This is a genomic window from Pseudomonas sp. FW305-28, from assembly GCF_017351395.1.
Lineage (GTDB): Bacteria > Pseudomonadota > Gammaproteobacteria > Pseudomonadales > Pseudomonadaceae > Aquipseudomonas > Aquipseudomonas fluorescens_AA.
On the sequence record NZ_JACNDD010000021.1, the window covers coordinates 1 to 56,331 of the forward strand.

General features: G+C 62.6%; 53 protein-coding genes (1 of these 53 only partly in view). 29 read left to right on the top strand and 24 right to left on the bottom strand.

The window, feature by feature from the left end:
* Window positions 1-162 precede the first annotated feature (162 nt).
* From J4E53_RS07315 to J4E53_RS07325, 3 genes are all read right to left on the bottom strand, one after another.
* Window positions 163-1,113 (bottom strand): PDR/VanB family oxidoreductase, encoded by a 951-nt coding sequence (locus tag J4E53_RS07315; RefSeq protein WP_103309992.1) that lies wholly within the window; start codon window positions 1,111-1,113, stop codon window positions 163-165.
* Window positions 1,110-2,195 (bottom strand): aromatic ring-hydroxylating dioxygenase subunit alpha, encoded by a 1,086-nt coding sequence (locus tag J4E53_RS07320; protein ID WP_060742250.1) that lies wholly within the window; start codon window positions 2,193-2,195, stop codon window positions 1,110-1,112. Before J4E53_RS07320 ends, J4E53_RS07315 begins: the two co-directional genes overlap by 4 nt.
* 138 nt (window positions 2,196-2,333) lie before the next feature.
* Window positions 2,334-3,239 carry a LysR substrate-binding domain-containing protein gene (locus tag J4E53_RS07325; protein WP_103309991.1) on the bottom strand — a complete coding sequence of 302 codons (906 nt, stop codon included), beginning with the start codon at window positions 3,237-3,239 and terminating at the stop codon, window positions 2,334-2,336.
* Window positions 3,240-3,396: 157 nt separating this feature from the next.
* Here J4E53_RS07325 and J4E53_RS07330 point away from each other — a divergent pair, with 157 nt between their 5' ends.
* The 8 genes from J4E53_RS07330 (at window position 3,397) to J4E53_RS07365 (ending at window position 9,704) form a co-directional block, all read left to right on the top strand.
* Window positions 3,397-4,521, top strand: a complete 1,125-nt coding sequence (locus tag J4E53_RS07330; protein WP_103309989.1) for an FAD-binding oxidoreductase — start codon at window positions 3,397-3,399, stop codon at window positions 4,519-4,521.
* Window positions 4,511-4,840, top strand: a complete 330-nt coding sequence (locus J4E53_RS07335; RefSeq protein ID WP_103309988.1) for a (2Fe-2S)-binding protein — start codon at window positions 4,511-4,513, stop codon at window positions 4,838-4,840. The genes J4E53_RS07330 and J4E53_RS07335 overlap by 11 nt, the downstream gene beginning before the upstream one ends.
* A complete protein-coding gene (locus J4E53_RS07340; RefSeq protein WP_103309985.1) occupies window positions 4,833-6,206 on the top strand; it encodes an NAD(P)/FAD-dependent oxidoreductase in 1,374 nt (457 codons plus the stop codon). The genes J4E53_RS07335 and J4E53_RS07340 overlap by 8 nt, the downstream gene beginning before the upstream one ends.
* Window positions 6,203-6,553, top strand: a complete 351-nt coding sequence (locus tag J4E53_RS07345; RefSeq protein ID WP_060742253.1) for a RidA family protein — start codon at window positions 6,203-6,205, stop codon at window positions 6,551-6,553. The genes J4E53_RS07340 and J4E53_RS07345 overlap by 4 nt, the downstream gene beginning before the upstream one ends.
* A 144-nt stretch (window positions 6,554-6,697) precedes the next feature.
* Window positions 6,698-7,480 (top strand): ABC transporter substrate-binding protein, encoded by a 783-nt coding sequence (locus J4E53_RS07350; RefSeq protein WP_103309984.1) that lies wholly within the window; start codon window positions 6,698-6,700, stop codon window positions 7,478-7,480.
* A gap of 69 nt (window positions 7,481-7,549) precedes the next feature.
* The gene (locus tag J4E53_RS07355) at window positions 7,550-7,975 is read left to right on the top strand and encodes a heme-binding protein (protein WP_060742255.1); all 426 of its coding nucleotides are present in this window, start codon (window positions 7,550-7,552) and stop codon (window positions 7,973-7,975) included.
* 236 nt (window positions 7,976-8,211) lie between these two features.
* Complete coding sequence (locus J4E53_RS07360; RefSeq protein WP_060742256.1) at window positions 8,212-9,048, top strand: AraC family transcriptional regulator; 837 nt, start codon at window positions 8,212-8,214, stop codon at window positions 9,046-9,048.
* Window positions 9,049-9,101: 53 nt separating this feature from the next.
* On the top strand, window positions 9,102-9,704 hold the full coding sequence (locus J4E53_RS07365) for a LysE family translocator (RefSeq protein WP_103309981.1): 603 nt from the start codon (window positions 9,102-9,104) through the stop codon (window positions 9,702-9,704).
* A gap of 107 nt (window positions 9,705-9,811) precedes the next feature.
* Here the strand turns inward: J4E53_RS07365 and aldA are convergent, their stop codons facing one another.
* The 4 genes from aldA to J4E53_RS07385 are packed head-to-tail and all read right to left on the bottom strand — an operon-like array spanning window position 9,812 to window position 14,565.
* The gene (aldA, locus tag J4E53_RS07370) at window positions 9,812-11,245 is read right to left on the bottom strand and encodes an aldehyde dehydrogenase (RefSeq protein WP_060742258.1); all 1,434 of its coding nucleotides are present in this window, start codon (window positions 11,243-11,245) and stop codon (window positions 9,812-9,814) included.
* Between the two features lie 11 nt (window positions 11,246-11,256).
* A complete protein-coding gene (locus tag J4E53_RS07375) occupies window positions 11,257-12,057 on the bottom strand; it encodes an aldolase/citrate lyase family protein (RefSeq protein ID WP_103309979.1) in 801 nt (266 codons plus the stop codon).
* Between the two features lie 11 nt (window positions 12,058-12,068).
* Window positions 12,069-13,253, bottom strand: coding sequence for an L-rhamnonate dehydratase (rhmD, locus tag J4E53_RS07380; RefSeq protein WP_060742260.1), 1,185 nt, complete (start codon window positions 13,251-13,253; stop codon window positions 12,069-12,071).
* Between the two features lie 16 nt (window positions 13,254-13,269).
* The gene (locus tag J4E53_RS07385) at window positions 13,270-14,565 is read right to left on the bottom strand and encodes an MFS transporter (protein ID WP_060742261.1); all 1,296 of its coding nucleotides are present in this window, start codon (window positions 14,563-14,565) and stop codon (window positions 13,270-13,272) included.
* 126 nt (window positions 14,566-14,691) lie between these two features.
* Here J4E53_RS07385 and J4E53_RS07390 point away from each other — a divergent pair, with 126 nt between their 5' ends.
* Both J4E53_RS07390 and J4E53_RS07395 read left to right on the top strand, forming a co-directional pair.
* Window positions 14,692-15,636, top strand: coding sequence for a LysR family transcriptional regulator (locus tag J4E53_RS07390; protein WP_060742262.1), 945 nt, complete (start codon window positions 14,692-14,694; stop codon window positions 15,634-15,636).
* Window positions 15,637-15,764: 128 nt separating this feature from the next.
* Window positions 15,765-20,888: a dermonecrotic toxin domain-containing protein gene (locus J4E53_RS07395; protein WP_103309978.1), complete on the top strand. Its 5,124-nt coding sequence runs from the start codon at window positions 15,765-15,767 to the stop codon at window positions 20,886-20,888.
* Here the strand turns inward: J4E53_RS07395 and J4E53_RS07400 are convergent.
* Entirely contained in the window at window positions 20,857-21,813 is a 957-nt protein-coding gene (locus tag J4E53_RS07400; RefSeq protein WP_103309976.1) for a class I SAM-dependent methyltransferase, read from the bottom strand. The two genes, J4E53_RS07395 and J4E53_RS07400, sit on opposite strands and share 32 nt — an antisense overlap.
* 86 nt (window positions 21,814-21,899) lie before the next feature.
* A complete protein-coding gene (locus J4E53_RS07405) occupies window positions 21,900-22,583 on the bottom strand; it encodes a murein L,D-transpeptidase catalytic domain family protein (RefSeq protein ID WP_060743207.1) in 684 nt (227 codons plus the stop codon).
* A 162-nt stretch (window positions 22,584-22,745) separates the two neighbouring features.
* On the opposite strand from J4E53_RS07405, the gene J4E53_RS07410 reads away from it, so the two are divergent.
* Window positions 22,746-24,308, top strand: coding sequence for a murein L,D-transpeptidase (locus tag J4E53_RS07410; protein ID WP_103309975.1), 1,563 nt, complete (start codon window positions 22,746-22,748; stop codon window positions 24,306-24,308).
* A 2-nt stretch (window positions 24,309-24,310) separates the two neighbouring features.
* On the opposite strand, the gene J4E53_RS07415 is transcribed toward J4E53_RS07410, so the two are convergent.
* A complete protein-coding gene (locus tag J4E53_RS07415; RefSeq protein ID WP_103309974.1) occupies window positions 24,311-24,940 on the bottom strand; it encodes an NAD(P)H-dependent oxidoreductase in 630 nt (209 codons plus the stop codon).
* A gap of 82 nt (window positions 24,941-25,022) precedes the next feature.
* On the opposite strand from J4E53_RS07415, the gene J4E53_RS07420 reads away from it, so the two are divergent.
* From J4E53_RS07420 to J4E53_RS07460, 9 genes are all read left to right on the top strand, one after another.
* Window positions 25,023-25,646 carry a TetR/AcrR family transcriptional regulator gene (locus J4E53_RS07420; protein ID WP_103309972.1) on the top strand — a complete coding sequence of 208 codons (624 nt, stop codon included), beginning with the start codon at window positions 25,023-25,025 and terminating at the stop codon, window positions 25,644-25,646.
* Window positions 25,647-25,880: 234 nt separating this feature from the next.
* Entirely contained in the window at window positions 25,881-26,444 is a 564-nt protein-coding gene (gene pnuC, locus J4E53_RS07425) for a nicotinamide riboside transporter PnuC (protein ID WP_060742550.1), read from the top strand.
* On the top strand, window positions 26,441-26,965 hold the full coding sequence (locus J4E53_RS07430; protein WP_060743230.1) for an AAA family ATPase: 525 nt from the start codon (window positions 26,441-26,443) through the stop codon (window positions 26,963-26,965). Before pnuC ends, J4E53_RS07430 begins: the two co-directional genes overlap by 4 nt.
* Before the next feature lie 321 nt (window positions 26,966-27,286).
* Window positions 27,287-27,733: a hypothetical protein gene (locus J4E53_RS07435; RefSeq protein WP_060742551.1), complete on the top strand. Its 447-nt coding sequence runs from the start codon at window positions 27,287-27,289 to the stop codon at window positions 27,731-27,733.
* Between the two features lies 1 nt (window position 27,734).
* Window positions 27,735-28,328, top strand: coding sequence for an adhesin (locus tag J4E53_RS07440; RefSeq protein WP_103308290.1), 594 nt, complete (start codon window positions 27,735-27,737; stop codon window positions 28,326-28,328).
* Between the two features lie 59 nt (window positions 28,329-28,387).
* A complete protein-coding gene (locus tag J4E53_RS07445) occupies window positions 28,388-29,371 on the top strand; it encodes a hypothetical protein (RefSeq protein ID WP_060742553.1) in 984 nt (327 codons plus the stop codon).
* Between the two features lie 173 nt (window positions 29,372-29,544).
* Entirely contained in the window at window positions 29,545-30,225 is a 681-nt protein-coding gene (locus J4E53_RS07450) for a C39 family peptidase (RefSeq protein WP_060742554.1), read from the top strand.
* 58 nt (window positions 30,226-30,283) lie between these two features.
* Window positions 30,284-31,030: a hypothetical protein gene (locus J4E53_RS07455; RefSeq protein ID WP_060742555.1), complete on the top strand. Its 747-nt coding sequence runs from the start codon at window positions 30,284-30,286 to the stop codon at window positions 31,028-31,030.
* Window positions 31,031-31,076: 46 nt separating this feature from the next.
* Complete coding sequence (locus J4E53_RS07460) at window positions 31,077-32,360, top strand: transporter (protein ID WP_060742556.1); 1,284 nt, start codon at window positions 31,077-31,079, stop codon at window positions 32,358-32,360.
* A 148-nt stretch (window positions 32,361-32,508) separates the two neighbouring features.
* Here J4E53_RS07460 and J4E53_RS07465 read toward each other — a convergent pair whose 3' ends face one another.
* The gene (locus tag J4E53_RS07465; RefSeq protein ID WP_060742557.1) at window positions 32,509-33,834 is read right to left on the bottom strand and encodes a sigma-54 dependent transcriptional regulator; all 1,326 of its coding nucleotides are present in this window, start codon (window positions 33,832-33,834) and stop codon (window positions 32,509-32,511) included.
* 341 nt (window positions 33,835-34,175) lie between these two features.
* Here J4E53_RS07465 and J4E53_RS07470 point away from each other — a divergent pair, with 341 nt between their 5' ends.
* The 3 genes from J4E53_RS07470 to nhaB all read left to right on the top strand — a co-directional run bounded on the left by J4E53_RS07470 (window position 34,176) and on the right by nhaB (window position 37,514).
* Window positions 34,176-34,442, top strand: a complete 267-nt coding sequence (locus J4E53_RS07470) for a hypothetical protein (protein WP_013693488.1) — start codon at window positions 34,176-34,178, stop codon at window positions 34,440-34,442.
* Window positions 34,443-34,626: 184 nt separating this feature from the next.
* Window positions 34,627-35,916: a hypothetical protein gene (locus J4E53_RS07475; protein ID WP_103308291.1), complete on the top strand. Its 1,290-nt coding sequence runs from the start codon at window positions 34,627-34,629 to the stop codon at window positions 35,914-35,916.
* A gap of 95 nt (window positions 35,917-36,011) precedes the next feature.
* Window positions 36,012-37,514: a sodium/proton antiporter NhaB gene (nhaB, locus tag J4E53_RS07480; RefSeq protein WP_103308292.1), complete on the top strand. Its 1,503-nt coding sequence runs from the start codon at window positions 36,012-36,014 to the stop codon at window positions 37,512-37,514.
* Between the two features lie 105 nt (window positions 37,515-37,619).
* On the opposite strand, the gene J4E53_RS07485 is transcribed toward nhaB, so the two are convergent.
* The 3 genes from J4E53_RS07485 to gnd are packed head-to-tail and all read right to left on the bottom strand — an operon-like array spanning window position 37,620 to window position 40,959.
* A complete protein-coding gene (locus J4E53_RS07485; protein ID WP_103308294.1) occupies window positions 37,620-38,441 on the bottom strand; it encodes an HAD family hydrolase in 822 nt (273 codons plus the stop codon).
* On the bottom strand, window positions 38,438-39,958 hold the full coding sequence (zwf, locus tag J4E53_RS07490) for a glucose-6-phosphate dehydrogenase (protein ID WP_060742561.1): 1,521 nt from the start codon (window positions 39,956-39,958) through the stop codon (window positions 38,438-38,440). The genes J4E53_RS07485 and zwf overlap by 4 nt, the downstream gene beginning before the upstream one ends.
* Window positions 39,955-40,959: a phosphogluconate dehydrogenase (NAD(+)-dependent, decarboxylating) gene (gene gnd / locus J4E53_RS07495; protein WP_256587142.1), complete on the bottom strand. Its 1,005-nt coding sequence runs from the start codon at window positions 40,957-40,959 to the stop codon at window positions 39,955-39,957. The genes zwf and gnd overlap by 4 nt, the downstream gene beginning before the upstream one ends.
* 250 nt (window positions 40,960-41,209) lie before the next feature.
* On the opposite strand from gnd, the gene J4E53_RS07500 reads away from it, so the two are divergent.
* Both J4E53_RS07500 and J4E53_RS07505 read left to right on the top strand, forming a co-directional pair.
* Window positions 41,210-41,383, top strand: coding sequence for a DUF6026 family protein (locus J4E53_RS07500; RefSeq protein WP_013693491.1), 174 nt, complete (start codon window positions 41,210-41,212; stop codon window positions 41,381-41,383).
* Window positions 41,384-41,756: 373 nt separating this feature from the next.
* Entirely contained in the window at window positions 41,757-43,496 is a 1,740-nt protein-coding gene (locus J4E53_RS07505; RefSeq protein ID WP_103308296.1) for a phosphoethanolamine transferase CptA, read from the top strand.
* Between the two features lie 24 nt (window positions 43,497-43,520).
* Here J4E53_RS07505 and J4E53_RS07510 read toward each other — a convergent pair whose 3' ends face one another.
* The 4 genes from J4E53_RS07510 to J4E53_RS07525 form a co-directional block, all read right to left on the bottom strand.
* Window positions 43,521-44,015 (bottom strand): GNAT family N-acetyltransferase, encoded by a 495-nt coding sequence (locus tag J4E53_RS07510; protein WP_103308297.1) that lies wholly within the window; start codon window positions 44,013-44,015, stop codon window positions 43,521-43,523.
* A 57-nt stretch (window positions 44,016-44,072) separates the two neighbouring features.
* Window positions 44,073-45,194 carry a cell division protein ZapE gene (gene zapE / locus J4E53_RS07515; RefSeq protein ID WP_060742565.1) on the bottom strand — a complete coding sequence of 374 codons (1,122 nt, stop codon included), beginning with the start codon at window positions 45,192-45,194 and terminating at the stop codon, window positions 44,073-44,075.
* Between the two features lie 228 nt (window positions 45,195-45,422).
* Complete coding sequence (locus J4E53_RS07520) at window positions 45,423-45,764, bottom strand: nuclear transport factor 2 family protein (protein ID WP_003202401.1); 342 nt, start codon at window positions 45,762-45,764, stop codon at window positions 45,423-45,425.
* Between the two features lie 51 nt (window positions 45,765-45,815).
* Window positions 45,816-46,532, bottom strand: coding sequence for a YafY family protein (locus J4E53_RS07525; protein WP_060742566.1), 717 nt, complete (start codon window positions 46,530-46,532; stop codon window positions 45,816-45,818).
* A gap of 293 nt (window positions 46,533-46,825) precedes the next feature.
* On the opposite strand from J4E53_RS07525, the gene J4E53_RS07530 reads away from it, so the two are divergent.
* Complete coding sequence (locus J4E53_RS07530) at window positions 46,826-47,296, top strand: LEA type 2 family protein (RefSeq protein ID WP_060742567.1); 471 nt, start codon at window positions 46,826-46,828, stop codon at window positions 47,294-47,296.
* A gap of 1 nt (window position 47,297) precedes the next feature.
* Here J4E53_RS07530 and J4E53_RS07535 read toward each other — a convergent pair whose 3' ends face one another.
* A complete protein-coding gene (locus J4E53_RS07535) occupies window positions 47,298-48,221 on the bottom strand; it encodes a carbon-nitrogen hydrolase family protein (protein WP_103308298.1) in 924 nt (307 codons plus the stop codon).
* An 85-nt stretch (window positions 48,222-48,306) separates the two neighbouring features.
* Between J4E53_RS07535 and J4E53_RS07540 the strand changes: the two genes are divergently transcribed.
* A complete protein-coding gene (locus J4E53_RS07540; RefSeq protein WP_060742568.1) occupies window positions 48,307-49,215 on the top strand; it encodes a LysR family transcriptional regulator in 909 nt (302 codons plus the stop codon).
* Between the two features lie 3 nt (window positions 49,216-49,218).
* Here J4E53_RS07540 and J4E53_RS07545 read toward each other — a convergent pair whose 3' ends face one another.
* Window positions 49,219-49,473 (bottom strand): hypothetical protein, encoded by a 255-nt coding sequence (locus J4E53_RS07545; protein ID WP_003181187.1) that lies wholly within the window; start codon window positions 49,471-49,473, stop codon window positions 49,219-49,221.
* Window positions 49,474-49,636: 163 nt separating this feature from the next.
* Here J4E53_RS07545 and J4E53_RS07550 point away from each other — a divergent pair, with 163 nt between their 5' ends.
* Window positions 49,637-49,954, top strand: coding sequence for a YqjD family protein (locus tag J4E53_RS07550; RefSeq protein ID WP_060742569.1), 318 nt, complete (start codon window positions 49,637-49,639; stop codon window positions 49,952-49,954).
* Between the two features lie 132 nt (window positions 49,955-50,086).
* On the opposite strand, the gene J4E53_RS07555 is transcribed toward J4E53_RS07550, so the two are convergent.
* The 3 genes from J4E53_RS07555 to J4E53_RS07565 form a co-directional block, all read right to left on the bottom strand.
* Window positions 50,087-51,964: a feruloyl-CoA synthase gene (locus J4E53_RS07555; protein WP_103311130.1), complete on the bottom strand. Its 1,878-nt coding sequence runs from the start codon at window positions 51,962-51,964 to the stop codon at window positions 50,087-50,089.
* Window positions 51,965-52,105: 141 nt separating this feature from the next.
* On the bottom strand, window positions 52,106-53,554 hold the full coding sequence (locus J4E53_RS07560) for an aldehyde dehydrogenase (protein WP_060742570.1): 1,449 nt from the start codon (window positions 53,552-53,554) through the stop codon (window positions 52,106-52,108).
* Window positions 53,555-53,659: 105 nt separating this feature from the next.
* On the bottom strand, window positions 53,660-54,490 hold the full coding sequence (locus J4E53_RS07565; RefSeq protein ID WP_003202420.1) for a p-hydroxycinnamoyl CoA hydratase/lyase: 831 nt from the start codon (window positions 54,488-54,490) through the stop codon (window positions 53,660-53,662).
* Between the two features lie 213 nt (window positions 54,491-54,703).
* On the opposite strand from J4E53_RS07565, the gene J4E53_RS07570 reads away from it, so the two are divergent.
* Window positions 54,704-55,189 (top strand): MarR family winged helix-turn-helix transcriptional regulator, encoded by a 486-nt coding sequence (locus J4E53_RS07570; protein ID WP_060742571.1) that lies wholly within the window; start codon window positions 54,704-54,706, stop codon window positions 55,187-55,189.
* A gap of 171 nt (window positions 55,190-55,360) precedes the next feature.
* Here J4E53_RS07570 and J4E53_RS07575 read toward each other — a convergent pair whose 3' ends face one another.
* Window positions 55,361-56,331 carry the 3' portion of an OprD family porin gene (locus J4E53_RS07575; protein ID WP_103311128.1) on the bottom strand. 337 nt of this gene lie beyond the right edge of the window, so the window shows 971 of its 1,308 coding nt (coding positions 338-1,308); its start codon lies off the right edge, out of view; its stop codon occupies window positions 55,361-55,363.

Below are 56,331 nucleotides of genomic sequence, written 5' to 3' on the forward strand. Positions count from 1 at the left end.
GCAGGCTCGCTCCCACAATGGTTTTGGGGTAGCCCCAGGATTCGCATACGCCACAGATCTCCTGTGGGAGCGAGCTTGCTCGCGATAGTGGTGGGTCAGTTTGCATCAATGCTGGCTGACAGTCTGCCATCGCGAGCAAGCTCGCTCCCACAGTATTCGGCGTCAGAGATCCAGCACCAGCAGCGGGGTCTTCGATCTGGAGCAACACGGTGTGAACTGGTCGTTGAGGGCCTGTTCAGCCTCGGTCAGGAACATGTCCCGATGCTCCGGCACGCCTTCCAGCACGCGGGTCAGGCAGGTTCCGCACACGCCTTGTTCGCAGGAGATCGGGATCTCGATGCCATGGCTCTCCAGCACCTGCACCACACTGCGGTCCGCCGGCACTTCGAAGACCTGGCCAGTGCGGGCGAGCTTGACTGAAAAGCTGCCGTCGGCACGGGTGTCGGCAGGGGCGGCGGCGAAGTATTCGCGGTGCAGGCGGTCTTCCTGCCACCCCTGGCCCTTGGCGGTGTCGAGGATATGCTGCATGAAACCACCGGGCCCGCACACGTAGAGGTGCAGGTCGTTATCGGGTGTGGCCAGCACGCTGGCGGCGTCCAGCAGGGTTTCTGGCTCTTCATCGAAATGCAGGAACACCCGGTCAGCGTAAGGGGCCTGGCGCAGGCGTTCGACAAAGGCAGCACGGTCTCGGGAGCGGGCGCAGTAATGCAGCTCGAACGCTGCACCGCTCTGGGCCAGGTGCTCGGCCATGCACAGGATCGGCGTAATGCCGATGCCTCCGGCAAACAGCAGGCTGCGCCGGGCGTGGGGCGCAAGGGCGAACAGGTTGCGTGGTTCGCTGATGCGCAAGCGCATGCCTGGCTGGATCAGCTCATGGAGGCTGCGCGAACCACCGCGGGACGCCGGGTCCTTGAGCACGCCAATAAGGTAGCGATGCCGTTCTTCGGGATGATTGCACAGCGAGTATTGGCGAATCAGCCCGTCGGGCAAGTGCACATCGATATGGGCGCCAGCGGTGAAGGCCGGTAATGGTTCACCGTCGACACGGGTCAGCTCGTAGCTGCAGATATCGAGGGCTTCGCGGTGTCGCGCCGTGACCTGGACTTCGATCATGGCCGTTGCTCCGCCAGTTGCGGCTGTTGGCTGCTGGCGATCAAGCCGGCTTGAGGTTCGCGCTCACGTGCGATCCAGCGTTCCAGCACCCGCCGGGACTGCACGCCGCCCGCATCGATGTTGAGCTTGAGCAAGTTGCGCTGCGGATGGTCCAGCAGGTTGCGCTGCTGGCGCTCGAGCATTTCCAGGTCTTCGCTGAAAATCTTGCCTTGGCCTTCGCGAATGGACGCGGTGAGGGCTTCATCCTGCGGCTGGAAGTGCCGGGCCATACCCCAGAAATACCAGATCGAGGTCTCGGTTTCCGGTGTGATGAAATCCACCACGATGCTCGACGCCTTGAACTGCGGCGCGGCGTGATAACCGCCGTTGCCGGCATGGGCCACGCCCACTTCGATCAGCACATGGCTGGGCGGGGTGAAGCGGCAGATCTGCCAGCGGTCCACCGGCACGTCATCGGCCAGGTTGTTGCCGCGCAGGGCCATGCGCCAGAACGGCGGGGCCATGATGTTTTCCATATGGCGGGCGGTGACCACTTCATCGCCTTCGACGGTGGTCACGGGCGGCGCCTCGTCGATTTCCTTCTGGCCGATGCTCGAGGCGTGGACGTAGGTTTCGTGGGTCAGGTCCATCAGGTTGTCGATCATCAGGCGATAGTCGCACTGGATGTGAAACAGGCCGCCACCGTAGGCCCATTCATCGCTTTCAGCCCATTCCAGATGATGGATCAGTGCCGGGTCGGCCAGCGCCTGGTCACCGGGCCAGACCCAGATGAAGCCATGTCGTTCCTGCACCGCGAAGGTCTTGTTGCAGGGAAATCCCCGTACCCGTTGCCCCGGCATTTCGACGGTCTTGCCATCAGCGCCCATCACCAAGCCGTGATAGCCGCACACCAGGTTGCCGTTTTCGACGTAGCCCAGGGAGAGCGGGGCGCCGCGATGGGGGCAGAAGTCTTCCACGGCTGCGACCTTGCCTTCATGGCCCCGGTAAAAAACCAACTTTTCACCGCAAATCTGCCGGCCCAAGGGTTTGTCGGCGATTTCATCGGGGGTGCAGGCAACGTACCAGGCGTTTTTGGGGTACATGACGGATCTCCAGGCGGATGTTGTTCTTATCTGTGGATCCATTAACTCTCTTAACTAATTTCCTTGTCAACGGTTTTGCTGGATAAATGGATTATTGGCTTGTTCAGTGGATCCATTGATTGCCGGTTTACGAGCGCGTCAGAACCGGTAGGCCGCCGGCACCTGCGCCTCAATGAATCGCTGCATGTGCTCCAGGAAGCTGGCTTGCAGCCTGGAAACCGGCCCCTGGATGGGCAGGAGCATGCTGAAGTCCATTTCTATCGCCGGTTCGAAGGCCCGGAAGACGATGCCCTGGCCGCGGTACTCGACGGCACTGATGGCGTCCACCAACGCCACGCCCAAGCCTTGTTCGACGAATGCGCACATGGGCAGCGAGAGTTGGGTTTCCAGCCGCAGCTCTCGGTCCACGCCATGGGCGGCGAAGATCGCATCGATGTGTTGGCGCGAGGCAATCGACTGCGGGTAGGAAATGAACGGTTCGCCTTGCAAGTCTTCCGGGCGGATCGTCGCCTGGTCCTGCAAGCGATGGCCAGCGGGCAGGGCGCAGAGCATGCGCGTTGCCAGCAGTTTTTCGGCGCGGGGGCTTGGGTACGTATTAGGCAATACGATCAGGCCCAGGTCGCAGCGCTGACCCACCACCAGGTCCACGACTTCCCGGGACGAATGCACCACCAGCGAGATCTGTACCTGATCGTGTTCGGCCATGAACGCGGCAATCGCCCGAGGTACGAATGACAGGCCCATGGCGGGTGCACAGGCAATGTGCAGCGAACCGCGCTTGAGCGTGCGAATGTCCTGGGCGGTGCGCGCGATGCGTTCCACGCCCAGTAACGAACGTTGCACTTCCTGATACAGCGTCATGGCCTCGGCGGTGGGTTGCAACCGTCCCTTGACCCGGTCGAACAGGCTGAAACCGATGTCCTCCTCCAGGCTGGCGATCAGCCGGGTCGCCGCCGGTTGTGAGATGTGCAGCATTTCGGCGGCGCGGGTCACGGTCTGGCCCAGGATGACGGCGCGAAAGGCTTCCAACTGACGGAGATTCATGGTGCGGACCAATCCATAACAAAAAGACATGAGGCTGCCAAAATAAAGCATTTTTCAAGGCGCTGTCATCGCCCTAGGATCGACCGAAAGCACTTGAACCAGCCATGGGCCGGCACCTGATTGAATCATCGGCGCCGAAAACAGCGATCCTAAAGCCATGCTAAAAACTGATGTCATTGTCGTAGGGGGTGGCCTGGTGGGCATGTCCATCGCCTATGGACTGGCTTTGCTCGGGCGCCAGGTGAGCGTGCTCGACGAGGGCGATGACGCTATTCGCGCCGCCCGGGGCAACTTTGGTTTGCTCTGGGTCCAGGGCAAGGGCTACCGCATGAGTCCGTATGCCCGGTGGACGCGGGAGTCGGTGGCGCTCTGGCCTCGGTTTGCCGCGGCGTTGCAAGCCGATACCGGCATCGACATTCATCTGCGCCAACGGGGTGGCTTCCAGTTGTGCCTGAGCGACGCGGAAATGGCCGAAGAAAGCCGTCGGCTGGGTTGGTTGCGCGATGCCTTTGCCGGCGACTACCCCTTTGAACAGCTGGACGCCGCGCAACTGCGCGCGCGCTTACCCGGCATTGGGCCGGATGTGGTGGGCGGCTGTTTTTCACCCATGGACGGTCACGTCAACCCGCTCAAGCTGCTGCGCTCGCTTTTTGCCGCCTGCCAGTCTCGCGGGGTCAGGCTCATCAACGGCCATCGTGTCGATGCGATCGACGCGATTGCCAAGGGGTTCGAGCTGCGGGCTGGAGCGCAGCGCTGGTCTGCCCGCCAGGTCGTGCTGGCCGCCGGCCTCGGCAATCGGGCGCTGGGGGCCATGGTGGGGTTGGATGTACCGGTGCAGCCGAATCGTGGCCAGATCCTGGTCACCGAACGGCTCGAGCCATTTCTGCATTACCCCACCACCTATGTCCGCCAGACCGACGAGGGCACGCTGCAGCTGGGTGATTCTCACGAGTCGACGGGCTTGGATGACGGCACCGGCAGCCAGGTCATGGCCGCCATTGCCCGGCGCGCGGTGCAGTGCTTCCCGCGCTTGGGCCAGGTACGACTGGTGCGGGCCTGGGGGGCGCTGCGAGTGATGAGTGCCGATGGCTTTCCAATCTACGAAACACCGTCAAGCTGCCCGGGGCTGTCGGTTGTTAGCTGCCACAGCGGCGTGACGCTGGCCGCTGTTCATGCCTTGCGCCTGGCGCCGTGGATTGCCGGCGAATTCGATGATTCGGCGGTGAAGCCATTCGGGCTGCACCGTTTCAACTTGCCAACAGAGGCGCGCCATGTCGGCTGACAGTCTGTTCCGGCCATTGGCCTCGGAAGATCACACCGTGCAAATCGAATTCGAAGGCACGCCCTTCACGGTACCCGCCGAGGTATCCCTGGCGGCGGCGCTGCTGGGTTGCGGCATCCGACACACCCGCGAGAGCGCCATCAACGGCCGCCCCGGCGCGCCTTATTGCATGATGGGGGTGTGCTTCGAATGCCTGGTGGAGGTGAACGGACAAGCCAATACCCAGGCCTGCCTGGTGCCGGTGCGTGCCGGCATGCGCGTGCGTCGTCAACGCGGGGCCGTTTGCCTGGCACCGTGGGAGGAGGGCGGCGATGAGTAACGCGGTCATCGACCTGATCATCATCGGCGCTGGCCCGGCGGGAATGAGTGCTGCGCTCGAAGCCAGGCGCCACGGCCTGTCGGTGGTCGTGCTGGATGAGCAGGCCAGTCCAGGCGGGCAGATTTATCGCCAGGTGCTCCAGGCTGACGCACGTCGCCGCGCCGTATTGGGTGGCGACTACGGGGCCGGGGCGACATTGGCCACCGACTTTCTCCAATGCGGTGCTCGCTATTTGCCCAATGCGGCGATCTGGCAGGTGACGCCGCAGTGCCAGGTGCATTACCTGGTCGAGGGGCGCGCCGAAGTCTTGCAAGGGCGCCACCTGTTGATTGCCACGGGGGCTTTCGAACGGCCGATGCCGATTCCCGGCTGGACCTTGCCGGGCGTCATGACCGCTGGCGCCGGGCAGATCCTGCTCAAAGGCGCGGCCATGGTGCCGGCCACGCCCGTGGTACTGGCCGGGTGTGGTCCATTGCTTTACCTGCTGGCGGTGCAATACCTGCGTGCCGGCATCGTCCTTGAAGCCCTGGTGGATACCAGCCACCGAAGCGATCTGCTGCGGGCCTGGCGACACATCCCCGCTGCGCTGCGCGGTTGGCGCGACCTGCTCAAAGGGCTGGGGCTGCTGACGGAACTCAAGCGGGCCGGCGTCCGGCATTTTCGCGGCGCGAGCAACCTGCAGATTGAAGGCGCGGATCGGGCCTGCGCCTTGAGCTTCGACAGCCAAGGCCGTTCGCAGCGCATTCGCGCCGATTTGATCCTGCTGCATCAAGGCGTGGTGCCGAACACCCAGGTCAGTTGGTCGTTGCGCCTGGAGCATGATTGGAGCGAGCAGCAGCTGTGCTGGGTGACCCGCCGCGACCAATGGGGTGAAAGCAGCATGCCGGGCATTTTCATCGCCGGTGACGGTGGCGCCATCGGCGGAGCCCAGGTGGCGCGACTGGAAGGACGCCTGGCCGCGTTGGCCATTGCCGGCCAGCAGGCGCAAGCGCGGCCCCTGCAATACGCACTACGCCGCGCCTGCGCCGCACGGCCACTGCTCGACGCCCTGTATCGCCCCCAGGTCGGCAATCGTATCCCTGCCGACGACGTCACCGTGTGCCGCTGCGAAGAAGTCAGCGCCGGGGACATCCGCCGCTACGTCGACCTGGGTTGCCTGGGGCCCAACCAGGCCAAGGCCTTCGGCCGTTGCGGCATGGGCCCGTGCCAGGGACGCCAGTGTGGTCTGAGCGTCACCGAAATCATCGCCGAACGCCGTCACGTCTCACCCACCGAGGTGGGCTATTACCGCATCCGTTCGCCCCTCAAACCCATCACGCTCGCCCAATTGGCGGGCGAGCGTCTCTCTGTCGAGGAACCCTCATGAGTATTCAACGCATCGAAAGCAACCCACGCCTGAGCCGCAGCGTCGTGCACAACGGCGTGGCCTGGCTCAGCGGTGTCGTCGCCGCCGATTGCAGCCAGGACATCCAGGGCCAGACCCGCCAGGTGTTGCAGCGGGTCGATGAACTGCTGGCTGCGTCCGGCAGTGACAAGCACAGGCTGCTCAGTGTGCAGATCTGGATGAAAGACATGGTCCGGGATTTCGCGGCGATGAACGCGTTGTGGAGTGACTGGGTCGATGCCGCGCACACCCCGGCGCGGGCCACCGCCCAAGTGGCCTTCGACGATCCCGAGATTTTGCTGGAGTTGATTGTCACGGCGGCGGTCTGAGGCCGCCGGCCGGATCACCGTGGTGCTGTCACCGGGCAGGCAACCGCCAGAGTCGCCGCCCGGGCTTGTTCACATTGCTGCTGCCATAACGGGCGACTTCTGTGGAGCGCCCGAACTCAATAACATCGCACCTGGAGCAAATGAATGAACGTTAAACGCATTGCCCTGAAACTGGGTTTCATCTCGCTGCTGGCGTTCGGCGCGAGCCTGCAAGCCGCCGAATCATCACTGCGTATCGGCATCGAGGCGGCTTACCCGCCATTCGCCTCGAAAACCCCGGACAACGCCATCGTCGGCTTCGACTATGACATCGGCCAGGCATTGTGCGCCGAGATGAAGGTCCGCTGTGTCTGGCAGGAGCAAGAGTTCGATGGCTTGATCCCGGCGCTGAAGGTGAAGAAGGTCGATGCGGTGATTTCCTCCATGTCCATCACCCCGGAGCGCTTGAAGTCGGTGGACTTCACCGACCGCTACTACCGGATCCCGGCGCGCCTGGTGTTTCGCAAGGGCAGTGCTATCAGCGACATCCCGGCACAACTCAAGGGCAAGCGGATCGGCGTACAGCGGGCGACCAACTTCGATCGCTATGTCACCGATCACTTTGCCCCGGCGGGTGCCGAAGTAGTGCGCTATGGTTCGCAGAATGAAATTTTCCTCGACCTGCTGGGCGGACGCCTGGATGCGACCATGGCCAGTTCGGTGGTGATCGATGAAAGTCTGCTCAAGCGTCCCGAGGGCAAGGATTTTGAATTTGTCGGGCCCAATTTCACCGAAGAACAATACTTCGGCACGGGTATCGGCATTGCGGTACGCAAGAACGATGCGCTGGCGGGTCGCTTCAATCAGGCACTGGCGACCATTCGCGCCAACGGCACCTACGACAGGATTCGCCAGAAGTACTTCGATTTCGATATCTACGGTGAATGACGTTCGAGGCTGTTTTTTGGCCCGCAGGTCTAGCCTGCGGGCTTCCTGTGACACAGCACGGAGTGATCCATGAAAAGCAAAGCGGTACTCACTGAACAGGATGTCGCGCAGTTGCTGGTGGCGGCCAAGGAACTGGCGCACCAGCGCCAATGGGCCGTTTCGGTCTGCGTGGTGGACGACGGTGGTCATCCCCTCGGGTTGTTGCGCCTGGACGATGCCTCGCCGTTATCGGCCTACATCGCGACGGAAAAAGCCCGCACCGCCGCCATGGGCCGGCGCGACAGCAAGGTTTTCGAAGACATGATCAATGGTGGTCGCTACGCGTTTCTCAGCGCTCCGCACCTGCAGGGTATGCTTGAAGGTGGGGTGACCATTCGTCATGACGGGCAGTGCATCGGCGCTATCGGGGTGTCCGGGGTCAAGGCCGAGCAAGATGCCGAATTGGCCCGACTGGCGGTGGAAGCGGTATTGCCGATGATCACTCCGGATGCCTGAGACGGCCATAAACCGTGGGAAGGAAGATGTGCAGGGGAATGGGATCTTGTGAGCACCACAAGAAACGGTGGGAGCGAGCTTGCTCGCGATGGCGGTAGGTCAGTCGCCCGGTGTATCTACAGACTGCGCGCCTTCGCGAGCAAGCCTGCTCCCCACAGGGTTTGCACAAATCTTCCAGACACACCCCTCATCAGCGGTTAATCTGCCAAGAGCACATTCGTTAAACGGGGCAGGGCATGACAGCGCGCAACTGGATCGATCTCAAGCAGGACGCCACGTCCGGTATCGAGACCGTGCGCGCGCATTTCGAGGGGCATGCCTATGACCCTCATTGGCATGACAGCTACCTGGTGGGCGTGACCGAGCAGGGTGTGCAGCAGTTTCATTGCCGCCGCCAGCAGCACAACAGCACGCCGGGCAAGGTGTTCCTGCTCGAGCCCGGTGAGTTGCATGACGGCAACGCGCCCCACGACCACGGGTTTACCTACCGCACGTTGTACCTGGAGCCCCAATGGCTGGAGCGCGAGTTGCGCTCCTTGTTCGACGGGGCGCCGGACAACGCCCAATTGGGATTCGCCGCCACCCTCACCGACGATGCGCGGCTGGCGAGTGCCACGGCCCTGGCCTTCCAGAGCCTGCATGAGCAGGAAATCCGCATCGTGCGCCAGACGGCCCTCGATACCTTGTTGGCCAACCTGACCCAACACCTGCACTGGCGCGCGCGGATCAACCCCGACCCACGCTTGCCATTGGTGGCGCAACAGGCCCGGGATTATCTGCACAGTCACCTGAGCGACGACATCGGTCTGGACGATCTGGCGCAGGTTACCGGTGTGGATCGTTTTCGCCTGAGCCGTGCATTCAAGGCGGCTTTCGGCCTGGCCCCCCATGCCTATCTGATCCAATTGCGCCTGGCCCGGGCCCGGCGCTTGCTGGCCGCTGGCGAGAGCGCCGGGGCGGTGGCGGCCATGCTTGGTTTTGCCGACCAGAGCCACTTGGGCCGCTGGTTCCAGCGTGCCTATCGCCTGAGCCCGGCGGACTACCGCAAGCGCTGCTCAATTGTTCCAGACTGAGCGGGCCTTCGTGGGGATGATCGAGTGACGATCATTCACCGAGACGTTGCTCCATGGACCAGTTACTGCCGTTTGCCTTGTTCGCCTTTGTCGCCTCCATTACCCCGGGCCCGACCAATATCCTGGTGCTGAGCCATAGCTCGCGCTTTGGCCTGGCCACCACCTTGCCGATCATCCTGGGGGCCTGCGCCGCGGCGGCTTTGCTGGTGTTGCTGGTGGGCACTGGATTGGGCGACGTGCTGGCGCGCCAAGCCAGGGTGCAGACCCTGCTGTCATGGGCCGGCATTGCCTGGTTGAGCTGGATGGCCTGGCAGATTTTCCGCGCCCCGGCCCAGGCCATCGATCCGGAGCGTCCGGTTGAGGGCCCGCGACTGGGCCTGGCGGGGGCCGCCGGGTTGCAATTGGTGAACCCCAAGACCTGGATGATGGCGCTGGCGGTGGTCAGTGTGTTTGCCGGCGCCGAGGCCGACCGGACGGTCCGGGTCCTTTGGTTGTCCCTGGCCTTTTTCGCGATTTCCATTCCGTGCATGACCCTGTGGGCCTATCTGGGCCTCGGCGCTGCCCGGTTCTGCCGTTCCGCTGTGGCGATGGGCCGGTTCAATCGGACCATGGCGGTGTTGTTATTGGCATCGGCGTGGTTGACCTTGGTGGTCTGAGAGATAGGAGGACTGGGAAGAGTCGTTGTGGCGAGGGGGCTTGCTCCCGCTGGGTGCGAAGCGCCCCCAGACAGGCAGCGCTTCGCCAAGCCTCGGTCTATCGCAAGTCAGCTTTGCAAGTACACCGCATGGGTATGGGTGTACTCATACAAACCATGCTTGCCATCGGCCCCACCAATCCCGGATTTACGCACGCCGGCATGGAACCCCTGCATGGCTTCGAAGTTTTCGCGGTTGACGTAGGTCTCGCCAAAGTCGAGGCCACGAATGGCGTGCATGGCCCGGCTCAGGTCCCGGGTGTAGATCGAAGAAGTCAGGCCGTAGTCGCAGTCGTTGGCCAGGGCGATGGCCTCGTCCAGGTCGTCAATGATCTGGATCGGCAGCACCGGACCGAAGATTTCCTCACGCATGATGTCCATTGATGCGTTGCAACCGGCCAGTACCGTGGGTTGGAAGTGAAAGCCGCTGGAGCGATCCGCCACGCTGCCGCCGCTCACCAGGCTGGCGCCTTGGCTGAGGGCGGTTCGAACCTTGTGTTCAACGCTATCCAGGCCCTGGCGGTTGATCAGCGGGCCCATCTCCACATCGGCTTCGGCGATCGGGTCGCCGTAGCGGGTGGCAGACATCGCCGCGCTGATCCGCTCGATGAATTGATCGGCGACCTTGCGTTCCACGTAGACGCGTTCGGCACAGTTGCAGACTTGCCCGGTGTTGATGATCCGTGAATCGCGAATGGCTTTCACCGCCAGCGCCAGATCGGCATCCGCCAGCACAATGGCCGGGGCCTTGCCGCCCAGTTCCAGGTTGAGCTTGGTAATGTTCGGCGCCGCCGCCGTCATGATCCGTGAGCCGGTGGCGACGCTGCCGGTGAAGCTGATCATGTCCACGCCTTTGTGACCGCTCAGGGCAGCGCCCACCTGGCCGTCGCCGCATACGACATTGAACACGCCGGGTGGCAGGTCGGTCGCGGCGACCAACCGGGCGAATTCGAAGCAGTTGTTCGGGGTTTCTTCGCTGGGCTTGATGACGATGGTGTTGCCGGTCAGCAGCGCCGGGGCCATCTTGCGAGCGATCAGGAAAAACGGAAAATTCCACGGCAGGATCCCGGCCACCACGCCCAGGGGCTTGCGGAACAGGAAGATGTTTTCACCGGGGCGGTCACTGGTGATGATCTCGCCTTCGATGCGCCGGGCCCATTCGGCCATATAGTCGAGATAGTCGGCGGTGAAATGGACCTCCACCTCGGCCAGGGCACTGATCTTGCCTTGCTCCAGGGTAATGGTGTGCGCCAGGTGGGCGACGTTTTCCCGCAGTTTGGCAGCGATGCGGCGCAGGTATCCGGCGCGTTCGATGGCCGGTTTGGCCGACCAGTCTTTCTGCGCGGCACGGGCGGTAGCCAGGGCCTGATCGACGTCGGCGGCGTTGGAAGCCGGGACCCGGGACAGCAGCGCCCCGGTAGCCGGGTTGAACACGTCCAGGTGTGCCTCGCTGTGGGTGAACTGGCCGTTGATGAAGTTCTGGAACACAGGAACGGATGACATGGCGGTGTCCTTCAGTAAGTGCGCGACGGCGCTTGAGCGGTGGCGGGTTCGCGGTAGAGGGCAAGGGTGGCAAGGGCACTCTGGCGCAGCAGGCTGATGTCGATGGCCACGGCGATGAACTGGCAACCCCAGCCCTGATAACGGCGGGCGTCTTCTTCGTTGGGTGCGAGGATGCCGCAAGCCTTGCCGGCCGCGAGGGTGGCATTGACCGCGAACTGGATACGTTCCTGGACTTCGGGGTGACCAGGATTGCCCGCATGGCCAAGTCCGATGGACAGGTCGGCGGGGCCGATGAACACCGCGTCCACCCCTTCGACGGCGGCGATGGCCTCGACGTTCTCCACACCGGTGCGCGACTCCACCTGGACGATCAGGCACAGCTCTTCATGGGCCGTGGTGAGGTAGTTGGCGACGCCATCCCAGCGGGTGGCGCGGGTCAGGCCTCCGCCGACACCACGCATGCCGTGGGGCGGATAACGCATGGCGCGCACCAGGGCCTGGGCTTGTTCAGCGGTCTCGACCATGGGAATCATCAGGGTCTGGGCGCCGACGTCCAACAGCTGCTTGATGAGGTTGGCATCGCCGGTCACCGCTCGCACCACTGGCGCGGTGGCATAGGGCGCTACGGCCTGGAGCTGGCTGAGCACGCTGGGCACGGTGTTGGGGGCGTGTTCGCCGTCGATCAGCATCCAGTCGTAACCGGTGCCAGCGACGATTTCGGCGGCGTAACCGCTGGCGAAACCGGCCCAGATGCCGTACTGCGTATGCTTGGAGGTCAGCGCGGCCTTGAAGGCGTTGTGGGGCATGGTCATGGTGGACTCCTCTAGCGGTTATAAGGCCTATGCAGTTGGCACTCAGGGTTCAGCGTCACGCCGAAGCCGGGCTGATCGAGGACCGACAGCCGCATGCGGCCTTGCACCGGTACCGGCTCGCCCAGCAATTGCGGGTGGAACATCGGCACCACTTCGTCCGCCTTGGGCGCCATCATCAGGAACTCGGCGAACGGGCTGTTATGCCGGGTGGCGACGAAGTGGTAGCTATAGACCGAAGAGCCGTGGGGGATCACCAGCGCGTTGTGGGCGTCGGCCAAAGCCGAGATTTTCACCAGTTCGGTGAGCCCGCCACACCAGCCGACGTCGGGCTGGATAATGTCGCAGCAGCCCATTTCCAGGAGCATGCGGAAGCCCCAGCGGGTGGCCTCGTGCTCGCCGGTGGTCACCAGCATGCCCTTGGGGACGTTTTTGCGCAGCGCCGCGTAGCCCCAGTAGTCGTCGGGCGGCAGGGCCTCTTCGATCCATTTCAAGCCGTGCTCATGGGCGCCGACCGCGAGTTTGGTGGCGTAGTTGAGGTCCAGGCTCATCCAGCAATCGAGCATCAGCCAAAAGTCCGGACCGACCCGTTCGCGCATCGTCGCCAGTGCCTCGAGATTCTTGCGCAGGCCTTCTTCGCCTTCGGCCGGGCCGTGATGCAAAGGCATCTTGCCGCCGATGAAGCCCATTTTCTGCGCCAGGTCAGGCCGTGCACCGGTGGCGTAGAACTGCAACTCATCGCGCACCGCGCCGCCGAGCAGTTGATGCACCGGTTCCTGGCGGATCTTGCCGAGCAAGTCCCAGAGCGCCAGGTCCACGCCGGAAATCGTGTTGATCACCAGGCCCTTTCGGCCGTAATAGAGTGTCGATTGGTACATCTGGTCCCAGATCTTTTCGATGTCGGTGACCCGGGCTCCCTCGACGAATCGCGCTAGGTGCTTCTCAACGATGTAAGCCGCCGGCTCGCCGCCGGTGGTCACGGCAAACCCGACCGTGCCATCGTTGGCCTCGATCTCTACCACCAGGGTGCCGAGTACGTTGATGCCGAAGCTGCGGCGACTCTGGCGGTAGTCCGGGTATTTGCTCATCGGTGTGGCGATGTGATCGTCGATCCAGTGGCCGTCCGCCTGGTCGTGATAATCCGCGCCGCCGCCTCGCAGGACGAAGGCGCGGACGTGTTTGATCGTGGGGATACCCATTGTGCAGCTCCTTGAGTTAAACCGTGGCCGGTGTGTTCGAAGCGCGTTGGCCGGGGGAGTGGATGCCCAGTACCAGCAACGCGGCGATGACGGTGGTGGCGGCGAGCAGGTAAAGGCCGGCCGCAGGAGAGTGGAAGGCGCCTTCGGCCCAATTCTTCAGCACCGGGGCAATGAAGCCGCCGAGGGCACCGAAGGAGTTGATCAGCGCAATGCCTGCCGCAGCGGCACTGCCAGCCAGGTAACTGGAGGGGAAGGTCCAGAATACCGGCTGTACGGCGATGAAGCCGGAAGCGGCGAAGCACAGGGCGATGATGCCCAGAAGTGGGCTGGACACACTGACCGAGCAGGCGATCCCGGCGGCGGCCATCAATAGGGTCAACGTAGCCGTGCGGCGACGCTGGCCAGTGCGGTCGCTGTAACCGGGAATCAGGTAGGCCGCGCACAGCGCACAAACCCACGGAATAGCCGTGACCAGACCCACCAACAAGCCAACCTTGCTGCCCAGCAACCCGGCCACTTGGCTCGGCAGGTAAAACACTACGCCGTAGACGCTGGCCTGGATCAGCAGGTAGATCAGGCACAGGTAGAGCACCGAAGGCTGGCACAACACGCTGAGCAGGCTGCGGCCATGGGATTGTTTGTGTTGGTCCTCGGCATCAAGCAGTTCCTGGACCTGGCGGCGCTCTTCGAGCGTCAGCCATTTCGCATCGGCGGGGCGGTTGTCCAGGTACCAGTAGGCCCACACGCCCACCGCCGACGCCATCAGGCCTTCCACGGCGAACAGCCATTGCCAGCCGTGAACACCGACGAAACCGTCCAGCTCCAACAACAGTCCCGACAGCGGGCTGCCGAAAATGAACGCCAGCGGCGCACCGAAATAGAAGAAGCCCATGGCCTTGCCCCGGGCCGCCGAGGGGAACCAATAGGTGAGGTAGAGGATCACGCCGGGGAAGAATCCGGCTTCGGCCACGCCCAGCAGGAAGCGCAGCACGTAGAAACTGGTTTCGTTGTGGGCGAAGACCATGGCCGCCGACACCAGGCCCCAGGTGACCATGATCCGGCACATCCACAACCGCGCGCCGACGCGGTGCAGGATCAGGTTGCTGGGCACTTCCAGCAGTGCGTAACCGGCGAAGAACACGCCCGCACCAAACGCGAATGCGGCGTCGCCGATACCGGTGTCGGCCTGGAAGGCCTGTTTGGCGAAGCCAACGTTGGCCCGGTCGAGAAAAGCCATGATGTACATCAGCAACAGGAAGGGCAGCAGGCGCCAGGAAATCTTGGCCAGCACAGACACAGGAAGAGTCTTCATCGCGGGAGTCCTTTAGCAGGTATTTGTTCTTATGGGCTGGACTGTACGGCGGGCGATTGATGCGTTACAAATCGAATCTCGCTAACAATCGATACCCTCAAGGTATCGGTAATCAGAGGCCAATCCATGACCCATCCCGTGCTGTCACGCAGCCTGTTCAACCGTCTGCGCTACAAACATTTGCACATGCTGGTGGCCTTGAGCGCCAGTCAGAACCTGCACCGGGCTTCCCAGAGCCTGAACATGTCGCAACCGGCAGCGACCCGGATGCTGCACGAGATCGAGGACATGTTCGGTTGCGACCTGTTCGAGCGCATGCCCCGGGGCATGCGCCCGACCGCCCTGGGCCAGGAGCTGATTCGCTTCGCCGAATTGGCCCTCAGCGGTCTGGACCGCTGCGCCGAAGACCTGCTGGCCCGTCAGCAGGGCGGTTATGGCTACCTGTCCATCGGCACCATCATGGGGGCAGCGCCGGACCTGGTCATGGACTCCATCGCCCGGATCAAGGCGCTCAATCCGCAGCTGCGGATCCGCATCATGGGGGACACCAGCGACCAGGTGATCCAGTTGCTGGAGCAGGGCCGCATCGACCTGGCCATCGCCCGGCGCAACGCCTCCACCGACAGCGAGCACTATGACTTCGAGCAACTGGGCAATGAACGACTGCTGGTGGTGGTCCACGCCGGCCATCCCCTGGCCCGGCGCAAAAAACTGGACCTGGCCGAACTGGTCAGCGACTGGCCGTGGATCCTGCAGCCGGAAACCAGCCCGGCGCGCATCGGCCTCGATCAAGCGTTGCAACGTCTTGCGCTGCCGACGCCCGCAGACATCATCGAATGTAGCTCGGTGTATTCCATGCAACAGCTGATTCAACTGACCGACGCGATCATGGTGCTCTCGGAAACCGCCTTGCGCGATTACCTGAAGATGGGCCTTGTGGTGGCGCTCCCGGTGGCGCTGGACGTGCAATTGGCGCCGTTTGGCTTGTTGCGGCGCAAGGGGGAGCCGGTGAGCCGGGAGCTGGGGTTGTTCATTGATCTGCTGCGCACGCAGGCCGCGGCGGGAAGGTAGCGCCTGAGCGCTTGCTGCGCTGACGCCCGCAACCCCTTGCAACGGTTGCGCGGTTTCAAAAACCGATCGGTTTGGAGAGCATCGGCCACGTCAACGCACTCAATCGCCCCCAAGGATGGAGGTCCACCATGTCTACCCTCGATACCCATGTCGAGTTTATCCAGGCCAGGCTGCCCGCCTGGCTGAAACGAGCCCCACGGCCCCAGCAGGAGCGCTTCAGGGTGCTCACCCGGCAACTGCAACACGACAGCGATGCACTCAACGCATTGCTCAAGGACCTGCCCACGCCCTATGCCTTTACCCTCGACCTGCTCAAGGAGCAGCCGCAGGTGCAAGGCTGGAGCCAGGTCAATGGCCGCGGCGATGTCGCGGATGCGCTACGTCGGGCAAGGGTCCGGCGCAGTTCGTTCGTCACGGACCCCGCGCTATCGGTCGTCGAGGCGGCCATGCGCAACTATCCTCCCGACGATGCAGTCACCGGCAGCGCGTTCGATCGAAAAGGCGAACTTTTCATCAAGGGCAAGCCCGGGGAGTTCTATCGTTGGGGCGCCCCAGCGGATACCGCGCCGCTGCCCATGACCCCGGCCAGCTTCGCTCGCCTGTGCCGCAGCGTGGATGTGGGCGGGGCCTACCGGCGCTCGCTCGAGTGGCGGCTGCCGCGTATCGGCCATCAGGTGCCCATCGTCGCCACGGCCTACATGGCCTATGCACGCAGCCAGCTCGCCTATGACGCCTACGAGGCGAAGCTGGATGGACGTCTGGACAACACCGGTGAGCGCTTGCTGGCCCACGTCGGCGTGCAGTTGGAAGATCGGCCCGTGGCGCCGCTGGCCTGCGAGGTCAAGGCGCTGGCGTTGCTGTCGGCGCCGTTGTTCGGCGTTCGGGTGTACTGGGGACTGGAAGGAGATGCCAATGGTGTTCGCCCGATCGTGCTGCACATGCCCCATGATGCAGTGGCACCGCTCAAGCAGTTTCCCAGCTTGCAGGCACTGTCGGCCGAGCTGACCGAGCGGGTCCGCAAACGCAGTTACCGCCAGACCCTGTTGCGTTATCTGCCGCTGCGTCTACAGGCCAGCCTGGGATCGGCCCTGCACGATCAGGTGGAGTGGAAGGTCACGGACAACCTCAACCTCTTCCAGGAAATCCATGCCCGCATCACCGGTTGGCGCGAGGGTGAGCGAGGCGAGGACGACAACCCTCGACGCATTCGGATCCCCACGCCCAAGGTGGCCTGGGGCCTGGATGACCTGCGCGAGGATCCCTGGCACTCCACCTACCATGAATGGCGCGGTCATACCTTGGCCAACGCCTCGGCGTTGATGGTCCCGACCCGGGACCAGGACTGGCGGGCGCTGCTGGCCCGCCTCGAATACTGGGAAGGCCTGGTCGAGCGTTCGCTGATGGTCGCCGCGACCTTTTTCCCGTTCTGCGCGCCGGTGGGCATGGTTGCCGCCGCGGTGGGCGGGGTGCGCCTGGTGTATGAAATATTCGAAGGGATCCAGGCGTTCAATGAAGGTCACGCGCAAGAAGGTATCGAGCATATCTTCAACGCCTTGTTCGGGGTTGCCCAGGGCGCTTACCTGGGTTTCATTGGCGCAGCCATCGAGCCCATGCCCGTCGCTGACGGCACCACCCGCCTGTGGAATGGCGACGTGCGCGCCTTCGAAGCACAGCGCTTGCCTCCGGTGGAGGCCGAGCAGGACGCCTGGGGTGTCTGGCGCACCGCTGACGAGGCCTGGGTGCGGATCGAGGATCGTTACTTCGAGGTCCAAGGCACGCGGGACAAGGTGAATCTGCGCCTGCCTCCCGGGCATAGGGGCGTTGCACCGCCGCTGGAATGGAACCGCACGCGAGGCTGGCAGTGGGCGCATCGCAACCCCTTGCAGCGAAGTGGCCTGGAGCTGTTGCGAACCTTCGCCGAGACGCCCGCCGAACTTGACGACTCTACGATCCTGGCCTTGCAACGCCAGGTCGGTATCAGCGAAGCGCATCTGCGCTACCTGCAAGTGGAGGCGCGGCCAATGCCGGCCATACTGGCCGATGCCCTGGACGAGGTGCGGAACTGGCAATGGGTGCGGCGCACCATCGAACGCCTGCGCCGTGGCGAAGCACCGCAAGGGATGCATTTTCGCATCGTCCAGACCCTCGTGGAGTTGCCGGGCTGGCCGGAAGACATGACCTTGCGCTACCACGATGGCGTCAATCTCTACCCGGTAGGCGATACGGCCGACACCCGTTCCATCCTCCTGACCAAAACCGACCTGGCCCACGACGCCTGGGCCGCTCGCATCCTGGAAGGCCTGAGCAGCGATGAGCAAACCGTACTGTTGGGGCAAAGCAGTATCGGTTTGCAACCCTTGGAGCAAAGTCGCCTGTTGGCCAGCCGTTGGGCCACCCGCCTGGAGCGTGACGCCAGGCGGGTGACGATGGCCATGGGCAGGTCCACCCGACTCGATCCACTGGCAGTTCCCTTGGTCCAGGCATTCCCCAGCCTGCCTGAATCCATCGCCAACGAGCTCGTTCGCGACGTGACAGGCAAAGACCGGCTGCGCTTGCTCGAGGGGCGGGTGGCTGGGGACCTCGGCAGGCGGGCGGCCGAAGCGTTGCGCGAGCTGCGCTTGAGCCGTGCGCTGCGCGCCCTGGAACGTGGCGAAAGCAGCGTCGATCGGGATCGCATCGTCATGGGCCTGCTGGCGGATATGCCCAGGCTCCGCGGTCGCCTGCACCTGCGCCTGTGGTTGCGCGAGCTGGCGGATCCGGTCGAGTTGGGGGACGCCGGGCCGCTGAAAGTCATCCGCCAGGAAGGTGAACTGTACCGCCCCTTCGACGAAACCGGCGAAGAACTGGCGAACGCCGTCGCCCTGGAGGCTGCGCTGCTAAGTGCCATGCCGGATGAGGCTCGCAGCGCCCTGGGCCTGAACATCTGGGAGGCGGACCGGCTGCGCAGCCAACTGCTGGCACAGGCCCTGGAAGACCGGCAAGCCCTGCGTCCGTACTTGGCGATGCGTCGCCTGGGCAGCCTCGGGTCTCGTCCGCAATGGCTGAACGGACACTTGGTTTACCCGCTCAGCGGCCGTGGCCGGCTGCCGTTGCAGGAGTGGCAAGGCAGCACGCGTCAGCGTCTGGAGCGGCTCTATCCCGCCCACGCGGGCAATGCACTGGAACGGCTGCAGCTTGGCCTGACTGAACAGGCCGGACTCGAGGGCATCAGCCTCAACGATGTGATCACCCGCCTGGAGCACGAATGGACCACCCTGGACCAGGGGCTGCGCCAATGGGTCGACCAGGAAGGCTTTCATCACCCCGCCGAACAGATACTGGACCGTGAGGCACTGGTCGCGCAGCGCCAGGTCATCGCGAGGGAAATTCGCCGGGCCTGGCAGCGCGCGCCTGACCCGGGCCGGGAGGGCGCAGAGTTGGTATTGCGGATAGAAAACATCAACGTCGGCCGGCTGCCCCCCGTCAATGTTCGTTTCGAGCACATCGAATCAGTGGTGCTGGCCAACCTGGAGCTGGTCGAGGATCCTTCAGATTTCCTGCGCATGTTCCCCGGCATCGAATCGCTTAGCCTGCGGGGCAATCACCTCACCGCCGTCCCCGTTGCGGTAACTGAGTTGCGGGCGCTGGTGGATCTGTCATTGGCCCGCAACCCGTTGCACTTGAACGCGGAAGTGTTTACGCCGCTGCTGGGCGACGATCCCACGATCCCGTTATGGACCCTGGACTTGTCCGGGATCAGCAGCGGCGCGGCTTCGGGAACCAACGCCGAGGTGCTTGCCGCCATTGGCAGCCTGGCTTCGCTACCGTCCCTGCGTGAAGTCATATGGGCCGACAACCTGGATTTCACGCCCGAGCAGTTGCAGGCCCTGACGGCCACATTGCCCGACCTGCGAGCGCTGAACCTGGCGCGCTGTGGCTTGCGGCTGGACGAGGAGGGCAGCACCTTCCTGCGCAGTGCCACCGCTTTGCAGGAACTGCGCCTGAGTGGAAACAACTGCCGGGACCTGCCGGAGCTCCCCGAGCTTGCAAACCTGATGACGCTGGAACTGGGCAGGACCGGGCTGGATCTGGTGCCCGCGTTGGCCTTGGCGGTGCTGGCCAGGCATTCCGATGTGTTCATCTCCGATACGTTCGTCGTCGATCTCAGCGGCAACCGTATCACCTCTATCCAGGATGACCTGCTCCCGGCGCTCAACCGTTTGCCGAGCCTTGACACACTTGGAGTCTGGCTTGACGACAATCCCTTGCCCAGCGCCCAGATCAATGCCCTGCGCAATGTGTTTCCCGAGGCGTTTCACTACACCGTCGACGAGTGGCTCTATATTTCTGCCTCGCTCCAAAGGGCACTGGAGGTCGCCCGTGACGATCCCGGGATGCGGGGTTTCATCGATTGGTTTTCTGGTCGCGTCCGCGAAGCCGACGAGGATTCCCCCGCCGGACTGGCGTTTGGCGTTCGCCAGAGGGCCGGGGCGGTTCTGCAGCACTTTATCGGCTATGGAAACGTCTATGGCCGCCTGCCTACCTTGATTGGCGATTTCGATGTGCAACTTCGCCAACTGCGCACGCGCTTGCAAATCCGCAGCCAGGACAGGCAGCAGCCAGACATCGGCGAGCTGGAGCTGCACTTCACGATGTTCGAGTCGGTGATGCGTGCACGACTGGCTCGGGACGGGGCGCCGTTTTCGAGTTTCCTGGCGGAACATCTCTCCCATTGGGACTTCGCGCTGATGGACCGCTTTATCGATCCGGTGCAACGCCAGGCGCAAATGAGCCGGGAGGCGTTCATCGATTGGCTCAGCGACGCCCAGGATACGTTCAATAGCAACGATCAAACCCCACGTACCGGCGAGATGACCTGGCGACCTTACCTGGGGTTGATGTCCCGCGACTGGCCCGAAGGACTGGCGATCTGGGAAACGGTCGATGACGACTTGGTGAATGCCTTCAGCGAGCCCATCGATCCGTCCCGCTGGCCCCAGGTCATGCTGGATAATCTGGTTTCGCCGGACCCCGGATTACCCAGCCCCTTGGAGCCGGTCACCGAAGGCGAGCGGATCGTCTGGCGTCGCGCGGGGCTCGAAGCCGTCGCCGATGTGGATTGGAGGGGTGGCCAGCCGGTGACGCTCAACGAGGATCAGTTGCGCCGCACCATGGCCATCTACCGTTCGGTCAAGAGCCGGGAGGTCGAGGCCTTGGTGCGCCGGGTGACCAGGAGCCTGGTTACCGCCTGGTGGCCGGTGCTGCCGCTGTGAAGACCAGCGCCTTCAGGCCACATTGCACGTCGGCATCGGGAAACTCCGGTGGGTTGGCCAGGCGCTGCACGAACGTCAGGCCGGGGGCTTCGCGGGTGACGCCGTCGATGAGGAAGTCCGGGCCGGTGGCCGGGTCATTGCTGCAGGCCAGGACCGTGCCGTCGGCCGTCAGCAGTTCCGGCAGGCGGCGCAGGACCCGCTGGTAGTCCTTGGTCAGCAGGAAGCTGCCTTTCTGGAAGGTCGGCGGATCGATGATCACCAGGTCATAGGGTCCGCCGTTGATCACTTTGCCCCAGGATTTGAACAGGTCATGGCCGAGGAAACTCACCTGGCCAAGGTCATGGCCGTTCAGGCGATGGTTGTCACGGCCTCGACTCAGGGCCGCCCGCGACATGTCCAGGTTGACCACATGCCGCGCACCGCCGGCGATGGCCGCCACCGAGAAGCCGCAAGTGTAGGCGAACAGGTTCAGCACGCGCTTGCCGGCGGCATTGGCTCGGACCCAGTCACGGCCGTAGCGCATGTCGAGGAACAGGCCGTTGTTCTGTTTCTTGCCCAAGTCGATCCGATAGCGCAGGCCACCTTCGGTCAGGGTCCATTCGTCGATGGGGTCGCCCACCAGCCATTGGGTGAGGCTCTGGGGCAGGTAGCGGTGTTGCACGGCGAGGGTACGGGCGCCGCTGTTTTTCCAGGCGGGCGCGGCGGCAAGGGCGAGCAGCATGGACATCAAGTCATCCAACTGCGTCGGTTCCGGTTCCTTGAACAACGATACCAGCACAATCCCTTGCAGCCAGTCGACGGTGATCTGCTCCAACCCCGGCCAGCAACGGCCGCGACCATGGAACAAACGGCGGGTTTCTTCCGGCGGGGACGCCAGGGCTGTCAGCAAATGGGTCTGCAGGTCATGTAGAACTTGAGGGGTCATCAGGCAAGGCCGGCGATTCGAAAGGCCGGCATTTTAACCTGTGGCGAGACAGCTTGCTCCCGCTCAGTTACGCAGCGACGGCCTGTTCAGCCACCGCTGGTAGCCAGAATGCTCGCCACCTGTTGCGGCTGGCAGTTGAGATAGGCCGAACGCTTGAGCCAGCCCGGGTCCGGGTACCAGGAAAACATGAATTGGCCGCCCTTGAGCTTGTCGATCACCTGCCGCGCCACTTGCGGGCGCACGGCCGGACAGCCCTGGCTGCGGCCGATACGCCCCTGGCGCACGCTCCACAGCGGATTCACGTAGTCGGCGGCATGGATCACGATGGCCCGGTCACGGGCCTGGTCATTGAAGCCCGGCTCCAGGCCGTCCATGCGCAGTGAATAGCCGTGGGTGCCCTGGTAGCTTTCCTGGGTGCGGAACAGGCCCAGGCTCGACTGATAGCTGCCCAGGCGATTGGAGAATTGCGTGGCGAAATTTTCCCCGGATTTCTGCCCATGGGCCACCAGGTCGCGCAGCACCAGCTTCTTCTGGCGCAAGTCGAAGATCCACAAGCGCCGGGCCGTGGACGGTTGCGAGTAGTCGATCACCGCCAGGTGACGGGCCTGGCCAGCGCCATTGGCGACCGCGCATTGCATGGCGCTCAAGGCACTTTTGAGCGCCAGGGGATTGAGTTCCGGCGCTGCCTGGGCGAGGCTGTGGTAAAGCGTTTGCGACTTTGCCTTTTTTTCGGCCAGCGCCGGGCTGCAAATGATGCCCAGGCCCAGCATGAGCAGGCAGAATCGGCGCAAAAAGCCCGATACAGGCGAAGGGGTTCCAACGTGGTGTTCGTTCGCGGCATCCCGTCCGATTTCGTTTGTCTGCATGATGGCGGGTCGTACCTGTCGCAAAATTCACCGTCAACGAGACGGCCATGGATTGGAGTAAAGCAGTTGTTCAAAAAGTCCGCATGTTACCTGAGCCTTTTATTGCTCACTGCGCCATTGGTCGCCACAGCCGAAGACAGCGATCCGGCACTGGTGCAGACCACCCTGGCGCAATTGGCGGCCGCGTGCCCGGACGTCGCGGTGGGTGCCGACTTTCCGACACTGCTCGACTTGCAGGCGTTCTATCAGCAAAACGCAGGCCAGGAAGTCTGGTCGGACGACGAACGACGGGGGGCGTTGCAGGTCCAGTTGCAACAACTGGCCGATGACGGTCTGGATCCCGCGCGCTATGGCTTGCCGGTCGAGGGGGTAACCCAAGTCCCTCATTGTGCCGACATCGCCATCAGCCGGCGCTACCTGCAAGCCTTGCATGACCTGCGTTTCGGCTACCTGCCTCAAGACCGGCTGGAACCGGTGTGGAAGGCCAACCCACCGCCACAGGACCACCCGGCCGTGGTACTGGCCATCGCCGGGCTGGGTCTGCAGAACCTGGCCGACGCTTTTGAACAGGCGCGGCCGAACCTGGACCTCTACCGCAACCTGCGCGGCCTCTATGCCCGGCTGCGGCAACAGCCTTTGGCCGAATGGCAAGCTGTGCCGGGCGGGCCGTTGCTGCAACCGGACAAACAGGACGCCCGCGTACCCGCCCTGGCCCAACGACTGTTCAACGAGGGTTACCTGAGTACGCCGCCGCAGGTGAGCGACGAGCACTACAGCCCCATGCTGGTGGAGGCGATGAAGAGCTTCCAGGCCCAGCATTCGTTGCAGGCCGATGGCGTGGTGGGGCCGTGGACCGTCACCGAGCTGAACATCAGCCCGGCCATGCGCCGCGAGCAGTTGCGCATCAACCTGGAGCGCATGCGCTGGCTGGCCCAGGACGTGGAGACCGATAGCGTCCTGGTCAACGTGGCGGCGGCGCAGTTGACGGTCTACCAGGGCGGCGCGCCGGTCTGGCAAACCCGCACCCAGGTGGGCCGTGCGCAACGGCAGACGCCGCTGCTCAAATCCCACGTCACCCGACTGACACTCAACCCGACCTGGACCATTCCGCCGACCATCATGCGCGAAGACAAACTGCCCGAGATCCGTCGCGATCCGGAGTTTCTCAGCCGCCACAACCTGCGGATCCTCGATGGCGATGGCCTGCCGTTGCTGGCGGAAAATATCGACTGGGAGCACCCGGGCAATCTCATGCTGCGCCAGGATCCAGGTCCGAAGAACCCGTTGGGCAAAATGGCGATCCGTTTTCCCAATCCATTTTCAGTGTACCTGCATGACACACCGAGCCAGGCGTTGTTCAGCAAAGGCCCGCGGGCCTTCAGTTCAGGCTGCGTGCGGATCGAGCAAGTGATGCACCTGCGCGACCTGCTGGTAAGCCCGGCCGAACGCGCGCGCACCGACACGTTGCTGGCCAGTGAGTCGACCCACGAGTTCAGGCTGGCCCGGCCCGTGCCGATCCTGCTCGGCTACTGGACAGCACAAGCGGACAGCCAGGGCCAGGCGGTGTATGTCCCGGATATCTACGGGCGTGACGTGACACTGTCTGCCGCCCTTGGTCGTGCGCTCTGACCTCAGGCGCATGCGGTCGCGGGCGCGTGGGTGGTTTCGTCGAGCGTTGCGAATAACCGCTGGCCGATAACGCCGGCGGCCTGCAAATGCTGTTGCGGATCGGCGGTTTCCGAGTCGAGCAAACGCTGGGAACTCACTACTCGGGCACCGCAATAACCGAAAATGCCATGGTCGATCTGCGTGGTCATCGCCTCACCGTAGCCATGGCGTTGGAAGCTGTCGGCATCGGCGCCACCGACTTCCACCAAATGGACCGGCAGGTGCTGCAGCTTCTGGATAAACGGCTTGTCGAGGCTGAAATCGAACGCCCAGCCGTTGGAAAACACCCGGTCGATCCAGCCTTTGAGCAGTGCCGGCATGGACCACCAATAAATCGGATAGACCAGCACCAACGCGTCGGCACGATCGATTCTGGCTTGTTCGGCCAGCACATCCGCGGGCGGCAAGGCCTCGCGGTGGTGCACGGCGTGGTCGGCAAAGCTGAAGCGCGGCTCGAAGCCTTCGGCAGCCAGGTCGGCGATCTCGAACGTATTTGCAGGGTTGGCGCGGGTGATGCCCTCGGCGATTTTCCCGGCCAGGCTGTGGGTGAGGGAGCGCGGATCGTGGTGGGCCACAACGATGAGTGCATGCATGGCGAAACTCCTTCTGGTCACGAGGTCTTGATGACAGGTATGCTTAAGTTACGCTTAGTAAGTTACGGTTGGTAAAGTTAGCATGTCAAGCACTGACGAACATTCGCAGGCTTCACCTCGTCGTCGTTTATCCCGGCACGACCGGCAGCGCCAATTGCTGGATGCCGCCTGGCGGCTGGTGCGCGAGGAGGGCAGTGACGCCCTGACCCTGGCCCGGCTGGCGGACCAGGCGGGGGTGACCAAACCCATCGTCTACAACCACTTCATTACCCGGTCTGGGCTGCTGGCGGCGCTTTACCAGGATTTCGATGCCCGCCAGACCGCGCTGATGGAGGCGGCCCTGGATGCCAGTGACGCCACCTTGCAAAGCCGGGCGGCGGTGATCGCTTCTTCCTACGTCGAATGCGTGTTGTTGCAAGGGCGAGAGATTCCCGGGGTGATTGCAGCGTTGACAAGCTCGCCGGAGCTGGAACGTATCAAGCGCGAATACGAGGGCATTTTCCTCGACAAGTGCCGCGCGGTGCTGGAGCCGTTCGCCGGCACGAAGGGCATCACCCAGGCCGGTTTGCGGGCGATGCTGGGAGCGGCGGAAGCATTGTCCAATGCCGCCGCTACTGGGGAAATCAGCGCTGACGAGGCGAAGGAAGAGTTGTTGGCCAGTATCGTGGCGATGGTGACCAGGACCGCCGATAACCCTTCAAGCTGACCCACCGCTATCGCGAGCAAGCTCGCTCCCACATTGGTTTGGTGTTGGTTCCAAGCTTGGTATTCACAGCTCCCACATTGGTTTGGCATGGGTCTCTGGTTGGGTGTCAACCACAAATCCCTTGTGGGAGCGAGCTTGCTCGCGATAGCGGCAGCCCATTCGACATTGGTATTGGAGCTCTCCACGCCATAGCGTTTACAATCGCCGCCCTCTCCTCTTTCCCAAGGAATCGCCATGTCCGGGCTTGAACTGTTTGCCGCAGCCCTCGGCGTGATCGCCGTCTGGTTGACCGTCAAGCAGAACCCCTGGTGCTGGCCCATCGGCCTGGTCATGGTGCTGCTGTACAGCTGGATTTTTTTCGAGGTGAAGTTGTACTCGGACATGCTGCTGCAGGTTGTCTACGCGGTGCTGCAACTCTATGGCTGGTGGCAATGGACCCGTGCCGGACGCAATCATGATGGGCGCCAGGTCAGCCGCCTCGGTGGGCCATCGGTGTTGCTCGGCCTGGCCATCGGCGCGGCAGGCAGCTTGCTGTTGGGGGCCGCCATGGCCCACTGGACGGACGCCGCCCAGCCCTGGCTCGACGCCGCGCTCACGGGGTTCAGCCTCGTGGCCCAGTGGTGGATGGCGCAAAAACGCGTGCAATGCTGGCCGCTGTGGATCGCCCTGGACGTGATTTTCGTTGGCTTGTTCATCTACAAGGGCTTGCACCTGACCGCCGCACTCTATGCCCTGTTCACCCTGCTGGCCGTGCAAGGCTGGCGCGAATGGCGCGCCGACCCGGCCCTGCGCGCATGAAGGTGGTGGTCCTGACCGGCCCGGAATCCAGCGGCAAAAGCTGGCTGGCGGCGCAATTGCAGGAACACTTCGGTGGCGTGCGGGTGGATGAGTACGTGCGCCATTTCATGGAGCAGACCCAACGCGATACCTGCCTGGCCGACATCACCGACATCGCCTCCGGCCAACTGGCCTGGGAAGACCAGGCGCGTGCCCATCGGCCGGCGCTGCTGATCCTCGACACTCACCTGTTGAGTAACATCCTCTGGAGCCAGACCCTGTTCGGCGATTGCCCGGAGTGGCTCGAACCGGCGCTGCTGGCCCGTCATTACGACCTGCACCTGTTGTTGAGCCCTGAGCAGGTCGAATGGACGGGCGACGGTTTGCGCTGCCAGCCCGAGTTGACGGAACGGCTGACGTTTTTCCAGGCGATCGAGACTTGGCTGAGGCGACATCGGCAACCTTTCCAGATCATTCAGGGCAACTGGGTGCAACGCCGCCAGCAGGTGTTTGCAGCCGTTACCCGACTGCTTGAAGCCTGAGCGCCGCTTGATTTGTTTCACTTCTGAAACAGCGCACGCGTACCAAACCCTGATTCAACCCCGTTTCATGTCCTTGTCATCAAGACTGTCAAGCTGCTGAAACACTCGCCTGAAAGCCTGGATCCAGAGCCCTGGAACGGCTGATGGCCATTTGGCCGCCAGGCGCCTGTCTCAACGCTGAAACAGTATCCCTTCCCGGGGCTCCCTGCCTTAATCCAACCCATTGAATTGGCGGGTATTTCAAAACACGGCACAACACCTGCTCTTCCCCACTTCGCAACGCTGGACCAGGGCCAGCCCACCGAAGAAGGAATCGATGCCGTGGGGACTTTCGAAAGAAGTTTGACCTGTCTGCTCGTGATCGGCTGCGCCGCCAGCGCAACGCTCAGCCTGCCAGTACAGGCCGAGGGCAACGGCGTCATCGTACTCAGCCGTGACGTACAACCCATCGCAATCGGTCGCAACGGCGGCAAAGACCCCTACCCGACCACCGTCAATGCCAACCCCTCCGAACGAATCAACCAAGCGACCGCCAGCACCGAACTGAGCGATGGCGAGTTCGCCAGCGTGGCCAGCGGCTCGTCGATCCGCAACATTGTCACCCCCAATACCGGCGTGCAGGGTTTGAACGTGGTCACCAACCCCAACGGCATGCCGGGCATGAATGCCGGTCACGGTGGCGGTAGTGGTGGCGCGATCTCAGGCACCATCAACCGCTCGTTGAGTTCCGGCCTGGCCCCGCTGGGTCGGCTGGCGGGAGGTCAGTGACATGAAGCCCGTGCTGTTTCTACTCGCCCTGCTCATGCTTTCCCTGCTCAGCTCTTTCACCGTATTTGCCGATTCGGGTGTCGCAGTGGTCAGCAGCGCCAACCTGCAGGATTCCGGCAGCCATTACACCGGCAACTTCAACGTCAACCAGGCGGCCGGCGACCAGATCCAACAAACCAACACCCGGGCCATCGCCATTGGCGACCACGCCCAGGCAAGCACCCACGTGCGGCAACGTGTCGACACCCAGGCCAACCCTTCCATGAACGCCACCGCCCGCATCGGTGGCCATTCCTTCAGCAACGGCAACGGCGTGCTGGGCGTCAACCAGTCCGCCGGGGCCAACAACCAGATGGCCAATGTCATGCGGGTGGGCATCAGTGCTCATCCGCAGAGCATGGACGACAGCGCCCTGTCCCAACAGAACGTGGCGTTGTTACCGAACTCAGGAGCAACTGGCGCCCCAACCGGCAGTCGCCAGGTCGTTACCAGCGACCAGGCCTTCACCGGCAGCCGAGGGGTAATCCAGGTGAACCAGAGCGCCGGGGTGGGGAACCGAATGGCTAACACCCTGAGCATCCGGGTCGCTGATTGACCCGGGGGCTACATAAGAAAGTACCGACACTTAACCAACGACACGCAAGGAGAAACACCATGAAACCTACAATGGCACTCAAACCATTGGTTTTCGCTCTCGCCGCGGTCATGGCAATGGCTGCACAGGCCGATGGTAACGGGCGTGGCAACGGCCACGGTAACGGCCACGGCAATCAAGGCCCAAGAGGTCCGTCGCTCGAGCAACTGCTCTCGATCAGCGCCGGGGCTGGCGCGACCGTGCTGGATGAGCAAAACAGCGACGGCAACGTCGTGACCAACCAAGCCACCCGCAACACCGCTGAAGCCACTGACTCGCTCAATGGCAGCAACGGCAACATGGGCGCCAACATTGCCGGTGGCGACGGCAACCAGCAGGACAACGCCGCCGCCCTGGCCACCGCCGACGAAAGCTTCATCTTCGGCTCGGCTGTCGCCGCCTCCAGCGCCACGCAGGTCAATAACAACAACTACGTCAAGAACAACTCCACGCAAAACAACGCCTCGCTCACCAATGCGGGCAACAACGGCTCCGGCAACATCGGTATCAACGTGACCGCCGGGAACTTCAACCAGCAGAAAAACAACCTGGCCATTGCCGTATCCGGGGGCCGTGTCGCCCAGGCCTCGGCCTCGGCTGACCAGTCCTCCACCGGCCTTGTGGTCGACAACAAAGGCGTGCGGACCTACAAGACCGACACCCTCACCAGCACCTACAGCGCCTCAGGCACATTCAAGGCCAAAGGTACCGGTACCGCCGAAGACAACGATCATGGCGGCTGGGGCAACAAAGGTGGCTACGGCGGCGGTCATGATGACGACAAGTTCAAGTTCTCCGCCGTGGGGACTTTCGAACTGGCCGGCAGCAACACCCAGCAGGTGCTGACCCGCGACGGTTGGAAAAACCCTGTGATCAACAACGCCACCATGACCAACTCCATGAACGGCTTCTCCGGTAACGGCGGCGCCAACGTGTCGGCAGGCGTGGGCAACCAGCAAAGCAACTCGCTGTCCATCGCGGCCGGCTGCAAGGCTTGCATGTAAAAAAGTACCACTGTGGGGGTAGTAGCTCTGTGGGAGCACAGCTTGCTCGCGATCGAGGTCGTCACGTACGGCCCCTCTGCTGGCTTTAAAACCGCTATCGCAAGCAAGCTTTGCTCCCACAGGCTCGCTCCCACAGGGGGCTTTTTCCTGGACGTCCACTAGGCGTATTGATCATGCGTGTCACTGCCGTTTCCCTGCTGCTCTGCCTGACGTGTATGGCTGAAGCGGCGCAGATGCCGGTCGCCGCCCTGCCTGGCGGCATGCTGGTCTACAAACCGGTGCAAAGCGTACGCGAGCGTAAATTCAGCGACATCGTCGAGCAGAAAACCGACTTCAGTTGCGGCGCCGCCGCGCTGGCCACGGTGCTGCGCCAGGCCTATTGGCTTGACGTCGATGAAGAGCACGTCATCAAAGGCATGCTGGTCAATGCCGACCAGAACCTGGTTCGCACCCAGGGGTTTTCCATGCTGGACATGAAGCGCTACGTGGAGACCATCGGCATGCGTGCCCGAGGCTACCGCATACCGCCAGAGAAACTCGAAGCGGTGACGATTCCGGTGGTAGTCCTGATGGAAATACGCGGCTACAAGCACTTCGTGGTGTTGCAGCGGGCCGACAAGCAATGGGTCTACATCGGCGACCCGGTGCTGGGGCACAAGCGCTACACCCACGATGAGTTCGTCAAAGGCTGGAACGGCATCGTCTTTGCGATCGTCGGCCCAGGCTACGACAAGACCAATGCACTACGCAGCCCTCCTCAACCCCTGACAGCCCGTAACAAGCTGGACGGTTTCAACCCGGTCAGGGATGCGGAACTGATGGACTTCGGCTTCATACAGAGCGACTTTTTCTAATCGCCGACCACTGCCAACAATAAGTACAAAAAGGAGCAGGACGCTCCGGGAGCAGCACATGAAAACGTCACACTGGCTGTCGCTGGCCTGCCTGCTCGCGACCGCCTCGGGCTATGCCCATGCCGGCTTCAAACCCATCGAAGTCAAGGACCAGGAGCTTGCCGAGCTGCGCGGTCGTTATGTCATGCCCGGCCGCGTCATCAGCTTCGGCATCGTCATGAGCAGTACCTGGCGCAACGCCAGCGGCGACTTGATCGGCGCTACCAGCACCATGCAGATCCAGGCCGCCACCGTCAAACCCGAGTTCTATGTCTCCACCATCAAGCAGACCGGCAATGGCAGCGTCCCGGAACAGGGCAGCGGCAACATTACCGGTGGCGCCGGCCTTGGCACGAGCCAGGGCGTGACCCAGAGCGTGCGTGCCGCCGGAGACGGCAACACGGCCTACAACAACGTCAACATCAATGTGAAAGAGAGCAACCAGGCGCCGGCGCTCGTGCCTTCCCAGGGCCAACTGCTGACCAAGGGCCAGACCATCAGCGGCAGCAACGCCGCCGGCAGCGTCGCGGTCACCGCCACCGGCAACGGCGTGCAAATGGCGATCCAGGCCAGCCACAACCAGGGCGGCACCCTGCAACAGGTGGCCCAGGGCGGCTTGCTGCAGAACACTCGCCTGCTGGGCAATAGCAACCTGGTCAACAACATGACGCAGCTCAACGTGGTGCTGAACAACAACGGCCCCAGTGCCGGGGCATTGGACTGCAACCTGACCCAACTGCGCGGCCTCCGTAACCTCGGTTATTGAACTACGCTGTTTTCCGACCATTGGGCAAATAGGGACGGCATATTTCATGTATCGATCCGTATCGTTGCGCGCTGTGATCTGTTTAAGCACGTTGTTCCCGGCGGCCGTGTTGCAGGCGGCCCCGGACGCCGACATCGAGGCCCTGAAACAGGAACTTCTTGAGCTCAAGCAGCGATACGAGGTCCAGCAGAAAGCCCTGGCGGTGCTCGAACAGCGGGTCCGCCAGGTAGAGGACCAACCCTCCGCGCCGCAGCCCAAGCGCCTGGCCAAATCCCCGGCCGACATGAAAGGCAACCAGACCGTGGCCGGCGGTGGCGCGACAACGGCCGGCGGCAGCGGCTACGGGCAATCCCTGGCCGATGACTCCCAGCCGGCCCAGAGTGTCTCCAATCTCTATGACGAGGCCAGCGGCTTCTTCGGCGGCGGCAAGTTCAGTTTCGAGACCGGCGTGACCTATTCGCGCTACGACACGCGGCAACTGATCCTCAACGGCTTCCTGGCCCTGGATTCGATTTTCCTGGGCAACATCAACCTCGACCGGATCAAGGCCGACACCTGGACGCTGGACCTCACCGGTCGCTATAACTTCGATAATCGCTGGCAGTTCGACCTCAATGTGCCGGTGGTCTACCGCGAATCCACGTATCAGTCAGGCGGCGCGAACAACGGCGCGGCCGGGGTCACCAGCGAAGAAACCGTGACCCGCGACCCGACCATCGGCGACGTCAACTTCGGCATCGCCTACAAGTTCATGGATGAGTCGATCAACTCTCCAGACGCGGTGGTCACCCTGCGAGTCAAGGCGCCCACCGGCAAGGACCCGTTTGGCATCAAGCTGCGCCAATCCCAGGCCAACACCAACCTGTTCGTACCTGACGACCTGCCCACCGGCAATGGCGTGTGGTCGATCACGCCTGGGCTCTCGCTGGTCAAGACCTTCGACCCGGCGGTCCTGTTCGGTACCCTGTCCTACACCCATAACTTCGAAGAATCGTTCGACGACATCAGTTCCACAGTCAACCAGAAGGTACCGGGCAAAGTGCGGATCGGCGACAGCTTCCAGCTCGGTGCGGGCATTGCCTTTGCCTTGAACGAGAAGATGAGCATGTCATTCTCGGTCTCCGACCTGATCCAAAAGAAAAGCAAGCTCAAACAGGACGGTGGCGACTGGGAGTCGGTGACCTCCAGCGACGCCAACGCCGGTTACTTCAACATCGGCATGACCGTCGCCGCGTCCGACAACCTGACCATCGTGCCCAACCTGTCCATCGGGCTGACCGACGATGCGCCGGACTTCACCTTTAGCCTGAAATTCCCGTATTACTTCTGATGCGCTCAGGGATATGTGATGAGCGCACTGCACAACCCTTGTGGGAGCGAGCTTGCTCGCGATAAGGCCTTTTCAGTCAGCATTGATACTGAATGAGAGGACGCTATCGCGAGCAAGCTCGCTCCCACAATGGGTTGTGTAGGCTGCTCTAGCGAATCTGATGCTTGTGCAGCAGACGGTAGAACGTCGGCCGGGATACGCCCAGCACCCGGGCGGCCACGCTCAGGTTGTCGCTGTGCCGGTTGAGCACATCGCTCAAGGCCTGGCGCTCGGCGCGAGTCTTGTAATCCTCCAGCGTGCCCATCGGTGCCGCGACGCCCTGGTGGCTGGCCAGGCCGAGGTCCCGGGCTTCGATTTGCCGCCCTTCAGCCAGCACCAGCCCGCGACGGACGCGGTTGGCCAGCTCCCGCACATTCCCGGGCCAGTCGTGCATGCCCATCGCCACCAATGCATCCTCGCTGAAACTGCGGGGGCGGCGGCCGGTTTCCTGGCTGTAGAAATGGGAAAAGTGGCTGGCGAGCATCGCCAGGTCGCCATGGCGTTCGCGCAAGGGCGCCATCGCCACTTGCAGCACGTTCAGGCGGTAGTAGAGATCCTCGCGAAAACGCTTTTGCTCGATGGCCGCCTCAAGGTCCACATGGGTGGCCGCCAAGACCCGCACATCGACCGCAATCGGCTGGCTGCCACCGACCCGTTCAATGTGTTTTTCCTGCAGGAAACGCAACAGGTTGGCCTGCAATTCCAACGGCAGGTCGCCAATTTCATCGAGAAACAGCGTGCCCCCGTGGGCCGCCTCGATCCGTCCGATCTTGCGTTGGTGAGCGCCGGTAAACGCGCCCTTTTCATGCCCGAACAGCTCCGATTGGATCAGGTGTTCAGGAATGGCGCCGCAGTTGATGGCGATGAACGGCTTGTTGCGCCGATGAGACTGACAATGCAGGGTGCGCGCCACCAGTTCCTTGCCGGTGCCGCTCTCGCCGCGAATCAACACCGGCGACTCGGCAGGCGCCAACTTGCTCAATAACTTGCGCAGTTCGCGGATCGGCTTGCTGTCGCCCAGCAGTTCATGTTCGGGCCGTTCGATGTGAATCGAGCCCTGCCCCCGCAAGCGCGCCATGCCAAACGCCCGGCCCAGTGTTACTTGGACCCTGGACACGTCGAACGGCAAGGTATGGAAGTCAAAAAACCATTCGCAGACAAAATCACCGACGTTTTGCAGGCGCAATACTTCCTGGCTGAGCACGGCGATCCATTCGGTGCCGCTCCGGCTGATCAACTCCTTGACCGCTTCCGGACGCTCCAGGTGAAAAGGCTGCAAGCGCAACAGGCCGACGTCACAGGTTCGATCGCCGGCGTGTTCGAGGGCGCAGCTGTCCACGTCCCAACCAATGGTGCGCAGAGCTGGCAACAGGCGATGGCAATCGTCGCAGGGATCAACCACGAGCAGACGACGTGACGTACTGGCTTCGACCATGACTGATCCTTGGCGCCAAAATAAAGAAATATGATTAGAAACAGTCGTTTGGCTAACCTGCATGTAACAGTAGCAAGAAGTTGACGCACCCTTGTATCAATTGATTATCGAGATCGCCTCAAACTGGTTATAAGCGAGCGTTTCGTTAGTTGTTATGGGCGCTTTTCTTTCAGGAGGCTTTCAAACAAAAGAGCAAAAGCCTGGTCTGAAAGAAAATCGAAATTTATTTAAATAATGTGTGACCCGCCTACCGGTTCGGGACATCAGTACAAGTAACCAGCCGCACGGTACGCCCAACCGACGGCACATCATTTGTTTGGGCACACTTGAGAGAAAATGCCATGAACGCCCCGCTCCGTATCAACGAAGCTCTTTTGATTGCCGACCGCGCATTCCGTCCTTTCCAATGCGTGGCCTGGGCTCCACAAGACGGTAACGGCGAACTTAGCCTGACCGTCATCGACCGTACCAATACCCATATTGGCCGCACTCAGATTCCAAGCAGCGCCTATACCGACCCGGTCCAACTGGCCGATCTGTTGAAACAGGCCCGTGCCGAATTGAGCCAGGAAGGCTATACCTTGCAATCCTGGTCGATGCCCGAATAAACCGCCGATAGAGCCTGTTATCGATTGCAGGCTTGGCATTGGGTTGTAAAGCCATTGTTATGGCACGCATCGCCCCTGTAACTGCAGTACCTGACAGTTGTGCATTGTCACATTCAGGGATTGAATGTTGCCCTCATGCAGTCATCGCCCCTTCGGGCCGGTCGACACGCAAGGAGAGGCAGGCATGCTCGATCAGTTCGCGTTTGAACTCCCCCCGGCCATGACCCACGCCGGGCAACTTGACCCAGGCTTTGCCGCCAACGGCAAAGCCTGGGTTCATTTCGAAGGCAGCACCTCGAGCCTGATCACCGGCTTGACCCTCGACCGTGCCGGCCGAATCCTCGTCGCGGCCAGGATCGAGACCGCCCATGGCAGCCGGTTCGGGCTGGCGCGACTCAACCATGACGGCTCCACCGATCCCGGTTTCGGCAGCCACGGCTGCGTGATCGGCGCATTCGAACAGGGCTTCGAAGCGACGGCGGGCAAAGTGATCGAGCTGCCCGACGGGCACATCCTGCTGTCCGGCCTGCACTATGAAAACAACGAACACACCCTTCCCGCCCTGGCGCTGTTCGATCAGCAGGGCCATGCCGTCCAGAGCTTCGGCAATGCTGGCCGACACCTCATCCGGCTCTGCGGCCACCTCTCCCAAGGCCTGCGCGATCCCTGGCTGCCGCCCGGCGTGCCAGGCCTCGAGGCCTGCGACATGCAAGTGCAGGCCGATGGCCGGATTCTCTTGCTCGCCAACCATCACTATCAATTGTCCGACCATGTCGGTGTATTGATCCGACTCCTGCCGGACGGGGCCCTGGATACCTCGTTCAACGGTCGCGGTTTCGTGATGGTCCGACGGGCTTTGAAAAATACCTGGCTCGGCTGCCTGATGCTCCAGGCTGACGGCCATATCGTCGTCGGCGGCGCCATTGACTTGCCCCAGCATGGCTTGATCGCCCGTTATGACAGCAGCGGCAAGCTCGATGACAGCTTCGGCGAAGAGGGCTTCCTGTCCATCCTGGCGCAGGGTCATAGCGTGATGGTCAGCCAGATCGTTCAGGATGCGAGCGGCAATCTACAAGCCTTTGGCAGCAGCCGCGATCCGATGCATAGCCTGTCCCTGAAAGTGCGCCTGGACGGCACGCCGGACCGTCATTGCAACCAAGGCCAGTGCCAGCTCATGGCAATCGGGCGCAACGCCAGCCAGTGGACGGCGGCCCAGCTTCAACCGGACGGCAAGCTCGTGACCGCTGGCGCGACCATTGGCGGCATCGAAGCCGACTTCGTGCTCGCCCGGCATTTGCCGGATGCCAGCCTCGATCCGGATTTCGGTGAAGGCAAAGGCTGGGTTCGCACTCGACTCGGTTACAGCCTGGACACCGCCACCGCCCTGGCGCTGCAGGCTGATGGCAGAATCCTGGTGGGCGGCTACTCGCTCCAGGGGCATTATCGGGCGGTGGTTGCGCGGTATTGGGCCTGAGTCAGATCGTCGTGGGCGAACGGTATTCATGCCTAGGCTTGATATTCCCCATTTGTTACGGCAAGTTGCGCGCTTCTAATTAAAAGGAGCAGCCGATGTCCGGTTCGATGGCTCAAGCTTTCGCGCACAACTTTCTTGGGCATTCCCCGCGCTGGTACAAGGCGTGCATCATCACGTTCCTGATTCTCAATGCCTTGGTGCTGTGGACCCTCGGCCCGGTGGTCGCCGGCTGGATGCTGGTCGTGGAGTTCATCTTCACCCTCGCCATGGCCCTCAAATGCTACCCGCTGATGCCCGGTGGGCTGCTACTGGTCGAAGCCCTGCTGTTGGGCATGACCAGCCCCAAGGCGCTGTACGATGAATTGCTGCACAACTTCCCGGTCATCCTGCTGCTGATGTTCATGGTGGCCGGAATCTACTTCATGAAGGACCTGCTGCTGTTCCTGTTCTCACGCCTGCTCCTGGGTGTGCGCTCCAAGGCACTGTTGGCCTTGATGTTCTGCTTTCTCTCGGCATTTCTGTCGGCATTCCTCGATGCCTTGACCGTCACGGCGGTGATCATCAGCGCCGCGGTGGGCTTTTATTCGGTGTACCACCGCGTGGCATCGGGCAACGATCCGCGCCAGGACAGCAGCGTCGATGAAGACCACGACCTGCCGTCGCTGCACCATGGCGACCTGGAACAGTTCCGGGCATTCCTGCGCAGCCTGCTGATGCATGGTGCCGTCGGCACGGCGCTGGGCGGTGTCTGCACCCTGGTGGGCGAACCGCAGAACCTGCTGATCGGCCATGAGATGGGCTGGCATTTCGCTGATTTCTTCGTGAAAGTCGCTCCTGTGTCGCTGCCAGTGCTGGTTGCCGGGCTGCTGACCTGCGTGGCGCTGGAGAAACTGCGCTGGTTCGGGTACGGCACGCTCCTGCCCCAAAACGTGCGCGCGGTACTGGCCGACTACGCCGAGCAGGACAATCGCGAACGCACCGCACGCCAGCGCGCAGCCCTGATCGTCCAGGGTCTTGCCGCGCTTATCCTGATCGTCTGCCTGGCCTTGCACATTGCCGAAGTCGGCCTGATCGGCTTGATGGTCATCGTCTTGATTACCGCCTTCACCGGCATCACCGACGAGCATCGGCTGGGCAATGCGTTCAAGGACGCCATGCCGTTCACGTCGCTGCTGGTGGTGTTCTTTGCAGTGGTGGCGGTCATTCACGACCAGCAGTTGTTTACGCCGCTGATCCAGTGGGTCCTGGCCCTGCCCGCCGACCAGCAGCCCGGCATGCTGTTCATTGCCAACGGCCTGCTCTCGGCCATCAGCGACAACGTGTTCGTGGCGACCATCTACATCACCGAGGTCAAGCAGGCCTTCGTCTCCGGCCACATCAGCCGCGAACAGTTCGAGACCCTGGCGGTGGCCATCAACACCGGCACCAACCTGCCGAGTGTCGCGACACCGAACGGCCAGGCTGCGTTCCTGTTTCTGCTGACCTCGGCGATTGCGCCGCTGATTCGCCTGTCCTATGGCCGGATGGTCTGGATGGCCCTGCCCTACACCGTGGTGATGGGCGGTTTGGGCTGGTATGCGGTGACTTACTGGCTGTAACCCTTGTGGGAGCGAGCTTGCTCGCGATGAGGTTTCAGCCAGCATTCATGTTGAATGACAGACCGCTATCGCGAGCAAGCTCGCTCCCACAAGAGGTCAGGCGGTCTATCGCGGCAGGATGTACCGCTCGATCGCCAGGGCTGCGCCGTCTTCGGTCACGGCGGAGGTCACTACATCCGCCTGGCGCCTGATCGCCTCCTCCGCCTGGCCCATGGCAATCGACAACCCCGCCCGGTGAAACATCGCCGGGTCGTTGCCACCGTCACCCATGGCCGCGGTCTGCTCCAGCGGCACGTCGAGGAAGGCGGCCAGGGTCGACAGCGCTTCCCCTTTGTTCGCCTTCATCGCCGTCACATCCAGGTAGATCGGTTGCGAACGCGACACCTGGGCCTGGCCCTTGAGCAGCGGATGCAGCCGAGCCTCCAGCTCCACCAGCAGGTCGGTGTTGGCGCTGGTGGCGACGATCTTGTCGATCCGCTCCAGGTAAGGCTCGAAACTCTCGACTTCGACCGGCGGGTAGCCCAGGCCACGCGTCTCCACCGGCACCATCGGCCCGTGGGCGTCGCGCACCAGCCAGTCGCCATCGGCGAATACCCAGACTTCGATGCCCGGCTGATCGGCGTACAGCGCCAGGGTGGCCAGTGCAGCCTCCGGCGGCAGGTAGTGGACAGCGAGGAAACTGCCGTCGGGATGAACCAGCGTGCCGCCATTGAACGCCGCCGTGGGCAGGTCGACGCCCAGGGCCTCGATCTGCTGCAGCATGGCCCGCGGCGGCCGACCGGTGGCGAGGCTGAACAGCACACCGGCTTCACGCAATGCGCGAACCGCGGCGATGGTGCGCTGGTTGAGACTGTGATCAGGCAGCAGCAGTGTGCCGTCCATGTCGCTGAGTAAAAACCGGATGGGGTGCTTCACCAGATCACTCATCCGAGGCCGTGCCAGACGCGATTGTCGCGGGTCAGCAAGTCATCGGCCGCCGCCGGGCCATCTTCACCGGCCTTGTAGGGCTGGACCGTTGCGTCCTGCCGCCAGGCGTCGAGGAACGGCTGCACGGCGCGCCAGCCGTTTTCGATGTTGTCGGCGCGCTGGAACAGCGTCTGGTCACCGGTCAGGCAATCGTAGATCAGGGTTTCGTAACCCGTGGACGGCTGCATTTCGAAGAAGTCCTTATAGGCAAAGCCCAATTCGATATTGGCCATGTCGAGCGCCGGCCCCGGCCGCTTGGCCAGCAGGTCGAACCACATGCCTTCATTGGGCTGAATCTGGATTCTCAGGTACGTGGGTTGCAATTCGTCGACTTCAGTGTCGCGAAACTGCGCGTAAGGCGCCGGTTTGAAGCAGATGACGATCTCCGTGTCTCGCACGCTCATGCGCTTGCCGGTACGCAGGTAGAACGGTACGCCCACCCAACGCCAGTTATCGATCATGACCTTGAGGGCCACGTACGTCTCGGTGTTGCTGTCGGCGGCGACGTTGGCTTCCTGGCGATAACCGGTCACTGCCTTGCCAGCGACTTCACCGGCGGTGTACTGGCCGCGGATCGAGTTGGCGCGGGCCTGTTCCACCGACCAGGGCCGGATCGCCCCGACGACCTTGGCTTTTTCCCCACGCACGGCGTCGGCCCCAAACGCCGCTGGCGGCTCCATGGCCACCATCGCCAGCAGTTGGAACAGGTGGTTGGGCACCATGTCCCGCAGGGCGCCGGTGTGTTCATAAAAACTGCCACGGGTTTCCACACCGACGGTTTCGGCGGCGGTGATTTGTACGTGGTCGATGTAGTGGTTGTTCCAGAACGCCTCGAACAGGCTGTTGGAAAAACGACTGACCAGAATGTTCTGCACCGTCTCCTTACCCAGGTAATGGTCGATGCGATAGATCTGTTTCTCGCTCATGACCTTGAGCAGGCAGGCGTTCAGCGCTTCGGCGGTTTGCAGGTCGGAACCGAACGGTTTTTCGATCACCACCCGCCGGAAAGCCCCCTCCTGCTCCTGAAGCAGCCCGGCCGCACCGAGGCGGCTGACCACTTCACTGAAAAAGCGCGGCGCGGTCGCCAGGTAGAAGACCGCGTTGCCGGTGCCGCTGGCAGCGATTTTCGCCGCCAGCGCCTGGTAGGTGTCGTCATCGAGGAAGTCACCCTGGACATAGCTGATGCCCTGGGCCAGCTTGGCCCACAGCGCCGGGTCGAGCACGCGGTCGGCATCACCGCCCTTGCTCGCCGCTTCGTTACGGATGAAATCTTCGAGTTTCTTGGCAAAATCCACATCGCTGATGGCGTTGTGGTCAACCCCGACGATACGCAGCCCATCGTCCAGCAGACCGTCGCGACTGAGGTGGTAAAGCGCCGGCATGAGCAGGCGCTTGACCAGATCGCCATGGGCGCCGAACAGGAACAACGTGGTCGGCGGCGCGGGTTCTGCCTTGGATTTGCTGGCGATCGAGGTCATTTCTTCGGCGTCTCCACGTGGCCGCCAAAGCCGAAGCGCATGGCCGAGAGCATTTTGTCGCCGTAGGTACTTTGCTGGCGCGAGCGGAAGCGGGCGAACAGCGAGCTGGACAGGACCGGAACCGGCACGGCTTGCTCAATGGCGGCCTCGATGGTCCAGCGCCCTTCCCCACTGTCGGCGACTTCACCGGAAAAGCCGTCCAGTTTCGGATCGCTGGCCAACGCGTCGGCGGTCAAGTCCAGCAACCAGGACGACACCACGCTGCCGCGACGCCAGACTTCGGCGATATCGGCCACGTTCAGGTCGAAACGCTGCTCCGCTGGCAGGCTTTCGCTGGATTTGGTCTTGAGGATGTCAAAGCCCTCGGCGAAGGCCTGCATCATGCCGTATTCAATGCCGTTGTGGATCATCTTCACGAAATGCCCCGAACCCGCCGGGCCCGCGTGGATATAGCCACGCTCGGCACGGTCATCGTCGGATTTGCGGTCACGGGTGCGCGGGATGTCGCCCATGCCCGGCGCCAGGCTGTCGAACAACGGGTCCAGGCGCTTCACCACCTCGGCCTCGCCGCCAATCATCATGCAGTAACCGCGCTCCAGGCCCCAGACACCGCCGGAGGTGCCGACATCGATGTAGCTCAGGCCTTTTTCCGACAGGGCCTGGGCGCGACGGATGTCGTCCTTGTAATACGTGTTACCGCCATCAATGATCACGTCGCCCGGCTCGAGCAGTTCGCTGAGGACGTTGATGGTGTCTTCGGTGGGTGCTCCGGCCGGCAGCATGACCCAGACCGCCCGTGGCTTTTCCAGACCGGCGACCAGCGCCGGCAGGTCCGCGACGCCCGTGGCGCCTTCCTGGCGCAGGTTTTCGACAAAAGCGGCATTGCGGTCATAGACGACGGTGGCGTGCCCATTGAGCATCAGGCGCCGCGCAATATTGCCGCCCATGCGGCCCAGTCCAATGATCCCGAGTTGCATGTGCTGATGCTCCCTACTACAAATAAAGGTGTGTCAAAGATTTAACACTATCGACTAATGGAGGTTAGTCCAGAGCATTGCTGCATAGTTTCCGGGTAATTCGAGCGATCACAAGGGATAACGTTCAAGATCCGGCCGAAGACACAACGACCATGAAAAATAAAAAAGTTCCAATCACAAGCAAAAGAAATCAGAATCGGCGCCGATAGTAGAGGTGTCGACCAAATCATGGCGACATCTCTATAGTTGATGTACGCCATTTGCGAGGTGAGCAATGGGCCCTGTCGTTACCGCACGTCCTCCCCAAACCCTTTATGTGACCATTCGTCGCGATGAATTGCGCCTACTCAAGGAAGAACGCGATCTGCTGCTCGATGAAGTGACGCAGTTGCGCATGCAGCTGCAGCACGCACAGCTGTCCCACCAGAGCCAGTCCCTGGCTCGGTAACCGCCCCAGAGGCACAGTCGAAGAAGTGACGCTGGTCAAACAGGGTCACTTCCATGCAAGTCCTGCCGTGCCCACTTGAGGCGAGAATTCTATCTGTGGGAGCAAGGCTTGCCCGCGATGAACGATAACGCGGTTCAGCTGTTCGACCGCGGCGCGGCTATCGCGGGCAAGCCTTGCTCCCACAGGTCCCGCCCCTAGAGACAAATCCCCTTGCCACAGGTGCATTCGCACCTCACGTGCATTTTGTATCCGAAAAACTCACAAAGTTTTCACAACCGGCTCGTAATACTCCCCGCCTTTAGGGTTGTTCGGCGCAGGCCTGCGGTCACCAATCCGGTGCCGGCAGCTTCGTCGATAAAGGCTGGAGCGCTTGATGAGCTTGTTCAAACGCAGCAAAACGACTGCGAAAGGTTTCGACTGGGCCGGACTCGGCTGGCTGTTTCTGTTCTTCTGGTATTTCTCGGGCATCACCCAACTGCTCATCCTGCTGAGCGACACCTCCGGTTTCACCGGCTTTCGCCAAGCGTTCGTGATGAGTGCGGTGTGGCTGGCGCCCCTGCTGCTCTTCCCCGCCCGTACACGCGTGCTCGCGGCATTGATCGGCGTGGTGCTGTGGGCTTGCTCCATGGCCAGCCTGGGCTACTTCTTCATTTACCAGCAGGAATTTTCCCAGAGCGTCATTTTCATCATGTTCGAATCGAACGTGTCTGAAGCCGGCGAGTACCTGACCCAGTATTTTGCCTGGTGGATGGTGGCGGCGTTCCTGGCCCACACCGCGGTTGGCTATTGGCTCTGGACCCGTCTGCGTCCGGTGTACCTGCCTCGGGGCCAGGCCATGGTCGCCGCAGCCGTCATCGTGCTCGCCGTGGCCGGTTATCCGCTGGTCAAGCAAACCCTGCGCACCGGCAGTTTCGCCGGTGGCCTGGAGAAGTTCGAAGATCGCATCGAGCCAGCCGTGCCATGGCAGATGCTGGTGGCCTATCGTCGCTACGGTGAACAGCTGGAAAACATGCAAGGCATGCTCCACAGCGCCAGCAAGATTGCACCCCTGAGCAATCTCAAGGATGCCACCGCAGAACAGCCAGCCACCCTGGTGCTGGTGATCGGCGAATCCACCAACCGCCAGCGCATGAGCCTGTACGGTTACCCGCGGGAAACCACGCCGGAGCTGGACAAGCTCAAGGACCAGCTTTCGGTGTTCGACAATGTCATCACCCCGCGCCCCTACACCATCGAAGCGCTGCAGCAGGTGCTGACGTTCGCCGACGAGGAGAGTCCAGACCTGTACCTGAGCACACCATCGTTGGTCAGCATGATGAAGCAGGCCGGCTACAAGACCTTCTGGATCACCAACCAGCAGACCATGACCAAGCGCAACACCATGCTCACGACCTTTTCCCAACAGGCCGACGAACAGGTGTACCTGAACAACAACCGCAACCAGAATGCCGCGCAATACGATGGCGACGTGATCGAGCCATTCAACAAGGCCTTGGCCGACAGCGCCCCGCGCAAGCTGATCGTGGTGCACCTGCTCGGCACCCACATGAGCTATCAGTACCGGTATCCGCCGACGTTCAACAAGTTCACTGACCGCCAGGGCGTACCGGCGGGCCTGCGTGATGATCAGGTCCCGACCTACAACAGCTACGATAACGCGGTGCTGTACAACGACTTTGTCGTGTCCAGCCTGATCAAGGATTACGCCAAGACTGATCCCAACGGCTTCCTGCTGTACCTCTCGGACCACGGCGAAGACGTGTTCGACTCGCCGGGTCACGGTACGTTGGGCCGTAACGAAGGCAAACCGACCGCACCGATGTACACCATTCCTTTCATGGCCTGGGCTTCGCCCAAGTGGCGCGAAAACCATGACTGGAACTTTGCCGGCGACCTGTCACGCCCCTACAGCAGTTCACACCTGATCCACACCTGGGCGGACCTGGCCGGCTTGAGTTTTGACGAACTGGATCGTAGCAAGAGCCTGGTCAGCGATGACTTCAAGGCCCGTCCACTGCTGATCGGCAACCCGTATCAAACCCCACGCAAGGCCCTGATCGACTTCAGCCTGATGCAGCCCAAGGCGCCCTTGGCCGAAGTCGTGCAAAAATGATCGAAACCGATCGGATGCCCGCTTTTACAGGGGCTTGATCCAGAACTGCATAGGGCCGTGGGCGGGGTCGAACATGCCGGGGGCAAAGCCGAACTTGGCGTAGCTGCCCTGTGCCACGGCATTTTCCTGGAGCACTTCCAGGGTAATCTTGCAGCAACCGCGCTGGCGGGAAATATCCTCGACCTTCTGCAGCATCTTCTGGCTCAACCCGAGGCCGCGAAACTCCGGCATGACCACCACGTCGTGGATGTTCACCAACGGTCGGCAGGCAAAGGTTGAAAAACCTTCGAAACAATTGACCAGCCCCGCTGGCTCGCCGTTGACGAAAGCCAGCACGCTGAAGGCATGAGGACGCTTGGCCAGTTCCTCGGGCAGGTGCAGCAGGACCTCGGCCGGCAACGGATGTCCCCCGCCCATCGGGTCCAACGCATAACCGTTGAGCACATGACAGATCGCTTCGGCGTGGACCGGGTTGGTGTAGCTGGCTTGCAGAACAAGAATGTCCTTGGCTTCTTCCATGACCTTCCATCTCACTTCGGTAGTACCGGCGGCTCGATGCCGTCGGCGGGATACAGGTCAGGCTGGCTGACCAAAACGTTGCATTTGCATTTCCTGGAGGCGACTGAGCGTACGGCGAAACGGGAATTGCAGATAGCCCTCGGTGTACAACTCATCCATCGGCACCGCAGCCGAAAGGCACAACGGTACCTTGCGGTCGTAGCATTCATCGACCAGGGCGATGAACCGTCGCACGCCGTCGTCGTGGACCGACAACTGCGGCAACTCACGGTCACCGGCCACGACCCGCTCAACGCCGTCCTCGGTGCCACGGGCAATGCGCCCCTCGCGCTGTTCGGCGCTCAGGCAGGGCACATCACTGAGCAGAATGACGCTGAAGCGGTCGCACAGCGCCATGAAATCCAACGCCGAGAACGGTTGCTCACACAGGTCGGCGTAACGACTCCAGAGCACCGTATCGCTGGCCTGGACCGGTTCAAGCAGGCGATGGCCCACGTCAATCGGCGCGCGGCTCGACGCCTGCCCTGTGGTCAACAGGCTGAAGACATCGCCCAGCGGATCGGGCTGCCCGGGATCGCGCAGCCAATAACGCTGCTGCAATTGGCCTGGGTGCTGGCGATGGTCTTGCCAGCCGTTCACCGGCACGATCTGCATGTGCTGCTTGATCGCGGTGATGGTCGGCAGGAAACGCTCACGGTTGTGGCCGTTGGCATAGAGTTCTTCCGGCGGCAGGTTGGAGGTGCTCACCATCACCATGCCCAGCTCGAACATCACCTGGAACAAGCGCCCGAGGATGATCGCGTCACCAATGTCGTTGACGAACAGCTCGTCGAAACACAACACCCGTACTTCTGCGCTCAACTCCCGGGCCAGGGCTTGCAAAGGATCCGGCGTGCCGGTGAGCTGGAACGAGCGCTGGTGCACCCACGCCATGAAATGATGGAAGTGCTGGCGGCGGGCCGGCACCTTGAGGCTTTCATAAAAGCGGTCCATCAGCCAGGTCTTGCCACGTCCCACCGGGCCCCAGAGATAGACGCCCTTGATCGACTTGCGCCCTTCGTGCAACGCCTGGTGGCATTGCTCCAGCGCCATGATGGCCAATTCCTGGGCCTCGTCCTGGACGAAGCCGTGGTGTTCGATGGCATGCTGCCAGGCAGTCAAGGGGGAGTCGAAAGTCATACGGCCCGGGTCCGGAAAACGAAGATGGGGAGTATGCCATGGCGGGCGATTGCAGGAACCCTGCACAGAGCCGTGACGAAGGGGTTTATCTGTGGGAGCAAGATCTTGTGGAAGCATGCCCTGTGGGAGCAAGGCTTGCCCGCGATGAACGATAACGCGGTTTGGCTGTTGGACCGCGGCGCGGCTATCGCGGGCAAGCCTTGCTCCCACAGACCTGGGTACGGAACTTTAAATCGAGATATCCAACCGACTGATCTTGCCCTGCTCATCGAGCCGAAAGGTATAACGCAACTCCAGCGGGCTGCCGGGGAATGTTCCGGAGATCAGGTTCTGCACCAGCACCTTGCCAGTGCGCTGCTGCACATTGAGGACTTCCACCCGCGGCTGGAATCGCTGGGCGGTGTCTTCCATCCATTGGGCGATGGCCTGGGTGCCAACGCGGTGCTGGCCTTCATCGAACACGTTGGCATCCTCGGCGAAGAAACGCGTCACCGCCGAACTGTCACGGGCATTGGCAGCCGCGATGTAGCCGGCGATGGCCGGGGCCAGGGAAGAGACGGGATTGGACATGGTATGGCTCCTTGTTTTATCGATCTGGCACCATGCTAGAACAGCGTTGTGTCAGTTTTTGTCAGGAGTGAACCGCCCGGTTTCGTCCAGCTTCATCAACGCAAACCAGTCCCGCAACAAATCGCTGCGCCGGCCTGGATACCGCTCGCCCTGCTCGGTGGCCGAGGCAATCCGGTCGGTGCGAAAGGTCCGGTAGGCGCCGCGCAACTCGCACCAGGCCACCACCACCCGCGCCTCGTTGAAAAAGCCCAGGGCCAGCGGCCAGATCAGGCGTTGGCTCGGGGTCTTGTTCACGTCGGCGTAGTCGATGTGCAGCTTGGCCTGGGCACGAATGGCCTGGCGGTAGACATTCAGCTCCACGGTGTTCTGCGGATAACCATAACCCGGCGGGCCAGGCAGTACCGTCGGGTTGCGTAACGCATCCCGCACATCCGGGGCCAGCACGGCGGCGACCTTCGCCAGGGCGTCGGCGGCCGCCTTGCCCAGCACCTCGTCGGCGCGCTGATCCACGTAGCGCAAACCCAGCACAATGGCTTCGATTTCATCGGCGGTGAACATCAGCGGCGGCAGGAACAGGCCGCTACGCAATACATAACCAATGCCCGCCTCGCCCTGGATCGGCGCGCCGAGGGCCGTGAGTTCGGCAATGTCGCGGTACAAGGTACGCTCGGATACATTCAGTTCACCCGCCAACGTCGCAGCGGTGACCGGGCAACGCTTGCCCCGCAAGACTTGCAGCAAAGTGAGCAGCCGAGTGGTACGCGACACGATGGACTGTCCGCAAAGAAAAGATGGCGCAGATTAGCAGAGGCTGGTGTCAGAAACTGTCAGGAGCCCCCTTACTATCCAATCGCTGTGGCATGGGCTTTTGTGGCGAGGGAGCTTGCTCCCGCTGGGCTGCGTAGCGGCCCCAAGCTTCTGCGGTTGCTGTGCAACCGAGCGGGAGCAAGCTCCCTCGCCACAAAATCGCCCTATCCAAGGGTTCGTGGGTTGCCGTTGGGCACCTGTGGGGTATCGTGCTCACTCGCTTCCGGTTTTTTTCATTCTTTGAGAGTCAATCCATGCGCAGAATCCTCGGCCTTTCCGTATTCCTGATCCTGCTCAGCCTCAGCGCCTGCGCCCTCTTCCCGAACCGTGACCCGCTGAACATCAACGTGGTCGGCATCGAACCGCTGCCCAACCAGGGCCTGGAAGTACGCTTCGCCGTGAAGCTGCGCGTGCAGAACCCCAACGAAACCGCCATCGACTACAACGGCGTGGCGCTGGACCTGGAGGTCAACGGCCGTACGCTGGCGACAGGGGTCAGTGACCAGACCGGCTCGATCCCGCGCTTTTCCGAAGCGATCGTGAGCGTCCCGGTGAGCATTTCGGCGTTTTCCGTGCTGCGCCAGACCCTGGGCCTGAGCCAGACCCAAAGCCTGGACAACCTGCCCTATGTGCTCAAGGGCAAACTCGCCGGCGGCGTGTTCGGCACCATGCGCTTCGTCGACCGCGGGACCCTCGAACTGCCGGGCTCCGCGGCGACGTGGTGAATCACGCCGTAAAGCGCACGCCAGGCTTGGCGCGCTCGTCCACCACCAGCTCGAACACATCCGGCCTGGCGTAGTGCCCGACCACGTCATAGTCGTAGCGCGCCCGCACCAGGTCATCGGTGTCGATTTCGGCGGTCAGTAGCCCGGCAGTGTCTTTCAGTGGTCCGGCGAGCACATCGCCCATGGGCCCGACAATCACGCTGCCACCGGCAATCAGCGGCCGCTCGACCGGCCAGTGCGCGACGTCGATACCCAACGCCTGCGGCGAAGCCTGGACCTGACAGGCACTGACCACAAAACAACGCCCTTCGTGGGCGATATGCCGCATGGTCACCTGCCACATCTCCCGCTCATCCACCGTGGGCGCACACCAGACCTCCACCCCCTTGGCGTACATCGCGGTGCGCAACAGCGGCATCATGTTTTCCCAGCACACCGCCGCGCCGACCCGGCCAACCTGGCTGTCGATCACCGGCAAGGTCGAACCATCGCCTTTGCCCCAGATCAGCCGTTCGGTACCGGTGGGCATCAACTTGCGGTGCCGTGCCACCAGGCCCGCGTCGGGCTCGAAATACAGTGCAGTGCAGTAGAGAGTGCTGCCGACACGCTCGATGACGCCCAGCACCAGGCTCGCCCCCGTACGCGCCGACAGCCCGGCCAGCGCTTCGGTTTCCACACCGGGCACATCAAGGGCATTGGCAAAATAGCGGGCGAACGCTTCACGCCCCTCCGGCAGCCGGTAACCCAGTTGCGTCCCGAACCCCTCGCCCTTGGGATAACCACCGAGCAACGCTTCAGGCATCACCACCAGGCGCGCGCCGGCCTGGCGAATGGCGTCTTCGTAGGAAAGGATCTGCGCCAGGGTCTCGCCCTTGCCGCCAGGCAACGAGCCGATCTGCAGGGCAGCCACAATGGATTTGGGCATGGTTTTCAACTCCGTGATCATCAGGTGTTGCTGATTCTCGAGGAGCGGCCGATCATGAATAAAGCCCTGAATGCTGCTAAATGATATGAGCCCCATGAATATCGCCGACATCGACCTCAATCTGCTCAAGACTTTCGAAGCCCTGCATGACGAATCCAGCGCCAGCCGCGCCGCCCTACGCCTGGGCGTGACCCAGTCGGCCATCAGCGCCGCATTGCGCAGGCTCCGCGGGTTGTATGACGATCAACTATTCGTGCGCACGGGTCGGGGGCTGGCGCCGACGCTGCGGGCCAACCAGCTGAAACCGGTGATCAGCGAAGCCCTGGACAAATGTCGCCAGAGCCTGGCGATGGTCGACCCGGATGCCAGCCATTATGACGGCCGCTCGGTCATCGTCGGCCTGTCGGATGATTTCGAGATTGCCCATGGGCGGCGCCTGATCGACGAAGTGGCCCGACGTGCGCCGGGCCTGCGCTTGATTTTCCGTCAGACCCACAGCCAGATCGTCGGCCGGGCCTTGATGGAGCGCGATCTCGACCTGGCGATCACGGCGGGTGGTTTCGCGCAGCGGCTGCTCAGCCGCCAGGTATTGGGTGAAGGCGATTACGCCTGCCTGTTGGACGCGGCGAGCCTGACACACGGCCAACAATCCCTCAGCCTGGAGGCGTTCGTGGCCCGCGAGCATCTGCTGGTGTCTTCGGGGGGCTTCATCGGCATCACCGACGAAGGATTGGCCGGGCTTGGCCTGAGTCGGCGAGTCTGTGCCTCGACCACCCACTTTGCCGCGCTGCCATTCCTGCTCAAGGGCAGCCAGGCCGTAGCGACGATTCCCGCCCACGCTGCCCGGGCCATTGCCGACCTCAGCGGCCTGGCCTTGCTGCCCTGCCCCCTGGCCTTGCCCCGCTACCCCATCGAACTGGGCTGGCGGACCCACACGCAAATGGATCCGGCAATGCTCAAGGTGCGCGAGGCCATTAGCGCGACGTTTGCCTGAGGTTTACTTGTTGGCGGCCATCAGTCGATTGACTTCACTGCGCACCATGTTGGCGTATTCCGGCGGCGACATGCCGTCCAGTTCGGCACGCACCCACTCGGCCCACTTGCCCTTGCGCTTGGAGCGCTCGCCAAACAGGCGGGCGGCATCGCCCTTGGCCTTGCCCAGGTTGTTTTGCCACAGTTCAAAGAGTCGGGATTTTTCGTCTTCCAGCGCGGCGCGCTCGGCCAGGGGCTTGTCAGCCAGATTGAAGCTCATGGGAATTACCTGTTGCGTAAATAGGCGCCATCTTACACCTTGCGGGGAAACGTCTTAACCACGATTTGCGATGGACTGCCCTGCCAAGGCCTAGGCGTTGCAACTTTTTAACCGGCGCAGCACTCCATTGTTCAATGCCATCATCCACACAAGGAGTACTTCCATGGCCCGTAAAGGCACCGTGCAAGCGAACGGAGAGCAAATCAAGGATCAAGCCTTCAGCGAATTGACGGCGCTGATTGAAGAATCGGAAAAGCTGCTCAAAAGCAGTGCCTCGCTGGTGGGAGAAGAGGCTGAAGACCTGCGAGGCCAGATATCCCAGAAACTGCAACAGGCGCTCGACTCGGTCACCAGCGCCCGGGAGCGTACCCGTCCAATGGTCGATGCCACTGAGGTCTATATTGGCGGCCACCCCTGGCAGACCGTGGCGATTTCCGCGGGGTTCGGGCTGGTGGTGGGTTTGCTGCTGGGACGGCGTTAAACAATAGCAACCAGCCCCCGGACCTGATGTGGGAGCGAGCTTGCTCGCGATGACGGTGTGTCAGACAACATCTCTGCTACTGAACCATCGCCATCGCGAGCAAGCTCGCTCCCACAGGGACTTGTTATTGCCTTAAGCGGCAGGTCCCGCCCGCAGGATCGACGCATCCTCCCCGCGGTACAACGCCTCCACCTTCCCCGCCCGCCACTGCAACACCGCCCGTTGGTTGATCGATCCCTTGTCGGTGATTTCACCACGGTCGATGGACGCCGGTTCATCGAGCAAGGCTATCCACTCCACGCGACTGGCGTTGCCGCTGGCTGCGCGGTTCAGGCGTTGCAGCCAGGCGGCGAACCATTGGCGTACCGGCGGGCTGGCGAGGACCTGGGCGTCGCTGGCGTTCGCGCCCAGGCCTGACAGGCGCCGGCACTCAGCAAGTCGTGGAAACACCAGCGCACCCAGGCACTCGCGATCCGGGGCGGTGATCACCAGGTCCTGGACGTAGGGTGTGCCTTCCAACACCGCCCGGTTACGCAACGGCCCGACGCTGACGAAGACACCGGAAGACAATTTGAAGTCCTCGGCAATCCGCCCGTCGAACATCAGCCCCAGTTGCGGATTGCTGGCATCGGCCAGTTTGATCGCATCCCCCGAGCAATAGAAACCGTCCTCGTCGAACACTTCGGCGGTCTGCTGCGGCGAACGCCAGTAGCCAGGCATGATGTGCGGCCCGCGAAAACGCCCTTCGAACTTGCCATCCACCGGCACCAGCCGGACCTCGCAGCCGGGCGCCGGAAGACCGATGTAGCCGGCCATGGACAAGGGCCCGGTGGTGAAGGTGCAGGACGGCGACGCTTCGGTCATGCCCAGGCCCGCCATCATGCGGATACGTTCTCCGCAATGCTGCTCGGCAACCTTATCGAGCCGATCCCAGGTACTTTGGGACAAGCCCGCCGCGGCAAAGAAGAACAGGCTGATGCGCTTGAAGAAACGCTCGCGCAACTCACCGTCCTGCTCCAAGGCGCTGACCAATTCTTCCCAGCCCTTGGGTACGGTCAGGTAGGCGGTGGGGGAAATTTCCTTGAGATTGCGCAGGGTCTCGGCGAAGCCCTGGGCGGTGGGTTTGCCATCGTCCAGGTAGAACGTGCCGCCGTTGTACAGCACGATGCCGACGTTGTGGCTGCCGCCGAACGTATGGTTCCACGGCAGCCAGTCCACCAGCACCGGCGGTGCCTCGCCGAACACCGGAAAGGTTTGCAGCAGCATTTGCTGATTGGCGCACAACATACGCTGGGTGGTGATCACGGCCTTGGGCAGCTTGGTGGAGCCCGAGGTGAACAGGAACTTGGCGATGCTGTCCGGGCCGGTGGCGGCGAACGCCTGCTCGGCCTCCGAGCCGCCGGGTTGGGCCAACAGGCTGGCGAAGCTTGTCCTGGAGCGGCCCGCCATCTCGCCGCGCACCGTGACCAGGGGAACGTTCGCCGGCAATACGGCATTGATCGCTCGTTCGAACGGGGCGGCTTCGCTGACAAACACCAACCCCGGCTGCAACAGGTCGCACACATGGCGCAGCTTGGCGAAATCCTGGGACAGCAATGAATAAGCCGGCGACACCGGGCAATAGGGAATGCCGGCGTACATCGCGCCGAGGGCCATTTGCAGGTGTTCGATGTCGTTGCCGGAGAGCAGCGCCAAGGGTTTTTCCGCTGACAAACCATAGCTGAGCAGGCTTTGGGCGATGGCCCGGACACTGTCGAGCATCTGCGCATAGCTGACACGACGCCAGTCACCGCCCGCTTCACGGGCCGCGATGAACGTCTGCTGCGGGCGCACCTCGGCCCAGTGCACCAGGCGCTCGAGTAAACGCGCCGGCAACGGGGCCAGGGATTCCAGGGAGCGCATGTGCAAAATGCCGCGCTCTTCCCGGACTTCGACGGCAGGATGACCAATCGACACCTGGCGATAACGCCCGGCCTCGGGTCGGGAGGACGATCTGGACTCGGAACTCACGTACATTTCCTCCACCAAGGCACGCTCGGGTCGCGAGGCGAGCGGAGCGTGGCAGCGCGGGGCTGCGGCCTTGTCATTGTTATTCTGGCCTGCATCCGGGCGGCGGCTTTCGAGGCTCGACCGCCCGTGACGCGATGGGTTTCAGATCGGGTAATGCCGGGGACCGTTCTGCAAGGTCACCCAACGCAACTGGGTGAAATGCTCGATGGACGCCTTGCCGCCGAAGCTGCCATAACCACTGGACTTGACCCCGCCGAAGGGCATCTGCGCTTCGTCGTGCACGGTCGGCCCGTTGATGTGGCAAATGCCCGACTCGACCCGCTGGGCCAACGCCAACGCGCGGGTGGTGTCGCGGCTGAAGATGGCAGCCGACAGGCCGAACTCGGAATCGTTGGCCAGGCGCAACAGCGCTTCATCGCCCTCACCGCGTAACAGCACCGCCACTGGCCCGAAGGATTCCTCACGGTACAGGCGCATCTGCGCAGTGACACCGTCGAGCAAGGTCGGCTGCAGAATGCTGCCTTCCAACTGGCCCCCGGTGACCAGCGTTGCGCCTTTGGCCAAGGCATCGTCGATCAGTCCCTTGATGCGCTGGCCGGCACTGGCATCGACCAACGAGCCCAGCACCGAATCGCCAGCCGCCGGATCACCGGCACGCAAGGTGGCGATCTTGGCGGTCAGCTTGGCGATGAACGCATCCGCCACGCGGGCGTCGACGATCAATCGCTCGGTGGACATGCAGATCTGGCCCTGGTTGAAGTAGGCTCCGAAGGCGGCCGCTTGCACGGCGGCGTCCAGGTCGGCGTCATCCAGCACCAGCAACGGCGCCTTGCCGCCCAGTTCCAGCAACGCTGGTTTGAGATGGCGCGCCGAGAGTTCGCCGACGATGCGTCCGACGTGGGTCGAACCGGTGAAATTGACCCGGCGCACCGCCGGGTTGGCGATCAACCGTTCGACAATGGCCGGCGCATCCGCCGGTGCGTTACAGATGACATTGACCACACCGTCACCCAGCCCGGCGTCCTGCAACACCTGGCCGATCAACCGGTGCACCGCCGGGCTGATCTCGGAAGCCTTGAGCACCACGGTGTTACCGCAGGCCAGGGGCATGGCGATGGCGCGGGTGGCGAGAATCACCGGGGCGTTCCAGGGCGCGATGCCCAACACCACGCCACAGGGCTGACGCAGGGCCATGGCGAAACTGCCTGGCACGTCGGATGGAATGATTTCGCCGTTGATCTGGGTGGTCATGGACGCCGCTTCGCGCAGCATGTTCGCCGCCAGGTGCACATTGAAACCGTACCAGTTGGCCATGGCGCCAGTCTCGCCGGCCGCGGCGATAAACTCGCCACTGCGGGCCTGCAACTGCTCGGCAGCCCGCAGCAGACGCGTGCGGCGTTCGTTGGGTGCCAGCGCGGCCCAGGCAGGAAACGCCGCTTGGGCGGCGGCCACGGCGGCATCGGCATCTTCCAGGGTGGCGGCGGCCACGCGAGACACCACCTCACCGGTCACCGGGTTGCAGCGCTCGAAGGTCCGGCCGTCGCGGGCCGGGCACGACTGGCCGCCAATCAACAGGGGCACGTCCAGCATGGTGATTCCTCTTTATTGTCTTTATCGGGAACACGTTCACAGTAGCGCCGAGGGCCTTGGACGAACAGCCCGCGGGCGCACGATGGCGCCCGCCGCGCGGTTGTCTCAGCGCTTGTAGGTCTGCAGGCCCGGCTTGATGCTCTTGTCGTCCAGGAATTGCTTCATCCCCTGCTCGCGGCCACCCTCGGTATCGAGCAGGCGCGACTGGTCGAGCTTGGCGTACAGGTAGTCTTCGTTCTGCTCCCAGGTCAGTTCGCGGCAACGCTTGAAGCCATGCTTGGCCGCCCGCAGCACCACCGGGTTCTTTTCCAACAGGTTGCGGGCCAGTTCCACGGTGACTTCACGCAACTGCGCCAAGGGCACGCTCTCATTGACCAGGCCCATTTCGGCGGCTTTCTGCCCACCGAAGGTCTTGCCGGTCATGATGTAGTACAGCGATTGGCGATGGCCCACGGTGTCGGCCATGGCCTTGCTGACGAGGTTGCCCGGCGGGATGCCCCAGTTGATTTCCGAGAGACCGAAGGTCGCTTCGTCGGCGCAGATCGCCAGGTCGCACGCCACCAGCGGACTGAAACCACCACCGAAACACCAGCCATTGACCATGGCGATGGTTGGCTTGGCGTACATGCGCAGTAATTTCCACTGCCATTGCGAGGCTTCGCGACGGATTTTTTCCTGGAGGATTTCCGGCCCGGCATCCACTTCGCGGAAGTATTCCTTGAGGTCCATGCCAGCGGTCCAGGCATCACCGGCCCCGGTCAGCACCAGCACCCCTGCGGCCGGATCCTGCTCCAGGGTCTCGAGCACGTCGATCATCTCGCGGTTGAGGGTCGGGCTCATGGCGTTGCGTTTTTCCGGGCGATTGAGGGTGACCCAGGCGATGCCCTCCTCGATATCGACCTTGACGGTTTTCCAGCGACCTTCGTAATTGCTCATGATGCGTGCTCTCTTGTTCTTGGCTGAAGATGATCAAAAACTAAACCGGAAATTTAGTTATGTCAATTAACTATTAATCGGTTTATCTGTATTTTTCAGAGGCGAGATCGAAGGTAAAAAAATTCGAATATGCACAAGCCCGTAGCCAGGGCGCCGCAACCCCGGCAAACTGGATAGCCTTGTTAACCACTTACCTTGAGGACACTCACTTCGATGGCCAAGTCTTCCAAGCTTGCCGAACCCGCCGAGCCCCTGGTCGCCGGTACCGACGCACAGGTGCCGCTGGACTCCGCGTTGGACGACCTGATCGGTTACGCCCTGCGCCGCGCCCAGCTGAAGCTGTTCCAGAACCTGATTGGCCGGCTCGCCGTCCACGATCTGCGGCCCGCCCAGTTCTCGGCCCTGGCAATCATCGACCAGAATCCCGGCCTGATGCAGGCCGACCTGGCCAAGGCCCTGGCGATCGAACCGCCGCAAGTGGTGCCGCTGCTCAATAAGCTGGAAAGCCGGGCCCTGGCGGTGCGCGTGCGCTGCAAGCCGGACAAGCGCTCCTATGGGATCTTCCTGAGCAAGACCGGCGAAACCCTGCTCAAGGAGCTCAAGCAAATCGCCGCCCAGAGCGACCTTGACTCCACCGCTGCCCTCTCAGGGGCTGAGCGCGAGGAGTTGCTGCGGTTGTTGAAGAAGGTCTACCAGTAGCAAGCCTGGCGCGGGTCCCTGCGGCGAGAGGGTTTAGCGAATCGTCGCACCTCCCCGCTATGTGGGAGCAAAGCTTGCTCGCGATGAAGGCACCTCGACTTCTGAAGATCCGCAGCGCTTTCATCGCGGGCAAGCCTTGCTCCCACAAGCGCTAGCCAACCGACTCGAAACTCACCAGATCGGCACGCTGTACGTCACCAGGAACCGGGTCTGGTTCTCGTCGCGAAACGCCGCCGTACCCGGAAAGTTGTTGCGATAGATCGATTTGCGCGCCAGCAACCCGACGTTCTTCAGTGGGCCGCCCTGGATCACATACCCCAACTCCATCTGGAACTCACGCTCCTTGCGATCCTCGGCATCGAGGGCCGCCAGCTCGATGTGATCGCCACGCACATAACGCAGTCGAGTCCTCAGGCCCGGCACGCCCACGGCGGCGAAATCGTAGTCATGGATCGCCTGCCAGGTGCGTTCCTTGGCATTGAGGAAGTCCGAGCTCATGGTCATTTCACTCAAGCCCATCAACTCGGTGCCGGACACATAAGGCGTGGCCGTATCGCCACTGGCGTGCATGTAGCCCAGGCTCACGCGATGCCCGCCCAGGCGATAGCCGACCAGCGCCGAGACATTGCGGTTGTCCACCTTTCCGGCCTTGGCCGCACCGTCGTCGTCACTGAAAAAACTGCGCAGGTCGGTGGTCAGGACGCCATCGCCCAGGGGCAGGTTATGCAACAACGCCAGGGTGTTCTGCTGGTACAGATCCGCCACTTCGGCGTGGTAGGCCCGCAGGCTGAGGTCTTTGTTGACCTGGTAGTCACCCCCCACATACGCCATATGGGAAGAGGTCGCCGCGCCGTTGAACCGGCGGTTGGGCGAGGCGATGCTCATCGGCTGGTAATCGGTGGAATCGCGGCGAGCGATGCGATCGATATACCCGGTGTTCAACGTCAAACCGTCGAGATCCTTGGAACTGAGCGTCGTTCCGCGAAAGGTCTGCGGCAGCAGCCGCGACGGGCTGGCAAAGGCAAACGGCAGGAAGATCGATACATCGCCGGTCTTCACCGTGGTTTGAGCGAAACGCAATTTTCCGGTCACGCCCAGGCGCGAATACTCATCCGCCGCGCGCTTGTCGCTGCTGGACACCG

Excerpts from the sequence above, each read along its gene's own strand:
- J4E53_RS07315 (WP_103309992.1), bottom strand. The coding sequence starts at position 1,113 with ATGATCGAAGTCCAGGTCACGGCGCGACACCGCGAAGCCCTCGATATC.
- J4E53_RS07320 (WP_060742250.1), bottom strand. The coding sequence starts at position 2,195 with ATGTACCCCAAAAACGCCTGGTACGTTGCCTGCACCCCCGATGAAATC.
- J4E53_RS07325 (WP_103309991.1), bottom strand. The coding sequence starts at position 3,239 with ATGAATCTCCGTCAGTTGGAAGCCTTTCGCGCCGTCATCCTGGGCCAG.
- J4E53_RS07330 (WP_103309989.1), top strand. The coding sequence starts at position 3,397 with ATGCTAAAAACTGATGTCATTGTCGTAGGGGGTGGCCTGGTGGGCATG.
- J4E53_RS07335 (WP_103309988.1), top strand. The coding sequence starts at position 4,511 with ATGTCGGCTGACAGTCTGTTCCGGCCATTGGCCTCGGAAGATCACACC.
- J4E53_RS07340 (WP_103309985.1), top strand. The coding sequence starts at position 4,833 with ATGAGTAACGCGGTCATCGACCTGATCATCATCGGCGCTGGCCCGGCG.
- J4E53_RS07345 (WP_060742253.1), top strand. The coding sequence starts at position 6,203 with ATGAGTATTCAACGCATCGAAAGCAACCCACGCCTGAGCCGCAGCGTC.
- J4E53_RS07350 (WP_103309984.1), top strand. The coding sequence starts at position 6,698 with ATGAACGTTAAACGCATTGCCCTGAAACTGGGTTTCATCTCGCTGCTG.
- J4E53_RS07355 (WP_060742255.1), top strand. The coding sequence starts at position 7,550 with ATGAAAAGCAAAGCGGTACTCACTGAACAGGATGTCGCGCAGTTGCTG.
- J4E53_RS07360 (WP_060742256.1), top strand. The coding sequence starts at position 8,212 with ATGACAGCGCGCAACTGGATCGATCTCAAGCAGGACGCCACGTCCGGT.
- J4E53_RS07365 (WP_103309981.1), top strand. The coding sequence starts at position 9,102 with ATGGACCAGTTACTGCCGTTTGCCTTGTTCGCCTTTGTCGCCTCCATT.
- aldA (WP_060742258.1), bottom strand. The coding sequence starts at position 11,245 with ATGTCATCCGTTCCTGTGTTCCAGAACTTCATCAACGGCCAGTTCACC.
- J4E53_RS07375 (WP_103309979.1), bottom strand. The coding sequence starts at position 12,057 with ATGACCATGCCCCACAACGCCTTCAAGGCCGCGCTGACCTCCAAGCAT.
- rhmD (WP_060742260.1), bottom strand. The coding sequence starts at position 13,253 with ATGGGTATCCCCACGATCAAACACGTCCGCGCCTTCGTCCTGCGAGGC.
- J4E53_RS07385 (WP_060742261.1), bottom strand. The coding sequence starts at position 14,565 with ATGAAGACTCTTCCTGTGTCTGTGCTGGCCAAGATTTCCTGGCGCCTG.
- J4E53_RS07390 (WP_060742262.1), top strand. The coding sequence starts at position 14,692 with ATGACCCATCCCGTGCTGTCACGCAGCCTGTTCAACCGTCTGCGCTAC.
- J4E53_RS07395 (WP_103309978.1), top strand. The coding sequence starts at position 15,765 with ATGTCTACCCTCGATACCCATGTCGAGTTTATCCAGGCCAGGCTGCCC.
- J4E53_RS07400 (WP_103309976.1), bottom strand. The coding sequence starts at position 21,813 with ATGACCCCTCAAGTTCTACATGACCTGCAGACCCATTTGCTGACAGCC.
- J4E53_RS07405 (WP_060743207.1), bottom strand. The coding sequence starts at position 22,583 with ATGCTGGGCCTGGGCATCATTTGCAGCCCGGCGCTGGCCGAAAAAAAG.
- J4E53_RS07415 (WP_103309974.1), bottom strand. The coding sequence starts at position 24,940 with ATGCATGCACTCATCGTTGTGGCCCACCACGATCCGCGCTCCCTCACC.
- J4E53_RS07420 (WP_103309972.1), top strand. The coding sequence starts at position 25,023 with ATGTCAAGCACTGACGAACATTCGCAGGCTTCACCTCGTCGTCGTTTA.
- pnuC (WP_060742550.1), top strand. The coding sequence starts at position 25,881 with ATGTCCGGGCTTGAACTGTTTGCCGCAGCCCTCGGCGTGATCGCCGTC.
- J4E53_RS07430 (WP_060743230.1), top strand. The coding sequence starts at position 26,441 with ATGAAGGTGGTGGTCCTGACCGGCCCGGAATCCAGCGGCAAAAGCTGG.
- J4E53_RS07440 (WP_103308290.1), top strand. The coding sequence starts at position 27,735 with ATGAAGCCCGTGCTGTTTCTACTCGCCCTGCTCATGCTTTCCCTGCTC.
- J4E53_RS07445 (WP_060742553.1), top strand. The coding sequence starts at position 28,388 with ATGAAACCTACAATGGCACTCAAACCATTGGTTTTCGCTCTCGCCGCG.
- J4E53_RS07450 (WP_060742554.1), top strand. The coding sequence starts at position 29,545 with ATGCGTGTCACTGCCGTTTCCCTGCTGCTCTGCCTGACGTGTATGGCT.
- J4E53_RS07455 (WP_060742555.1), top strand. The coding sequence starts at position 30,284 with ATGAAAACGTCACACTGGCTGTCGCTGGCCTGCCTGCTCGCGACCGCC.
- J4E53_RS07460 (WP_060742556.1), top strand. The coding sequence starts at position 31,077 with ATGTATCGATCCGTATCGTTGCGCGCTGTGATCTGTTTAAGCACGTTG.
- J4E53_RS07465 (WP_060742557.1), bottom strand. The coding sequence starts at position 33,834 with ATGGTCGAAGCCAGTACGTCACGTCGTCTGCTCGTGGTTGATCCCTGC.
- J4E53_RS07470 (WP_013693488.1), top strand. The coding sequence starts at position 34,176 with ATGAACGCCCCGCTCCGTATCAACGAAGCTCTTTTGATTGCCGACCGC.
- J4E53_RS07475 (WP_103308291.1), top strand. The coding sequence starts at position 34,627 with ATGCTCGATCAGTTCGCGTTTGAACTCCCCCCGGCCATGACCCACGCC.
- nhaB (WP_103308292.1), top strand. The coding sequence starts at position 36,012 with ATGTCCGGTTCGATGGCTCAAGCTTTCGCGCACAACTTTCTTGGGCAT.
- J4E53_RS07485 (WP_103308294.1), bottom strand. The coding sequence starts at position 38,441 with ATGAGTGATCTGGTGAAGCACCCCATCCGGTTTTTACTCAGCGACATG.
- zwf (WP_060742561.1), bottom strand. The coding sequence starts at position 39,958 with ATGACCTCGATCGCCAGCAAATCCAAGGCAGAACCCGCGCCGCCGACC.
- J4E53_RS07500 (WP_013693491.1), top strand. The coding sequence starts at position 41,210 with ATGGGCCCTGTCGTTACCGCACGTCCTCCCCAAACCCTTTATGTGACC.
- J4E53_RS07505 (WP_103308296.1), top strand. The coding sequence starts at position 41,757 with ATGAGCTTGTTCAAACGCAGCAAAACGACTGCGAAAGGTTTCGACTGG.
- J4E53_RS07510 (WP_103308297.1), bottom strand. The coding sequence starts at position 44,015 with ATGGAAGAAGCCAAGGACATTCTTGTTCTGCAAGCCAGCTACACCAAC.
- zapE (WP_060742565.1), bottom strand. The coding sequence starts at position 45,194 with ATGACTTTCGACTCCCCCTTGACTGCCTGGCAGCATGCCATCGAACAC.
- J4E53_RS07520 (WP_003202401.1), bottom strand. The coding sequence starts at position 45,764 with ATGTCCAATCCCGTCTCTTCCCTGGCCCCGGCCATCGCCGGCTACATC.
- J4E53_RS07530 (WP_060742567.1), top strand. The coding sequence starts at position 46,826 with ATGCGCAGAATCCTCGGCCTTTCCGTATTCCTGATCCTGCTCAGCCTC.
- J4E53_RS07535 (WP_103308298.1), bottom strand. The coding sequence starts at position 48,221 with ATGCCCAAATCCATTGTGGCTGCCCTGCAGATCGGCTCGTTGCCTGGC.
- J4E53_RS07540 (WP_060742568.1), top strand. The coding sequence starts at position 48,307 with ATGAGCCCCATGAATATCGCCGACATCGACCTCAATCTGCTCAAGACT.
- J4E53_RS07545 (WP_003181187.1), bottom strand. The coding sequence starts at position 49,473 with ATGAGCTTCAATCTGGCTGACAAGCCCCTGGCCGAGCGCGCCGCGCTG.
- J4E53_RS07550 (WP_060742569.1), top strand. The coding sequence starts at position 49,637 with ATGGCCCGTAAAGGCACCGTGCAAGCGAACGGAGAGCAAATCAAGGAT.
- J4E53_RS07560 (WP_060742570.1), bottom strand. The coding sequence starts at position 53,554 with ATGCTGGACGTGCCCCTGTTGATTGGCGGCCAGTCGTGCCCGGCCCGC.
- J4E53_RS07565 (WP_003202420.1), bottom strand. The coding sequence starts at position 54,490 with ATGAGCAATTACGAAGGTCGCTGGAAAACCGTCAAGGTCGATATCGAG.
- J4E53_RS07570 (WP_060742571.1), top strand. The coding sequence starts at position 54,704 with ATGGCCAAGTCTTCCAAGCTTGCCGAACCCGCCGAGCCCCTGGTCGCC.